Source organism: Microbacterium sp. EST19A (assembly GCF_019969685.1).
Classification (GTDB): domain Bacteria; phylum Actinomycetota; class Actinomycetes; order Actinomycetales; family Microbacteriaceae; genus Microbacterium.
Genome location: NZ_JAHXYZ010000001.1, coordinates 167,583 through 221,249, shown reverse-complemented (window position 1 = coordinate 221,249; position 53,667 = coordinate 167,583). Strand labels below are relative to the sequence as shown.

The window sequence follows — 53,667 nt, the reverse complement described above, 5'->3', positions numbered from 1 at the left end:
ACGCGATGGAGACCGTCCGCCACATCATCAACGACCAGGGGTCGTGGTGGCAGCCGGAGGACCCGTCGGAGGAGTCGATCCCCGCACTCCTGCAGGAGCGTGGCGTGCAGTGGACCGACCTCGAGGGCTGGCACCGCCTCGACGAGCACGAGATCGGACTCGGCGCGCCGCACGAGCGCGCCCGCGTCAAGGTCGTCCCGCGCGACGAGATGGTGCGGGTCTCGCGCGGCGAGTAGCTCCGTCACCGGATCGTTGCCAGACGCTCCCGGTGTGTCGCCGATCCGCCTCCTAGGCTGAGAGCATGCGACGGCGATCTCTTCTCATCCTGGGCGCTGTGGCGCTGCTGCTGGTCTCCGGGTGTGCACCGACCCCGGAGCCGGAGCCGACGGCATCCGCTTCCCCGAGTCCCACGCCGACTCCCACCGTGGAGCCGGCCGTCGAGCCGACGCCCGCCTTCGACGTGACCTGCGACGACGTCGCGGCGGAGATGACGACGCTGGTCGGCGCCCCGAGCGGTGCCGTCGCCGAGACGCTCAGCCTGGTCTCCGCGCCGAACTGGTACCCCGGTCCGGCGATCCACGCGTTCCAGCGCCCCGGAGGCATCGCCTGCTCGACGGGAGACGATGACCGCAGCTGGGAGATCACGATCCTTCCCGGCGCGCAGGCGGTGACCGAGGGGGCGGCATCCCGGGGCGGGTACTTCGGCGAAGAGGCCCGCTGTGAAGACAGCGGAATGTGCTTCTTCCAGTTGATCGAGGGCGAAGTACTGGTCTCCGGTCTCGTGGTCGATCCCGAACTGGCCCCCGGAGACGCGCCGCGCATCGAGGAGGGGCTGCGTCGGCTCGGTGCCTCCGCGGTCTCGACTCTGCGGGCCGTCGAGCTCGCGCCGAGCGAGATCGTCGGTGTGGAATGCACCCGCTTCCTCACCGCGGAAGAGACCGCCGAATTCGTCGGCGGCGAGGCGTTCCTGATCGACGCCTTCGGCGGCTGGGGCATTCCGTCCGAGGTGTATCAGGTCGTCAACGGATCGCGCATCTGCTACTACGCCTCCGGCGAGACCGAGTACGAGTCGCAGGGATATCTGACGATCACGACCCTCCCCGGCGGGGCCTGGGCGTTCGAGCGGATCGAAGACGGCACGGCGGTCGACATCGAAGGAGCGGATGCCGCGCTCACGGGAGTCGACGAGTTCGAGCGCCCGGTGCTCGACCTGCGCATCGGCACGGACTGGATCCGCCTCACCACGTACGAGGGCTCCGGCATCTCCGACCTAGTGCCGCTCGCGGACCAGATCGTGCAGAACTTCACCGTCGGGCGTCCTGCACCGCAGTGACCTGCTCGGCTAGCCTGGCTGGCGAGGGGGGAGGCGCACATGGCCGACTGGATCGCAGATGTTCTCGGCGACGAGTTCGAGCAGCTCACCCTCGACCTCGGTGCCGACGATCAAGGGCCGGTCGTGGCCACACTGGTGCGGGCCCTGCCCGCCGACGAGCGATGGTGGGATCGGGTCCGCGGACGCCGTCCGCTCCTCGACGGTGTCGACGTGCTGTACATCCACGGCTGGTCGGACTACTTCTTCCAGAAGCGACTCGCACGCTTCTGGACGTCCCGGGGGGCGCGCTTCTTCGCTCTGGACCTCCGGAAGTACGGCCGGAGCCTCCGCGAGGGGCAGACCCCCGGGTACGTCGCCGATCTCGCGACGTATGACGAGGACATCGCCGCCGCGCTCTCGGCGATGGGGCACGCCGTCGACGGATCCGACGCCCGAAGGCTCGTGCTCCTCGGTCACTCCACGGGCGGCCTGACGCTGAGCCTGTGGGCCTCGCGTCATCCGGGAGCGGCGGACGCCGTGATCCTGAACAGTCCCTGGCTCGAGTTCCAGATCGCGCCGGTGCGGGCGGCACTCGCGCCGGTCGTCGAGCTGCAGGCGAGGATCCGTCCGCTCGAGGTGGCTCCCCAGATCGATCTCGGCTTCTACACGCGGGCGCAGCAGGAGGTCGCCGATCCGGACGACCCGATGGACGTGAACCCGCTGTGGCGCCCGGCGCAGACGATGGCCGTCTACGCGGGCTGGCTGCACGCGATCCTGTCCGGTCACCGGACCGTCGCCTCCGGGCTGTCGATCAGCGCCCCGGTGTGCGTGCTGCTCTCCGCGCGTTCGGTGCCCCCGACGCGGTGGTCGGCCGATCTCACCGCCGCAGACTCCGTCCTGGTGGTCGACGACATCGCGCGCGCGGCGCTCCGGCTCGGGCCGTCGGTCACGGTGGAGCGGATCGACGGTGCCCTGCACGACGTCTTCCTCTCACGGCATGACGCGAGGGAAGACGCCTATCGCCGCCTGGACCGCTGGGTGACCGGCTGGTGCGCGATCGCGGCGGGACCGGTCACACGTAGTGCATCTCCCGGGTGAGGCGCTCCGCCTCGTCGCCGTCGCCGCGGAGGATGGCGTCGTGGAAGTCGACGTAGACCTGCAGCATCCGCTCCCGGTCGTCGATGGGTACCGTCCACTGCCGGAGGTTGCGCAGGAGCGCCACGGTGGTCTCCTCGATGACCACGCAGTGCTGCGCGTTGTCGCTGTGCTCGCCGAGGTAGGCGAACACCGCCCAGCGGGTGTTCATCGTCTGCACACTGTCGGGGAGGGAACCGTACATCGCCTCCACGAGTTCGGCGACGTGTTCGCGCTGCACGGCGCTGAGCCGCGGCACGGCCAGCCGGGCGGCGATGCCGGCCTGGTAGCCGGCGAAGGCCAGTGACTGCGCGACGGTGTCGGTGGTCACCTCGGTGACCTCGGTGTACCGGCTCGGGTACATCATCACCATGCCGAGCCGTTCGAGGCGCTGCAGTGCCTCGCGTACCGGTGTGCGTGAGACGTGAAGCCGTTCGGCCACGTCGAGGTCGCGGATGCGCTGCCCCGGGGCCAGCGTCCCGTCGACGATCTGCCAGCCGATGTGTTGGAAGACCTCTTCGGCCAGCAGCTGCTTGCCTTCGCCGATGCTCTTCGATGCCACGTCGTCCATGGACCCCCGCCCCAGTTGCTTTCCTTCTCCCGACCACCCGTGAGCCGCCCGGGAGGGGCGACCTCATCACAGTTCGCGCAGGATGCCAACACACTACGCGCAAAAGTCCTAACGCCGCGTACATGTTGCACAGTGGCATCAGGCCTCGCGAGAGTTTCGTCTCAGTGCGCTCTGTGGCCGGCGGGCGCAGAGCCCCCGCCGGCACAGACGACGCGAGCGCGTGGGACCACCGTGAACCCCGTCCCCACGGGGGGGAGGCTCGCGATCCCGAGAGCGCGAAACCGTTCGACGGCAATCCGTCACGCGGCACGCGCGTCGTCGGTCGTCCCGAAAGACGACCATCTCTCAGTCTCAGCCATTCCTATCGATATACCGGAATGCAATGGAGATATGACAGAACTTTGGAGAACTGGCGCGCGGAGGCCTCCCCGACGGGTTCGCCGCGGGGGAGTGATGGGGGTCGCGACCGGACCGCGAAGTCAGCGGTAGTTGATGAACTGCAGGTCGACCTCGAGGTCGGAGCCGCGGAGCAGCGCCATCACGGCCTGGAGGTCGTCACGGCTCTTGGACTGCACGCGCAGCTCGTCGCCCTGGATCTGGCTCTTCACGCCCTTCGGGCCCTCGTCGCGGATGATCTTGCCGATCTTCTTCGCGTTCTCGGAGGAGATCCCGTCCTTGAGGCTCGAGACGATGCGGAACTCCTTGCCGCTGGCGAAAGGCTCTCCCGAGTCGAGGCTCTTCAGCGAGATGCCGCGCTTGATGAGCTTGGACTGGAACACGTCGAGGATCGCGTTCGCGCGCTCCTCGGTGTTGGCGATGATGAGGATCTGCTCGCCGCTCCACGCGATCGATGCTCCGGTGCCCTTGAAGTCGTAGCGCTGCTCGACCTCCTTGCGGGCCTGGTTGAGGGCGTTCTCGGCCTCTTGGTGATCCACTTTCGAGACGATGTCAAAGGAACTGTCAGCCATGGGAGCAGTGTACCGAGCCTGCTGCGACGATGAGCGGATCCACCGGTAACGTGCGTGGCATGCTACCTTGTGATGCATGACAGACGTCGGTGCGCAGATGCGCAAGGGAGTGGTCGAGTACTGCGTGCTCGGACTGCTCGCGCGTGAGCAGATGTACGGCTGGCAGCTGGCCGAAGAGCTCACGGGTGCGGGCCTGATCGCCAGCATCGGCACGCTCTACCCGTTGCTCGGAAGGCTCAGGGACAACGGCTGGGTGAGCACCTTCGACCTGCCGTCGGAGAGCGGGCCGGTGCGCAGGTACTACCGGTTGACGGATGCCGGAACCGAACAGCTCGCGCGCTTCCGCGCGCAGTGGACGCCGTTCGCCCGAGTCGTCTCGGGCATCGTCGGAGAGGAACGAGCATGACAGAGAACACCCCGGAGACGGTTCGTGAGGACTACCTCGCCCGACTGGACGCCGCGATGCGCGACCTGCCCCACGGAGTCGCCGCGGACATCCGCGACGGCATCGCCGAGGAACTCCACGGCCTCGATGACGAGCGCGTCATCGCGCGCATCGCGCAGTTGGGCGACCCGCGGGAGATCGCACGCGAGGCACAGCGCGAAGTGCCGGGGAGCGGCCCGGAGATCGTCGTGCCGTCCCCGAGCGCACCTCCTGCGAGACGACGCGGGCCTGCGACGGCCACTCGGGGCTTCGCGATCACGGCCGCGCTGACGCTGAGCTTCGGCGGGTTCATCGTCCCGATGCTCGGCTGGATCGTCGGCGTCGGCCTCGTCACCTCCGCCACCCTCTGGAAGCGGTGGGAGAAGCTGGTCGCGATCGCGGTGCCCGTCGTCGTGACCGGGCTGTCGCTCCTGATCTCCTCGTTGGTCTCCGGCTTCTCCGGAGGCGGCGACCCGGGCGGCGGGACGGCGAACAATCCGCTCGTGCCGGGCCTCGCCGGCTGGCACCTCCTGATCCTGCTCGGATTCCTCCTCATCCCGGCATCCGGTCTCTGGCTGCTGTGGCGTCTTCGGGGTCGAGACCCCCGCTGATCGGCGTTGCGACCGGTCGGTCGGCGGTCGCGGTCGTAGCGTGGAGACATGGCACGGGTCGGCGGACGCAACCTCGGGATGAGTTGGGTGGCCGGCGTGATCTGCGCCGGCATCATCGCGGCGCTCATATGGCTCTCGATGCCCATGCTCCCCGTCCTCGCCGAGTTCGCCGGCGACGCCCTGCGCAGCGCGCTCCCCTGAGGAGGCGTGAACGGCCGCGAACACGGCGAATGGCGACACGTCGGCACGCCTCCGGGAGTGGCCGCACGAGCGGCGGTAACCTCGCAGAGCACACATCCGATGAGAGGCGCACCCCATGAGCGATCCTGAGGTTCACAAGACCGACAAGCCGGCGAACGTCGACGACGTGGTCGGCAGCGCCAACGCCAGTCTCGACGACGCGGCCGCTGCAGGCGCCGACGTCCCCGGCACCCCCGTGACGGAGTCCGAGGGCGATGCCCCCGAGAGCAAGCCCGTCGACCCGGATCTCGCCGCCTTCGAGGAAGCGGAGCGTGAGCACCCCGGTCTCTTCTCATCACCGGCAGTCACGCAGACGACGCCGTCATCCGATGGCTCGTACGAGCGCACCGATGCCGATGCGACTCCGGCGTTCGTCGCCCCCGTCTCCGGCGACGACACCGCGACCTCCGCGTACGACCGCTCGGACTCGTTCGATCGGACCGCCGCCTACGACCGCGACGCGACCGGAGTGGCGGACACCGCCTACACCCCGTCTGCCGACCTGACCGAGACGCGCGTCGTGCCGTCCGAGCCGCTGGTCGCCGCCACGGCGCAGTCTCCTCAGCCGATCTTCGTGCAGGCGCCGGAGCCACCGCGTGACCGCGGCAACCGCGGGACCGCCGGCGCCATCGGCCTGCTCGCGACCGTGGTGTTCGCCGTCCTCTACCTCGGTGCCACGATCGGCTTCGGAGCGATCGCCGGCGACGTGACCGGAGAGAACATCGGCGAGTCCCTCGTGGCCCCGCTGCTCACCTGGGGCTTCTGGACGCCGGTCGTGGTCTTCTTCCTTGGGTTCTGGCTGCTGGGTGCCGTCATCAACCGTGGCCGCTGGGGACTGTGGGTGGTCTTCGGCATCATCGTCGGCATCATCGCCTACGCGGGGCACATCCTCGGCCAGCTCTTCGAAGCGCCGTTCTGGAAGCTCACCGCGTCGGAGGGCCTCGATCTCGTCGGGGCGCAGATGCTCGCACCGCTCGCCATCGCCGCCTTCGTCTTCGCGCGCGAGCTGACGATCTGGTTCGGAGCATGGGTCGCACGCAGCGGCGCCCGCAAGACCGAGCTCAACGCCGAGGCGCAGCGCGAGTACGAGCGCACCCTCGAAGCCGGTCCCACCCTCGCGAGGTAATCACGAACTCCACGACGCCGAACCCCCGCGGACCCGAGTCCGCGGGGGTTTCGGCTGTCCTGGCGCTGGTGTTCGCCACCGTAGGATTCTTCGCCCTCGCCGTGTTCGGGCTGGGAGCGGTGAGCGTGCTGACGGATGCCGACATCATCGCGGTGCCGGGGCTCGGACCCGGGCCCGGCGTCATCGGGATGCTCGCCGCGGTGGTCGGCTTCGCCCTCATGCTGTGGTCGACGCTCCGGCGGACGCACCCGTCGTTCCTCGCGACGTTCTCGATCGCCCTCGTGACCGGACTCGCTCATCTCGCGGGCGTCTGGGGCGCTGTGCTGGTCGGATCCGGCAATGTCGTCATCGCCACGGCGGTGGCGGGAGACCTGGTGCGCGGCGGCGCGAGTGCCGTGCTGCTGCTGGCGGCCGCGATCGGTGCGTGGGGCGGCATCGCGCTCCGACGTACCCGTGCCGCACGGCCGCGCTGGCCCTGGGAGGGTGAAGAAGACGAGTGACGCCCCGCCGAGACGCGGGAAATCGCGGCGGCTCCGCACGACGCGCCGTACGCTGGTGGGGTGGAGCGCTCATTGGAGACGCAGGTCGACCAGGCCGTCGAGGCCTGGTTGCGCTGGGTGCCGCGCTGGGAGCCGGCGACTCATCGCGGCCGCGTCGCGCCGTGCCGTCGATGCCTCGGCTCGCCGATCCTGTCCGCCGCCGGCATCGGCGCCAACGCCCCGCACGGGGTGCAGCACGGACTGTCGACGCGGATGAAGACCATCGTCGACCATGCGGTCGCCGACTACACGGCACGAAACCTCCCCATGCTGCAGCGGGAGCTGGACGATCAGGCCGCGAGGAACCGCGCCCGCAGCTATCGGCCGGCGGAAGACCTCGACCCCGAGTTCGACGGCCTGCCGCTCGACCCCGAGCCGGTGGCGGGTGCGCCTTTCCTGTTCACGATCGCCGGGCTCGCCGACGACGCAGGGGATGAGCTTCCTCCCCTGCCGCCGCTGACGGAGGAGGCCAAGGTCGCACTCCGTCAGGAGGTCGCGCTCGCCGACGAGTACGCCAACATGGTCGGCCGCGAGATCTGCGGCATCCTGCTCCGGCATCGTCTCCACATCCAGGCCGCCATCTCGCAGCATGTCGAGCCGCAGATCGAGGCACTGCTCGCGGAACTCACCCAGTCTCTGGACTCGCCGTTCGATCCGGATGCCGGCTGATCCCGCATCATCCTGATGTATCGGCATACAGCGCCGAGATCCGTTGCCGCGCGTGCGCTCGCGAATCTAGTCTGACCGGATTCCTGCCCCCAGGCGCAGGAATGGACGCCCAGCAGCGCCGATGACGGCGATGCTCCGACGAAAGGATCGATCATGTTCGAATTCCCTCCCGCGGATGATCCGTGGTGGCTGACCTGCGACGCGCAGTTCATCTGGGATCTGTACGGCCCCGGCAACTGATCGCGATCTCTCCACGACGAGCCCCGCAGCCGATGCTGCGGGGCTCGTCCGCGTGCGGCGCTCATTTGACCGGCAGGTTACGCGGCATTACACTTGGTCAGGTGTGTGCACGTCTTGACGTGCGCACCGGGCGTCGGCACCTTGCCGGTCCGCCTCCACGGCATACCCACCACACAAAAAGCGCACCGATTCCGGCGCGCCGGTGGGGCATGATGTGAAACCCATCACGCTGTCACCGTGCAGCACTATGAGGAGAGAACGTGCCAACCATTCAGCAGTTGGTTCGCAAGGGTCGCTCGCCGAAGGTCACCAAGACCAAGACGCCCGCCCTGAAGTCGAACCCGCAGCAGGCCGGGGTATGCACCCGCGTCTACACCACCACCCCGAAGAAGCCGAACTCGGCGATGCGCAAGGTCGCTCGTGTGAAGCTCCGCAACGGGACCGAGGTCACGGCCTACATCCCCGGTGAGGGCCACAACCTGCAGGAGCACTCGCTGGTGCTCGTCCGCGGCGGTCGAGTCAAGGACCTCCCCGGTGTGCGTTACAAGATCGTCCGCGGCGCCCTGGACACCCAGGCCGTCAAGAACCGTAAGCAGGCTCGTTCCCGCTACGGCGCGAAGAAGGGTTGAGTTAGATGCCTCGTAAGGGTCCCGCCCCCAAGCGCCCCGTGGTCAACGACCCGGTATACGGCGCTCCGATCGTCACCTCGCTGGTGAACAAGATCCTCGTCGACGGCAAGAAGTCGATCGCCGAGGCCATCGTCTACGGCGCCCTGAGCGGTGTCGAGGCGAAGAACGGCGGCCAGGACGCCGTCGCCACCCTGAAGAAGGCGCTCGACAACGTGCGCCCGACTCTCGAGGTCCGCAGCCGCCGCGTCGGTGGCTCGACCTACCAGGTTCCGATCGAGGTCAAGCCGCACCGCGCGAACACCCTCGCGCTGCGCTGGCTCGTGAGCTACGCCAAGGGTCGTCGTGAGAAGACGATGACCGAGCGTCTCCAGAACGAGATCCTGGACGCGTCGAACGGCCTGGGTGCCGCGGTCAAGCGCCGCGAAGACACTCACAAGATGGCCGAGTCGAACCGCGCGTTCGCTCACTACCGCTGGTAAACACTTCGCCCGCTCCCGGCCACACGCCGGGAGCGGGCACCCCCTCCGCGCAGTACGACTGCACGAAAAGATAAGGACACTCCTGTGGCACAAGACGTGCTCACCGACCTGAGCAAGGTCCGCAACATCGGCATCATGGCGCACATCGATGCCGGCAAGACGACGACGACCGAGCGCATCCTGTTCTACACGGGCGTCAACCACAAGCTCGGCGAGACGCACGATGGCGCCTCGACCACCGACTGGATGGAGCAGGAGAAGGAGCGCGGCATCACGATCACGTCTGCCGCCGTGACCTGCTACTGGAACAAGAACCAGATCAACATCATCGACACCCCCGGTCACGTGGACTTCACGGTCGAGGTGGAGCGCTCGCTCCGCGTCCTCGACGGTGCCGTCGCCGTCTTCGACGGCAAGGAGGGCGTCGAGCCCCAGTCCGAGACCGTCTGGCGTCAGGCCGACAAGTACAACGTCCCGCGCATCTGCTTCGTCAACAAGATGGACAAGCTCGGCGCCGACTTCTACTTCACGGTCGACACGATCATCAACCGCCTCGGCGCGAAGCCGCTGGTCATCCAGCTGCCCATCGGCGCGGAGAACGACTTCATCGGCGTCGTCGACCTGGTCGAGATGCGCGCACTCGTCTGGGCGGGTGACTCCAAGGGTGACGTCACCATGGGCGCCTCCTACGAGATCCAGGAGATCCCGGCCGACCTCAAGGAGAAGGCGGACGAGTACCGTCAGCAGCTCCTCGAGACCGTCGCCGAGACCGACGACGCGCTGCTCGAGAAGTTCTTCGGCGGCGAAGAGCTGACCGTCGCCGAGATCAAGGGCGCGATCCGCAAGCTCACCGTGGCTTCCGAGATCTACCCGGTCCTCTGCGGCTCGGCCTTCAAGAACCGTGGCGTTCAGCCGATGCTCGATGCGGTCGTCGACTACCTCCCGAACCCGCTCGACGTGGGCTCGATCGAGGCGCACGACCCGAAGGACTACGACACGATCATCGAGCGTCACCCCGACGCCAACGACCCGTTCGCGGCGCTGGCGTTCAAGGTCGCGGTGCACCCGTTCTTCGGTCGCCTCACCTACGTGCGCGTCTACTCGGGTCACCTCGATTCCGGCTCCGCGGTCGTCAACTCGACCAAGGGCAAGAAGGAGCGCATCGGGAAGATCTTCCAGATGCACGCCAACAAGGAGATCCCCGTCGCCTCGGTGACCGCCGGAAACATCTACGCGGTCATCGGTCTGAAGGACACCACCACCGGTGACACCCTGACCGACCCGACGTCGCCGGTCGTCCTCGAGTCGATGACGTTCCCCGAGCCCGTCATCGAGGTCGCCATCGAGCCGAAGACCAAGGCCGACCAGGAGAAGCTGGGTGTCGCCATCCAGAAGCTCGCTGAGGAGGACCCGACCTTCCGCACGGAGCTCAACCCCGAGACCGGTCAGACGACCATCAAGGGCATGGGCGAGCTGCACCTCGACATCCTCGTCGATCGCATGAAGCGCGAGTTCAACGTCGAGGCCAACGTCGGCAAGCCGCAGGTGGCGTACCGCGAGACGATCCGCAAGAACGTCGAGAAGTACGACTACACCCACAAGAAGCAGACGGGTGGATCGGGTCAGTTCGCGAAGATCCAGTTCAACATCGAGCCGCTCGATCTGGACGACGAGAAGACCTACGAGTTCGTGAACGCCGTCACCGGTGGTCGCATCCCTCGTGAGTACATCGGCTCGATCGACGCCGGTTTCCAGGACGCCATGAACGTCGGAGTCCTCGCGGGCTACCCGATCGTCGGTGTCAAGGCGACCATCGTCGATGGTGCGGCGCACGACGTCGACTCCTCGGAGATGGCGTTCAAGATCGCCGGATCGATGGGTATGAAGGAGGCTCTCCGTCGGGCGAACCCCGTGCTGCTCGAGCCGCTGATGGCCGTCGAGGTGCGTACTCCTGAGGAGTACATGGGCGACGTCATCGGTGACCTGAACTCGCGTCGTGGCCAGATCCAGTCGATGGAGGATGCCGCCGGCGTCAAGGTCGTGCGTGCACACGTGCCGCTGTCCGAGATGTTCGGCTACATCGGCGACCTGCGTTCGAAGACCTCGGGTCGCGCCGTCTACTCGATGGAGTTCAACAGCTACGCTGAGGTTCCCCGGAACGTGGCCGACGAGATCGTCCAGAAGCACCAGGGCGGCGAGTAATCATCTTCCTGGGAGCCGGGTTCCGGCCCGGCTCCCAGGTCCCCTACAACTTCACATTCCCTCTCTACTAAACTGAGATTCACACCCGTAGAGAACCGGTCGCAAACCAGTGCCCGGCAACCTCTACATGACGTCCTGAGGAGGACCCAGTGGCTAAGGCCAAGTTCGAGCGGACCAAGCCGCACGTCAACATCGGAACCATCGGTCACGTTGACCACGGCAAGACCACGCTCTCCGCAGCGATCTCGAAGGTGCTTGCTGACAAGTTCCCGTCTGACACCAACGTGCAGCGCGACTTCGCTTCCATCGACTCGGCGCCGGAAGAGCGCCAGCGTGGTATCACCATCAACATCTCGCACATCGAGTACGAGACCCCCAAGCGCCACTACGCGCACGTTGACGCTCCCGGCCACGCCGACTACGTCAAGAACATGATCACCGGTGCGGCTCAGATGGACGGCGCGATCCTCGTGGTCGCCGCCACCGACGGCCCCATGGCTCAGACGCGCGAGCACGTCCTGCTCGCCAAGCAGGTCGGCGTGCCGTACCTGCTGGTCGCGCTGAACAAGGCCGACATGGTCGACGACGAGGAGATCCTGGAGCTCGTCGAGCTCGAGGTCTCCGAACTGCTCGCGTCGCAGGGCTTCGCCGAGGACGCGCCTGTCGTCCGCGTCTCCGCTCTGAAGGCCCTCGAGGGCGACGAGAAGTGGACCCAGTCCATTCTCGACCTCATGGAGGCCGTCGACAACAACGTCCCCGACCCCGTGCGCGATAAGGACAAGCCGTTCCTGATGCCCGTCGAGGACGTCTTCACGATCACCGGTCGTGGAACCGTCGTCACGGGTCGCGCCGAGCGTGGCACGCTGGCCATCAACTCCGAGGTCGAGATCGTCGGACTCCGTCCGACCGTCAAGACCACGGTCACGGGTATCGAGATGTTCCACAAGCAGCTCGACGAGGCCTGGGCCGGCGAGAACTGCGGTCTTCTGCTCCGTGGCACGAAGCGTGAGGACGTCGAGCGCGGTCAGGTCATCGTCAAGCCGGGTTCGGTCACGCCGCACACCGACTTCGCGGGCACCGCGTACATCCTCTCCAAGGACGAGGGTGGGCGTCACAACCCCTTCTACACGAACTACCGCCCGCAGTTCTACTTCCGCACCACCGACGTCACCGGCGTCATCACGCTGCCTGAGGGCACCGAGATGGTCATGCCCGGCGACACCACCGACGTGACGGTCGAGCTGATCCAGCCGATCGCCATGGAGGAGGGCCTCGGCTTCGCCATCCGTGAGGGTGGACGCACCGTCGGCGCCGGTACGGTCACGAAGATCATCAAGTAAGCATCTGCTTCCTCGCAGTGGGGTCGGGCCTTCGGGTCCGGCCCCACTGTCGTTAACGGGCGTCTCAAGGGTTCCCTTTGCCGAGGCGGGGATGCACAATGAGTCTTGCCGATCCCTACCGGTCGGCAGCACACACCTGAGAAGGGGAATCATGGGTATCGAGGACGCCGTCAACAAGGGCAAGGACCTGTACGAGCAGAACAAGGACAAGATCGCCGAGGCCGTCAAGAGCGAGCAGGCCGAGGACATCAGCGACAAGGTCCTCGACGGTGTCGCGGACTTCGCCAAGAAGGTCGCTCCCGGTGCTGCCGACAAGATCGACGAGATCCGCGACAGCGCGGACAAGGCAGTCGGCAACGAGTAGCACTCGTCACGCTCTCTGAAACGGCGGTTCACCGATGGTGAACCGCCGTTTCTCACGTTTCACCAGTATTCAGGCGTCCGCGGACTCGCGCCGGAGGCCTCGGACCACGTATGATGTTCGAGACCGCCTGGGGATCTTGCGGTCGGGGCAGCCGAAGGGGTTCGGCTCCCGCAACTCGCGTTCTTCGCGAACAAACTGGGGATAAGCGATCTTGGGGATCATCGTACGACGCGCGCACTCTGTGCGCCTGAGCGTCTCCCTGCCTGCGCGGCGGGTCATCCGTCGCGCCCTCGATCGAGGATCCCGGCGTCCCTTCACGCCGGCATCCTCGCGTTCGGTGTGCCCCCTCGCACTGGACGTCCTCCCCAAGCGGGGCGAGGCATGGGGATGCCTCGCCCCGCTCTCCTCCACGTTCTGACCTCCTTTTCCGACCCGTTCAGAGGTCGGCAGGAGAGGCGCGACACGCCCGGGTTTGCAGAAGTGAAATCGGGCATGGCAGAATAGACAGGTTCGATATTCCGTCGCCGCTGTGCGTGCGATGGATCACTGCCAGGGCAGTGCATAGACGGCGCCTCCTCCGGGATGGTGCAGGGTTCTAGGCCGCGGGTAGCAGAACAAATCCCCGACACCTTCTTCCGAGGAGGTTCGCCGTGCGCGGCGGAGGTCGGCATCCGCATGTCGGAAGACACGCGGCTGACATGAGAACAGTGGTGCAGCAGATCGACTCGCAGGAGTCCTTCTCGTGCCGATGGCGCGAACAGCGCCGACGTGCGTCCAATGCCCCTGGGTCACCCGGCCCAGGACGGTAAGACGCCTGAAGAGAGTGAGCAGACAATGGCGGGACAGAAAATCCGCATTCGCCTGAAGTCGTATGACCACGAGGTCATCGACTCATCGGCACGCAAGATCGTCGACACCGTGACCCGTGCGGGCGCGACCGTCGTCGGCCCTGTGCCGCTTCCGACCGAGAAGAACGTCGTGTGCGTCATCCGGTCGCCCCACAAGTACAAGGACAGCCGCGAGCACTTCGAGATGCGCACCCACAAGCGTCTGATCGACATCGTCGACCCGACGCCCAAGGCTGTCGACTCGCTGATGCGCCTCGACCTCCCGGCCGATGTCAACATCGAGATCAAGCTCTGAGGCCCGGCATGGTTGACATCAACTCCAAGATCTCCAAGGGCATGCTGGGCACCAAGCTCGGCATGACCCAGGTGTGGAACGAGAGCGGCAAGCTCATTCCCGTCACCGTCATCGAACTCGCACCGAACGTGGTCACGCAGGTTCGTACCCCCGAGAAGGACGGCTACAACGCCGTCCAGATCGCGTACGGCCAGATCGACCCCCGCAAGGTGAACCAGCCGCTCACGGCTCACTTCGAGGCAGCCGGCGTCACGCCGCGCCGTCACATCACCGAGATCCGCACCGCGGATGCTGCTGACTACTCACTCGGTCAGGAGCTCACGGTGGACGGCACGTTCGAAGCCGGTCAGCTCGTCGACGTCGTCGGCACGAGCAAGGGCAAGGGCTTCGCCGGTGTCATGAAGCGTCACAACTTCAAGGGCGTCTCGGCTTCCCACGGTTCGCACCGCAACCACCGCAAGCCCGGCTCCATCGGCGCATCGTCGACCCCGAGCCGCGTCTTCAAGGGCATGCGCATGGCCGGCCGTATGGGTGGCGAGCGCGTGACCGTCCTCAACCTCACGGTGCACGCCGTCGACATCGAGAAGGGTCTGCTGCTCGTCAAGGGCGCCGTCCCCGGTGCTCGTGGCCGCATCGTCTATGTCCGCAACGCAGTGAAGGGTGCCTGAACATGGCTGACTCCACTCTCGCGCTCGACGTCCTCAAGGCAGACGGCAAGAAGGCAGGCTCCATCGAGCTTCCCGCCGCGCTGTTCGACGCCAAGACGAACATCCCGCTCATCCACCAGGTCGTCGTCGCGCAGCTCGCGGCGGCTCGCCAGGGCACGCACTCGACCAAGCGTCGCGGCGAGGTCTCCGGTGCCGGCCGCAAGCCCTTCAAGCAGAAGGGCACGGGTAACGCCCGTCAGGGTTCCATCCGCGCGCCGCACATGACCGGTGGTGGCATCGTGCACGGCCCGAAGCCGCGCGACTACTCGCAGCGCACCCCCAAGAAGATGATCGCCGCCGCCCTGCTGGGCGCGCTCAGCGACCGTCACCGCGGGGACCGCATCCACGCCATCGAGTCCTTCGGGATCGACGGCACGCCCTCGACCAAGACCGCGGTGAACTTCCTCACCAACGTCGTCTCGTCGAAGAACGTGCTCGTCGTGATCGAGCGCAACGACGACGTGACGCTGAAGAGCATCCGCAACCTGTCGAACCTGCACGTGCTGACGTTCGACCAGCTCAACGCCTACGACGTGCTCGTCTCCGACGACATCGTCTTCACCCAGGCCGCGCTCGAGGGCTTCATCGCCTCGAAGTCCGGCGCCAACCAGGAGGTCTCCGCATGAGCGAGCAGGCATCTGTTCTCCAGACGGCCCTGAACAAGGACCCGCGCGACATCATCCTGAAGCCGGTCGTGTCCGAGAAGAGCTACGGTCTCATCGACGAAGGCAAGTACACCTTCCTCGTCGACCCGCGCGCTTCGAAGACCGAGATCAAGCTCGCCATCGAGAAGATCTTCGGCGTCAAGGTCGCAGGGGTCAACACCCTCAACCGCGTCGGCAAGGCTCGCCGCACCCGCTTCGGCACCGGTAAGCGCAAGGACACCAAGCGCGCCATCGTCACCCTGAAGTCGGGCACCATCGACATCTTCACGGCAATCGGCTGATCCGGGGGATAAGGACAATAATGGCTATTCGCAAGTACAAGCCCACGACCCCGGGCCGTCGCGGCTCGTCGGTGGCTGACTTCGCCGAGATCACCCGATCGACGCCGGAGAAGTCGCTGCTGCGCCCGCTCTCGAAGACCGGTGGTCGCAACAACCAGGGCCGCATCACGACCCGTCACATCGGTGGTGGCCACAAGCGCCAGTACCGCGTCATCGACTTCCGTCGCAATGACAAGGACGGCGTCAACGCCCGTGTCGCTCACATCGAGTACGACCCCAACCGCACCGCGCGCATCGCGCTGCTGCACTACTTCGACGGCGAGAAGCGCTACATCCTCGCGCCGGCGAAGCTGAAGCAGGGCGACGTCGTCGAGTCGGGCGCCGGGGCCGACATCAAGCCGGGCAACAACCTCCCGCTGAAGAACATCCCGACGGGTACCGTCATCCACGCGATCGAGCTCCGCCCCGGTGGCGGCGCGAAGATGGCACGTTCGGCGGGCGCATCCGTGCGTCTCGTCGCCAAGGACGGCGTCTACGCCCAGCTGCGTCTGCCCTCGGGTGAGATCCGCAACGTCGATGCGCGCTGCCGCGCGACCATCGGCGAGGTCGGAAACGCCGAGCAGTCGAACATCAACTGGGGAAAGGCCGGCCGTATGCGCTGGAAGGGCGTCCGCCCGACCGTGCGTGGTGTCGCCATGAACCCGGTCGACCACCCGCACGGTGGTGGTGAGGGCAAGACGTCCGGTGGACGTCACCCCGTCACTCCTTGGGGTCAGGCTGAGGGTCGCACCCGTCACGCCAACAAGGAAAGCGACAAGTACATCGTGCGTCGTCGTAACGCCGGCAAGAAGCGCAAGTAGGAGAAGAGAAGATGCCTCGCAGTCTTAAGAAGGGCCCCTTCGTCGACGATCACCTGCTTCGCAAGGTGGTCGTGCAGAACGAAGCCGGCACCAAGAACGTCATCAAGACCTGGTCTCGCCGGTCCATGATCATCCCGGCCATGCTGGGTCACACGATCGCGGTCCACGACGGACGCAAGCACATCCCTGTGTTCGTGTCCGAGTCCATGGTCGGTCACAAGCTGGGCGAGTTCGCGCCCACCCGCACCTTCCGCGGCCACGAGAAGGACGACAAGAAGGGGCGGCGCCGCTAATGGTCGAATCGATCGCACGCGTGCGACACATCCGCGTGACCCCGCAAAAGGCTCGTCGTGTCGTCGCGCTCATCAAGGGCAAGCAGGCCCAGGAGGCTCTGGCGATCCTGAAGTTCGCGCAGCAGAGCGCCAGCGAGCCGATCTACAAGCTTGTCGCGTCAGCCATGGCCAACGCGCAGGTCAAGGCGGATCGTGACGGCGAGTTCCTCGACGAGCAGGACCTGTACGTGGCAAACGCGTACGTGGACGAGGGCACGACGCTCAAGCGTTTCCAGCCCCGTGCACAGGGTCGCGCTTTCCAGATCAAGAAGCGCACGAGCCACATCACGGTCGTGCTCTCGACGCCTGAGGCGGCTCCGGCCGCTGCGGGCGACAGCAAGAAGAAGGCGAGCAAGTAATGGGCCAGAAGGTAAACCCGTACGGCTTCCGCCTCGGCATCACGACGGACCACGTCTCGCGCTGGTTCTCTGATTCGACGAAGCCGGGTCAGCGTTACGCCGACTACGTGGCCGAGGACATCAAGATCCGCAACCTGCTGAAGACGCAGCTCGACCGCGCCGGTGTCTCGAACATCGAGATCGAGCGCACCCGTGACCGCGTCCGCGTCGACATCCACACCGCCCGTCCGGGCATCGTGATCGGTCGTCGTGGCGCCGAGGCCGAGCGCATCCGCGGCGACCTCGAGAAGCTCTCGGGCAAGCAGATCCAGCTGAACATCCTCGAGGTCAAGAACCCCGAGGCCGATGCTCAGCTCGTCGCACAGGGCATCGCCGAGCAGCTCTCTGCTCGCGTGGCGTTCCGTCGTGCGATGCGCAAGGGTCTGCAGGGCGCTCAGCGCGCCGGCGCCAAGGGCATCCGCATCCAGGTCTCCGGCCGCCTCGGCGGCGCCGAGATGAGCCGCTCGGAGTTCTACCGCGAGGGTCGTGTGCCGCTGCACACGCTGCGCGCGAACATCGACTACGGCTTCTACGAGGCGAAGACCACCTTCGGCCGCATCGGCGTGAAGGTCTGGATCTACAAGGGCGACCTGACCGCTAAGGAGCTCGCTCGCGAGCAGGCCAATGCACCCAAGGCCCGTCGTGACGACCGTGGTGGCGACCGCCGCCGCGCGCCGCGCAACGAGGCACCTGTCGCAGAAGGAGCGTCGGCATAATGCTCATCCCCCGTAAGGTCAAGTTCCGCAAGCAGCACCACCCGGGTCGTTCGGGTCAGGCCACCGGCGGCACGAAGGTCTCCTTCGGCGAGTTCGGCATCCAGGCGCTCACGCCTGCGTATGTCACGAACCGTCAGATCGAGTCCGCTCGTATCGCGGTCACGCGTCACATCAAGCGCGGCGGAAAGGTGTGGATCAACATCTACCCGGACCGTCCGCTCACCAAGAAGCCTGCGGAAACCCGCATGGGTTCCGGTAAGGGTTCGCCCGAGTGGTGGGTCGCGAACGTCAAGCCCGGTCGCGTCCTCTTCGAGGTCGGCGGAGTGAGCGAAGAGCTCGCCCGCGAGGCACTGACCCGTGCCATTCACAAGCTGCCTCTCAAGGCACGCATCATCAAGCGCGAGGAGGGCGACGCGTAATGGCGATCGGCACCAAGGAGCTCGCTCCGGCAGAGCTCGACACGTTCGAAGACCAGCGCCTCGTCGAGGAGCTGCGCAAGGCCAAGGAGGAGCTGTTCAACCTCCGTTTCCAGTCGGCCACCGGCCAGCTGGAGAGCCATGGCCGCATCCGCGCCGTCAAGCGCGACATCGCACGTCTCTACACCGTGATCCGCGAACGCGAGCTGGGCATCCGTGCGACGCCCGCTCCGGTCGAGGCTCCGGCGAAGAAGGCGACCAAGTCGAAGGCGAAGAAGGCGGACTCCGCCGACGACGCCGTGAAGGAAGAGGCTGAGTGATGGCCACCAAGAAGGAAGCGACTGTCGAGACGCAGTCCGCAGGACACGAGTCGTCCGCACACGACGTGCGCGACGCCGCGGCCCGCGGTTACCGCAAGACGCGTCGCGGCTACGTCGTCAGCGACAAGATGGACAAGACCATCGTGGTCGAGGTCGAGGACCGCGTGAAGCACCCGCTTTACGGCAAGGTCATCCGCCGCACCTCGAAGGTCAAGGCGCACGATGAGGCGAACACCGCCGGCATCGGCGACCTGGTCCTCATCAACGAGACCCGCCCGCTCAGCGCCACGAAGCGCTGGCGTCTGGTGGAGATTCTGGAGAAGGCCAAGTGATCCAGCAGGAGTCCCGCCTCAAGGTCGCCGACAACACCGGCGCCAAGGAACTGCTCACGATTCGCGTGCTCGGTGGCTCGAAGCGTCGTTACGCCGGTCTCGGCGACACGATCGTCGCGACCGTCAAGGACGCGATCCCGGGCGGCAACGTCAAGAAGGGCGACGTCGTCAAGGCGGTCATCGTCCGCACCAAGAAGGAGGTCCGTCGTCCGGACGGCTCCTACATCAAGTTCGACGAGAACGCCGCCGTCATCCTGAAGGCAGACGGGGAGCCCCGCGGCACCCGCATCTTCGGACCGGTCGGCCGTGAGCTTCGCGACAAGAAGTTCATGAAGATCGTCTCGCTCGCGCCGGAGGTTATTTAGTCATGGCGAAGATCAAGAAGGGTGACCTGGTTCAGGTCATCAGTGGTGCACCCGAGAAGCCGAACAAGGAAGGGCGCAAGCCTGGATATCGCGGCAAGCAGGGCAAGGTTCTCGACATCCTCGACGGTGGTCAGCGCATCGTCGTCGAGGGCGTGAACTACGTCACCAAGCACACGCGTGTCGGTCAGACGCAGCGTGGCACGAAGACCGGTGGCCTCGAGACCGTTGAGGCCCCCATCCACATCTCGAACGTCGCACTCGTCGACCCCTCGACCAAGAAGCCGACGAAGGTCGGCCACCGGGTCGAGGAGAAGACCAAGGACGGCGTCAAGCGCACCGTCCGCGTGCGCTTCGCGAAGAAGAGCGGTAAGGACCTCTGATGAGCACCGACACTGCCGCGCCGGCTGGCAAGATCCAGCCGCGCCTGAAGCAGAAGTACAACGCCGAGATCAAGAAGGCGCTGCAGGACGAGTTCGGCTACTCGAACGTCATGCAGATCCCCGGACTGGTCAAGGTCGTCGTGAACACCGGTGTCGGCGAGGCAGCTCGCGACAGCAAGGTGATCGATGGCGCGGTCGACGACCTCACCAAGATCACCGGCCAGAAGCCGATCGTCACGAAGGCCCGCAAGTCCATCGCGCAGTTCAAGCTGCGCGAGGGCCAGGCCATCGGCGCGCACGTCACCCTCCGCGGTGACCGCGCGTGGGAGTTCGTGGATCGCCTCGTCTCGCTCGCACTGCCGCGCATCCGCGACTTCCGCGGTCTGTCGCCCAAGCAGTTCGACGGCAACGGCAACTACACCTTCGGTCTCCAGGAGCAGAGCGTGTTCCACGAGATCGATCAGGACAAGATCGACCGGGTTCGCGGTTTCGACATCACCGTCGTCACCACCGCGAAGACGGATGACGAGGGTCGGGCACTGCTCCGCCACCTCGGCTTCCCGTTCCAGTCGACCGAAGCACAGGCGTAAGCCTTCGACGGGCTCAGTGGTCACTGGTCACTGAGCCCGTCGATCTGCACGTACAATTGAAGATTGCGTGTCATCGCAGGCCGTCTGTCGTGTAACGGCAGCCGGAACCTCATGAACAAAGGAAAACAACAATGACAATGACAGACCCGGTCGCAGATCTGCTGACCCGTCTGCGTAACGCGAACTCGGCGCACCACGACTCCGTGACCCTGCCGTCGAGCAAGCTCAAGACGCACATCGCCGAGATCCTCCAGCAGGAGGGCTACATCGCCGGCTGGGAGACCTCTGACGCTCGCGTCGGGAAGAACCTCACGCTGTCGCTGAAGTACGGCCCGAACCGCGAGCGCTCGATCGCTGGCATCAAGCGCGTGTCGAAGCCCGGCCTTCGCGTGTACGCGAAGTCGACGGAGCTCCCCAAGGTGCTCGGCGGCCTCGGCGTGGCCATCCTGTCCACTTCCTCCGGTCTTCTCACCGACCGTCAGGCTGAGCAGAAGGGCGTGGGCGGAGAAGTTCTCGCCTACGTGTGGTAGTCCCTCATGTCGCGTATTGGACGACTTCCCATCGACGTGCCTGCGGGCGTCACCGTTTCGGTCGACGGCCGTGAGGTCGCGGTGAAGGGCCCCAAGGGTGAACTCACCCTCACGGTGGCCAGCCCCATCGAGGTCGCGGTCGAGGAGAACCAGGTTCTGGTCTCCCGTCCCGACGACGAGCGCGAGTCGCGGTCGCTTCACGGCCTGACCCGCACGCTCATCAGCAACAACATCATCGGCGTGACCCAGGGCTACACCAAGGGTCTCGAGGTCGTCGGAACCGGTTACCGCGTGGCTCAGAAGGGCAGCTCGGTCGAGTTCGCCCTGGGCTTCTCGCACCCGGTCCTCATCGACCCGCCCGCCGGCATCACGCTCACGGTCGAGGGCACCAACAAGCTCACCGTCAGCGGGATCGACAAGCAGGCTGTCGGCGAGGCAGCTGCCAACATCCGCAAGATCCGCAAGCCCGAGCCGTACAAGGGCAAGGGTGTGCGCTACGCCGGCGAGAACGTGCGTCGCAAGGCCGGAAAGAGTGGTAAGTAACCATGGCTCTCAAGTCAAAGTCTGACGCCCGCGCGCGTCGTCACGCCCGCCTTCGCAAGAAGGTCGTCGGCACCGAGGCGCGTCCGCGTCTCGTCGTCAACCGTTCGGCTCGCCACGTCTTCGTGCAGCTCGTCGACGACAGCAAGGGTCACACCGTGGCGTCGGCCTCGACGCTCGAGACCGACCTGCGCTCCATCGAGGGTGACAAGACCGCCAAGGCACGCAAGGTCGGCGAGCTCCTCGCCGAGCGCGCGAAGGCCGCTGGCGTTTCCGAGGCAGTGTTCGACCGTGGCGGCAACCGCTACGCAGGTCGTGTCGCCGCCATCGCCGACGGCGCCCGCGAAGGGGGTCTGGCACTGTGAGTGACAACAAGGAGAACGAAGTGACCGAAACGGCTGCTGCCGCTCCCGAGGCGGCTGCGGTCGTCTCTGAGACGGCCGCCGGCACGACCCAGGCTGAGCCTGCTCGCGAAGGCCGCCGTGGCGGCGGTCGCGATCGCAACCAGGGTGGCGGCCGCGACCGCAACTCGCGCGACCGCGGCGACAACCAGTTCCTGGAGCGCGTCGTCACCATCAACCGCGTCTCGAAGGTCGTGAAGGGTGGTCGTCGCTTCAGCTTCACCGCTCTCGTGGTCGTCGGCGACGGCAACGGTCTGGTCGGCGTCGGCTACGGCAAGGCCCGTGAGGTCCCCCTGGCGATCTCGAAGGGTGTCGAAGAGGCCAAGCGCAACTTCTTCCGCGTTCCGCGCGTCGGCAGCACCATCCCGCACCCCGTGCAGGGTGAGGCGGCCGCCGGTGTGGTCCTGCTTCGTCCGGCCGCTGCCGGTACCGGTGTCATCGCCGGTGGTCCGGTCCGCGCCGTGCTCGAGTGCGCCGGTATCCACGACGTGCTGTCGAAGTCGCTCGGTTCGTCGAACACGATCAACATCGTGCACGCGACCGTCGCTGCCCTGAAGCAGCTCGAGGAGCCCCGTGCGGTCGCCGCACGTCGTGGCCTCGAGTTCGACCAGGTTGCTCCGGCGCGTCTCGTCCGTGCGGAGGCTGACGCCATCGCCGCACAGAAGGTAGGTGCCTGATGGCTTCGCGCCTCAAGGTCACGCAGGTCAAGTCCAAGGTGAGCGAGAAGCAGAACCAGCGTGACACGCTGCGCAGCCTCGGTCTGAAGCGCATCGGTGACAGCACCGTTCGCCCCGACGACGCGCAGACGCGCGGTTACGTCAAGACCGTCGCCCACCTCGTCAAGGTTGAGGAGATCGACTAATGGCTGAGAAGAACGACGCCGTCGAGGCCGAGAAGGCCCCGAAGAAGGCTGCCGCTCCCAAGGCTGCCGCCGAGAAGAAGACGGCTGAGAAGAAGCCCGCTGCGAAGAAGGCGCCGGCCAAGACCGCCGCTGCCGACGCCAAGGCCGACGCTCCCGCCAAGAAGCCCGCCGCCAAGAAGGCTGCGCCGAAGAAGGATGCTCCGGCATCCCGCCCCGGCGTGCTGAAGGTGCACCACCTGCGTCCGGTCCCCGGATCCAACACCGCGAAGACCCGTGTCGGTCGCGGTGAGGGCTCCAAGGGCAAGACCGCCGGTCGCGGCACCAAGGGCACCAAGGCTCGCAACACCGTTCGCGTCGGCTTCGAGGGTGGGCAGATGCCTCTGCACATGCGCACCCCGAAGCTGCGCGGGTTCAAGAACCCGTTCCGCGTCGAGTACCAGGTCGTGAACCTGGAGAAGCTCGCGGAGCTGTACCCGAAGGGCGGCGACGTCACCGTCACCGACCTGGTTGCCAAGGGCGCCGTTCGCAAGAACGAGAAGGTCAAGGTTCTCGGAAACGGCGACATCGCCGTGAAGCTCACCGTCGCGGTCGACAAGGTCTCGGGTTCCGCCGAGCAGAAGATCGTTGCAGCGGGCGGTTCCGTCAAGTAACCACTGCACAAGAGGGGCCGGAGGATTCTCCGGCCCCTCTTGTGGTTACGCAGTGCGGGCCGAGGTCCGCTCTCGCAGTCCGGGGTGCTCGGATGGGTTACCCTGGTCTTTCAGCCGTCCTTCGGGAATCGGCAACTTTTCAGGAGGAACGTTCTTGTTCAGCGCCATCGCGCGGATCTTCCGCACGCCCGACCTGCGTCGGAAGATCGGTTTCACTCTCGCCATCGTCGCGATCTACCGACTCGGTTCCAACGTCCCCGCACCGTTCGTCAACTTCCCGAACGTCGAGGAGTGCCTGGCCGCCAACTCGGGCACCGATGGACTGCTCGGTCTCGTCAACCTCTTCTCCGGCGGTGCGCTCCTGCAGCTGTCGATCTTCGCGCTCGGTGTGATGCCGTACATCACCGCGACGATCATCACGCAGCTCCTCCGCGTCGTCATCCCGCACTTCGAGGCGCTGCACAAGGAGGGTCAGGCCGGTCAGGCTCGACTCACCCAGTACACGCGCTACCTGACCATCGCGCTCGCGCTGCTCCAGTCGACGACTCTCGTCACCGTCGCGCGCAGCGGCCAGCTCTTCGGCACGACCGACCTCGCCGCCTGCCAGCAGCTCCTGACCAACGACGTGTGGTGGGCGCAGCTGCTCATCATCATGGCGATGACCGCAGGTACCGGTCTGATCATGTGGTTCGCCGAGCTCGTCACCGAGCGCGGCATCGGCAACGGCATGTCGCTCCTCATCTTCACCTCGATCGCCGCGACCTTCCCCGGCGCCATGGGCCTCATCTGGCAGACCAAGGGCTTCGAGGTGTTCCTCCTGGTATTGGCGGTCGGCATCATCGTGATGGGGCTCGTCGTCTTCGTCGAGCAATCCCAGCGACGCATCCCGGTGCAGTACGCCAAGCGCATGGTCGGGCGCCGCACCTACGGCGGCACGAACACGTACATCCCGATCAAGGTGAACATGGCGGGTGTTATCCCTGTCATCTTCGCCTCGTCGCTGCTGTACATCCCAGCGCTCATCGCGCAGTTCAACACCCCGCAGGACGGCTCCGTGCCGGCGCCGTGGGTCACCTGGATCAGCGCGAACTTCACCACGGGCAACCACCCGGTCTACATGGCGGCGTACTTCCTGCTGATCATCGGGTTCACCTACTTCTACGTCGCGATCACGTTCAACCCGGTCGAGGTCGCCGACAACATGAAGAAGTACGGCGGGTTCATCCCCGGCATCCGTGCCGGCCGGCCGACCGCCGAGTACCTCGACTACGTGCTCACCCGCATCACGCTCCCCGGCTCGCTCTACCTCGGCCTGATCGCGCTCATCCCGCTGATCGCCCTGGCCACCGTCGGCGCCAACCAGAACTTCCCGTTCGGTGGCGCATCGATCCTGATCATCGTCGGTGTCGGTCTCGAGACGGTCAAGCAGATCGATGCCCAGCTGCAGCAGCGCCATTACGAAGGGCTCCTCCGATGACAGCATCCGCCCGTCTCCTCATCGTCGGCCCTCAGGGCTCCGGAAAGGGCACGCAGGGCGTGCGCATCGCCGAGTCCTACGGCATCCCGGTCGTGTCGACGGGTGACATCTTCCGCGCGAACATCAAGGAGGGGACACCCCTCGGCCAGCAGGTCACGGCGATCCTCGACAAGGGCGATCTCGTGCCGGATGAGCTGACGAGCGAGATCGTGCGCGATCGTCTGTCCCAGGCGGATGCCGCGAACGGCTTCCTGCTCGACGGATACCCGCGCAACGTGGCCCAGGTGGCGCACCTCGAGGAGTTCCTCGCCGCGCGCGGGGAGTCCCTCGACGCCGTCATCCTGCTCCAGGTGCCGCGTGAGGAGAGCATGACCCGCCTCGGCCTGCGTGCCGCGGAGCAGGGGCGCTCGGATGACACCGACGAGGCCATCGCGCACCGTCTGGACATCTACGAGCACGAGACGGCTCCGATCATCGAGGTCTACGGCGCGAAGGGCATCGTCGACCGCATCGACGGCGTCGGCTCGCTGGACGAGATCACCGAGCGCATCTCCGCGGCCCTGGCTGCGCGCGGCCTGCGCCTCGCGGCCTGAGGTCTCGCGATGTTCCGCCGGTCGATCTACAAGACCCCGGCCCAGCTCCGATCCATGGTCGAGCCCGGACTCATCACGGCGGCGGCGCTCGACGCCGTGCGCCCGCTGATCAAGCCGGGCGTCACGACTCTGGAGCTGGATGCCGCGGCGAACCGCACCATCCTCGACCGCGGCGCGGAGTCGAACTTCCAGCTCGTGCGCGGCTATCACCACACCATCTGCGTGTCGGTGAACGAGCAGGTCGTGCACGGCATCCCGGGGGAGCGCGTGCTCGTGCCCGGCGACATCGTCTCGGTCGACTGCGGTGCCCAGTTCCAAGGCTGGAACGGCGACAGCGCGATCACCGTGGTCGTGCCGGATCCGGAGCGCCCCGAGCTGGTGGCGCAGCGCGAGGAGCTCTCGCGTGTCACCGAGGGCTCGATGTGGGCAGGGATCGCCGCGATGGCCTCCGTGTCGTCGATCGACGAGATCGGTGCCGCCATCCAGGAGTACATCGAGGCCCAGGGGCCTTCCGCGGTGTCGGGGGAGCCCTACGGCATCCTCCGCGAGTACGTGGGGCACGGCATCGGACGGAAGATGCACGAGGCGCCCAGCGTGTTCAACTACCGCACCCCGGACCGCGGCGCCGACGTCAAGCCGGGGCTCGTCCTGGCGATCGAGCCGATGGTGACGGCCGGCGGTGAGGCGACCTACGTCGAGGACGACGACTGGACCGTCACGACCGTCGACGGCACAGACGGCTCACATTGGGAACATAGCGTGGCCCTGCATGATGGGGGTGTCTGGGTGCTCACCGCGCCCGATGGTGGAAGAGCCGGACTCGCCCCGTTCGGGGTCGAGCCTCGAGAGATCGGAAAGTAATGGCAGCGGCGAAGAGCAACACGAACTGGTTCGCGATCGGCGTCTCCATCGCCGTGGTCGTGGTGCTGGTCGTGCTGGGTGGTCTCGTGGTGTTCCTCAACAACCAGGCGACCTCTCCGGGTGCTGCGCCGACGAGCAACGGAACGTTCGATGCCGACGCCGGGTCGATCTCCGTCGGCGAGGGCGAGGACACTGTCGCGGTGTTCGTCGACTTCCAGTGCCCCGTGTGCAAGAGCTTCGAAGACCAGTACGGACCGGCGCTCGAGGCGGCTGCGGAGGACGGGCGCATCACCCTGCAGTACCACCCGATCGCGATCCTCGACCGCTACTCGCAGGGAACCGACTACTCGTCGCGCTCGGCCGGTGCGGCTGTGTGCGTCGCCGAGTCCAACCCCGACCTCTACCTCGACTACGCCAAGGTGCTGTTCGAGAACCAGCCCGCCGAGAACTCCGCGGGCCTCACGACCGAGGAGCTCGCCGGGTTCGCTTCCCAGGTCGGTGCGGATGACGCCGTCTCCTGCATCAACGACGAGACGTACCGCAAGTTCGGGGTCGCCCAGGCGAAGGCGAACGAGATCGGTGGAACCCCCACGATCGAGATCAACGGCACCCGACTCGACCTGCAGAACAACCCGGACGACCTCAAGAAGCTCACCGATCTGATCGGCTGAGCCCGGCAGCACCGGCCGAGTTGCCGGATGCCTCCCGAGCGTCTAATATTGATCTTTGGTGCTTTGTGCCTTGATTCGGCGTGTCTGATCGGTGCAGCACCGCAAACCACCCACCCACCGCAGATCGACCGGTCTGCAGAAGCGTCAGCGAGGCTATGGCTAAGAAAGACGGTGTCATCGAGATCGAGGGCGTGATCTCCGAGGCTCTGCCCAACGCGATGTTCCGCGTTGAGCTCAGCAACGGACACAAGGTCCTGGCAACGATCTCAGGAAAGATGCGGCAGAACTACATCCGTATCATCCCCGAGGACCGCGTGGTCGTGGAGCTCAGCCCCTACGACCTCACCCGCGGCCGTATCGTCTACCGCTACCGCTGATCGGTCGAGAAGTAACGGCCTGCCTCGGAGACGGGGCGGTACGAAGACAGCGAACAGGATAAATCATGAAGGTCAACCCCAGCGTCAAGCCGATCTGCGATCACTGCAAGGTGATCCGCCGCCACGGCCGCGTCATGGTGATCTGCAAGAGCAACCCGCGTCACAAGCAGCGCCAGGGCTGACCTGCGCTGCGCGGCACCGCTCGCGCACATCTCACAACTCAATACGAAACGGCAGGATCAGAACCCGTGAAAGCGGGGGACACCTCGGGGCGGAGGCCCGGGCACCGATCCTGTTCCATACCTCCACTACATCCAGGAGAACCGCATGGCACGTCTTGCCGGCGTTGACATCCCGCGCGACAAGCGCGTGGTGATCGCCCTTACCTACATCTACGGCGTCGGCCGTACCCGCTCGGTCGCGATCCTCAAGGCGACCGAGATCGACGAGAGCATCCGCGTGAAGGACCTCAGCGACGACCAGCTGATCGTCCTCCGCGACTACATCGAAGGCAACTACAAGGTGGAGGGTGACCTCCGCCGCGAGGTGGCCGCAGACATCCGCCGCAAGGTCGAGATCGGCTCCTACGAGGGCATCCGCCACCGTCGTGGTCTCCCGGTCCGTGGTCAGCGCACCAAGACCAACGCCCGTACCCGCAAGGGCCCGAAGCGCACCGTCGCCGGCAAGAAGAAGGCCCGCTAAACGCGGCCCCAGGGACTAGGAGAACATTTTCATGGCTGCACCCAAGGCCGCCGCGCGCAAGCCGCGCCGCAAGGAAAAGAAGAACATCGCGCTGGGCCAGGCCCACATCAAGTCGACGTTCAACAACACGATCGTCTCGATCACCGACCCGTCCGGCGCTGTCATCAGCTGGGCATCGTCGGGTGGCGTGGGCTTCAAGGGCTCGCGCAAGTCGACCCCGTACGCCGCAGGTCTTGCTGCCGAGTCCGCTGCGCGTCAGGCGCAGGAGCACGGTGTCAAGAAGGTCGACGTCTTCGTGAAGGGTCCGGGCTCCGGCCGCGAGACCGCGATCCGCTCGCTCCAGGCCGCCGGCCTCGAGGTGGGCTCGATCCAGGACGTCACCCCGCAGGCGCACAACGGTTGCCGCCCGCCGAAGCGCCGCCGCGTCTGACACGGCTCGTCGAGCCGCTCGGCCCTTCGGGGTGCGAGCGGCTCGACGCCCGCATGCGGGCATCGACTTCCACAATTGAAGACCTCACCACACCACATGTCATATAGCGGGCATGTGATCGAAAGGAACACAGAGTGCTCATTGCACAGCGTCCCACACTGACCGAGGAAAAGATCGTCGAGAACCGTAGCCGGTTCATCATCGAGCCTCTGGAGCCCGGCTTCGGCTACACGATCGGCAACGCGCTGCGTCGCAGCCTGCTGTCGTCGATCCCCGGCGCCGCTGTCACCAGCGTTCGTCTCGACGGCGTGCTGCACGAGTTCAGCACCATCCCCGGCGTGAAGGAGGATGTCACCGAGATCATCCTCAACATCAAGCAGCTCGTGGTCTCGTCGGAGCGCGACGAGCCGATCACGGCGTACCTGCGCAAGACCGGTTCGGGCGAAGTGACCGCCGCTGACATCTCGGCTCCGGCCGGTGTCGAGGTGCAGAACCCCGAGCTCGTCATCGCGACCCTCAACGAGACCGCGAAGTTCGAGCTCGAGCTCACCATCGAGCGTGGCCGCGGCTACGTCTCCGCCACGCAGAACCGCAACGAGTACGCCGAGGCCGGTCAGATCCCGATCGACTCGATCTACTCGCCGGTCCTGAAGGTCAGCTACCGCGTCGAGGCGACTCGTGCCGGTGAGCGCACCGACTTCGACAAGCTCGTCCTCGACGTCGAGACCAAGTCGTCGATCAGCCCGCGCGACGCTGTCGCGTCGGCCGCCAAGACGCTCACCGAGCTGTTCGGTCTCGCCCGCGAGCTGAACGTCGAGGCCGAGGGCATCGAGATCGGCCCGGCACCGGTGGAGGCAGTGAACTCCAGCGAGCTGTCGATGCCGATCGAAGACCTCGACCTGTCGGTCCGCTCGTACAACTGCCTGAAGCGTGAAGGCATCAACACTGTTTCCGAGCTCGTCGCCCTGTCGGAGACGCAGCTCATGAACATCCGCAATTTCGGCCAGAAGTCGGTCGACGAGGTGCGCGACAAGCTCATCTCGCTCGGTCTGTCGCTCAAGGATTCGGTGCCCGGTTTCGACGGCGCCCACTTCTACGGCGGCAGCGAAGACGAGTCCTTCTGATACCCGACCCTTCTGACCAGGAGTTAGACGATTATGCCCAAGCCCACTAAGGGTCCCCGCCTCGGAGGCGGCCCCGCCCACGAGCGCCTGCTGCTTGCCAACCTCGCGGCGGCTCTGTTCACCCACAAGTCGATCAAGACGACCGAGACCAAGGCCAAGCGCCTGCGTCCGCTCGCCGAGCGTCTGATCACGTTCGCGAAGCGCGGCGACCTGCACGCGCGTCGTCGCGTGCTGTCGGTCATCGGCGACAAGAGCGTCGTGCACACGCTCTTCGCCGAGATCGCGCCGCTGGTCGCTGACCGCGAGGGTGGCTACACCCGTATCACCAAGGTCGGCAACCGCAAGGGCGACAACGCTCCGATGGCCGTGATCGAGCTCGTTCTCGAGCCGGTCAACCCGAAGCCGAAGTCCGCCAAGAAGTCGGCTGCTGCCGCTCCGAAGGCCGAGAAGCCCGCTGAGGTCGTCGAGGAGGCTCCCGCTGAGGAGGCTCCCGCCGAGGACGCAGCCGTCGAGGAGACGCCGGACGCCGGCGCCGAGTCGCAGGCCGAGGGCGAAGCAGCCGAGGCTGCCGCCGAGGATGCTGTCGAGAAGTAAGCACCTCTCACCGCGAAGCCCGCCGCCCCTTCCGGGGTGGCGGGCTTCGTCGTTTCCGGATGCAGGTTCCGCGGCCAGGAGCAGCTTCTGCGGCCCGATTCGCGAGATGTGGCCGCAGAAGTTCGGAATGGCCGCAGAACTCGGGCGGGGTCAGCGGGCGCGCAGGTCCTTCCGGAGGATCTTGCCCGACGTGGACTTCGGGATCGCGTCGATGAACTCCACCTGGCGGACCTTCTCGTGCGGGGCGACATGGGCGGCGACGTGCGCCATGACGGCATCCGCGTCGAGATCGGCATCCGCCTGCCGCACGACGAACGCCTTCGGCACCTCCTGACCGTCCTCGTCGGGAGCGCCGATGACCGCAGCGTCCGCGATGGACGGATGCTCGAGCAGCACGGCCTCCAGCACAGCCGGTGCGACCTGGTAGCCCTTGTACTTGATGAGCTCCTTGAGCCGGTCGACAATGCGGAAGATGCCGTCGTGCGTGACGGTCGCGACGTCGCCGGTGCGCAGCCAGCCGTCAGCGTCGAGCATCTCGGCGGTGGCGTCCGGGCGGTTGAGGTAGCCCTTCATGACCTGCGGGCCGCGGATCAGCAGCTCGCCGGGTTCGCTCGCGCCCTCGTCGGGCACGGTGACGTCGGCCCCGCTCTCGGGGTCGATCAGCCGTGCCTCGGTGTTGCTGATGAGCATCCCGACGGAGGAACGGTCGATGTCGTCACGAGCAGCGGGGATGGCGTGGGTCACCGGGCTGGTCTCGGTCATGCCGTACCCCTGGCAGACCGTGCAGTCCAGCCGCGTCGCCACGGCCGAGGCCAGCGCGCCGTCGAGGGGAGCGGCCCCCGAGAAGATCACCTTGATGGAGGAGAGATCGTACTGATCGATCAGCGGATGCTTCGCCAGGGCGACAGCGATCGGCGGGGCGATGAACACCCAGGTGGTGCGATGCTCGGCGACGACCCGCAGGAACTCGGTCAGATCGAACTTCGGCATCGTGACGAGGGCGGCACGCTGTCGCAGCGCGAAGTTCAGCAGAACCGTCATCCCGTAGATGTGGAAGAACGGCAGCACCGCGAGGACGCGATCGCCGTCGGCCAGGGAGATCGTCGAACGGCACTGGCTGACGTTCGCGACGAGGTTGCGGTGCGTGAGCATCACGCCCTTCGGCCGTCCGGTCGTCCCCGAGGAGTAGGGGAGCACCGCGAGGTGCTCAGCGGGGTCGAAGGAGACCTCCGGGGCGGCGTGGCCCTCGCCGAGGAGATCGCGGAGGGAGGGATGCCCCTCGGCGCCGTCGAGCACGATGAGGTGATCCGCGTCGATCCCGACCTTCGCGGCCGCGGCCTCCGCGCCGGGCAGAAGCGGAGAGACCGTGATCAGCCATTCCGCCCCCGCATCGGTGAGCTGGTTCACGATCTCGTCGGGGGTGTAGAGCGAGTTGATCGTCGTCGCGGTGGCCCCGGCGCGGAGGATGCCGTGGAAGACCGTCGCGAACGCCGGGATGTTCGGACACAGCACGCCGATGCGGGTGCCGACGCCGACGCCCCGGGCTGCCAGCGCTCCGGCGAACAGATCGATCTGGGCAACCAGCTGCCGGTACGTCGTCTCGGCGCCGCTGGTCCCGTCGATCAGTGCGACGGCGTCGAGGCGGTCCTCGTCGAGATCGCCGAACAGGTAGTCGTACACGGAGACGGCGGGGATCTCCACCTCGGGAAGAGTGCTGCGAACCATGAGATCTCCTTCGATCAGGTCTCGACGTCATCGTCGTACGGGATTCAGTTTCTCATGACGCGGAACTCCGTGCCAGCCTCTGGCGGAGATGGTCGCCGGGCGCGAGTAGGCTGATGCGGTGAGCGACGCACAGACCCTGAACCGAGGGCCTCGTGCCTACACGGCATTCGTCGGGATCGGCCTCCTCGCGGGCCTCCTGTCCGGCCTCTTCGGAGTGGGCGGCGGTACAGTCATCGTCCCGCTGCTGGTCCTCCTGCTGCACTTCAACCAGCGGCTCGGAGCGGGAACCTCGCTCGCCGCGATCGTGCCCACGGCCACGGTGGGCGTGGTGTCGTATGCGATCCACGGCTCGGTCGCCTGGATCCCCGGGCTCATCCTCGCCGCGGGTTCCGTGGTCGGCGCGCAGATCGGCACACGCCTGCTTCCCAAGGTCTCCCAGACCGTGCTCCGGTGGCTGTTCGTCGGCTTCCTCGTGGTGGTGATCGTGAGCCTCTTCCTGGTGATCCCGTCGCGCGACGCGGAATTCGAGGTCCAGCTGCTGAACGGACTCGCGCTTGTCGCGACAGGCGTCGTCACCGGCATCCTCGCCGGGCTCATCGGTGTCGGAGGCGGCGTGATCGTCGTGCCGGTCCTGATGCTCGCCTTCGGGACGAGCGACCTGATCGCCAAGGGCACGTCGCTGCTCATGATGATCCCCACAGCGATCTCCGGAACCATCGGCAACCTCCGCAACCACAACGTGGACCTCGTCGCCGCCGCCATCGTCGGCGTCTCCGCGTGCACCACGACCGCGCTGGGCGCGTGGCTCGCGACCCTCATCGATCCGTTCGTCGGAAACATGCTGTTCGCGGCATACCTCGTCGTCATCGCGGTGCAGATGGCGCTGAAGGCGATCCGCGGGCGCAAGAAGGACTGACTCGTCCCGCCTCGGTAGGATCGAGGGGTGGCAGTGAACCAAGATCTTGTCGGCCGGGAGTTCCCGCCGACCGCCCCGTACCTCGTCGGACGCGAGAAGGTGCGCGAGTTCGCGCGCGCCGTGTTCGCCGATGCTCCGCAGCACACCGATGTCGACGCGGCCCGCGCACTCGGCTTCGACGACGTGGTCGCACCGCCGACCTTCGCGATGGTCATCCAGGACCACACGCTCCAGCAGCTGCTGGCGCAGGAGGACTCCGGCATCGTGCTGGCGCGCACGATCCACGCCGAGCAGCGCTTCGGATACACGCGGCCGATCGTCGCCGGAGATGAGCTCACCGGACAGCTGCGCGTCACCGGCATCCGCATGATGGGCGGCAACGCGATGATCACCAGCGAAGCCGAGATCACGGATGCCGCCGGAGCGCATGTCGTGACCGCCACCAGTGTGCTGCTCGTCGGCGCCGGCGACGACACCGAGGGAGAGGCCGCCTGATGGGCTACACCGTCGGAGACGTGGTCGCCGAGCGCACCGTACACCTCACCCGCGAGTCGCTGGTGCGGTACGCGGGCGCGTCCGGGGACTTCAACCCCATCCACTACCGTGACGACATCGCGGCGGCCGTCGGTCTGCCGGGGGTGCTCGCCCACGGCATGCTCACGATGGGCATCGCGTCGTCCGTGGTGGTCGCGGCCCTCGAGCCCGGCGCGAAGATCCTCGACTACGGCGTGCGCTTCACCAAACCAGTGGTCGTCGATCCCGAGCGCGGCGCCGACCTGCACGTCGTCGCCACCGTCGGGGTCGTCGACGACACCGCAGCACGCATCGACCTGAAGGTCACGTTCGGCGAGACGACCGTCCTGGTCAAGGCGCAGCTGCGCATCGCCGTCTGATGGGGACGACCGAGGTGCGGGACATCGAGCCCATCCGTCTGTCGCAGCTCACGACGCTGCGCACCGGGGCGGCTCCTGCGCGGATGCTCGAGGCGTCGACGACCGCAGAGCTCATCGACGCGCTGCGCGCCACCTGGGCCACGCGTGACCCGTGGTTCGTGCTCGGCGGCGGCTCGAACCTCTTCGTGGGTGATGAGCCCTTCGACGGCACGGTGATCCGCGTGCGCACGGAAGGCATCGAGGAACTCCCCTCTCCGCATCTCGGGCGCATCCGTCTGCGGGCGCAGGCCGGCCACGGATGGGACGCCCTGGTCGCCTATGCGGTCGAACACGGCTACGCGGGGCTCGAGGCCATGAGCGGCATCCCCGGGACCGTCGGCGCGGCGCCCGTGCAGAACATCGGCGCGTACGGGCAGGAGATCCAGGAGACCCTGGTCGAGGTCGAGCTCATCGACGAGGCCACAGGCGAGGTCTCGACGGTTCCGGCATCCGAACTCGGACTCGGGTTCCGCACCTCCGTGCTGAAGCACCACTACGGCGGCGAACCGCTGCGTCGTGCCGTCATCCTCTCGATCACCGTCGACCTGTTCGTCGCGGGCGAGCGCGTCGTGCGCGGCGAGCAGCTGCGCCGAGCCCTCGGGCTCGACCACGATGCGCCCGTGGCGCTCGGCTGGGTGCGGGAGCGCATCCTCGCCACACGGGCGTCCAAGGGGATGCTCCTGGACGACGCAGACCCCGACACCCACGGCGTCGGCTCGTTCTTCCAGAATGCGATCGTGCCCGAGTCCGTGGCGCGAGCCCTGCCGCCGGAATGCCCCCGCTGGCCTGTCGCGCCCGACCTCGACACCGTCACCGTGATCCCGCTCGCCTCGTACGACGGGCTCGTCCCGCAGACGAAGACCGAGGCCTCGGACGTGAAGGTGAGCGCCGCCTGGCTGATCGAGCAGGCCGGCATCCGCAAGGGCTTCAAGCTCCCGCGTTCCCGCGCCTCCGTCTCGACGAAGCACGCGCTCGCGCTGACGAACCGCGGCGGCGCCAGCGCGGGCGAGGTCGCCGAGCTGGCGCGCTTCATCCAGAGCAGGGTGCATGCCGAGTTCGGACTCGTGCTGCAGCCGGAGCCTGTGCTGGTCGGCGTCGAGCTCTAGCCCGCGCGCTACACTCGCCGCATGACCGGACTGACCCCGTACCTGCTGTTCCCCGGTAACGCCGCCGAGGCGATGCGGCACTACCAGTCGGTCTTCGGCGGCGAGCTGCGGATGTTCGATTACGCGCAGTTCGGTCGGCACGACGGTCCGGCCGACGCGATCGCCCACGCCATGCTCGAGGGCGTCGTCGACCTGTCGGGGGCGGATGCCGGGATCGATGCCGATGCGGTGCAGATGGGAGGGATGTTCTTCTCCCTGCTCGGCACCGCGGATGCATCGACGCTCACCGGCTGGTTCGCCGACCTCGCCATGGGCGGGAGGGTCATCGATCCGCTGCAACGCCGCCCGTGGGGCGACTGGGACGGCACGCTCGTCGACCGCTACGGCATCCGCTGGCTCATCGGGTACCAGCCCGAGTCGTCCTGACCCGCGACCTGCGCGCCGGTCAGGCGAACAGGCGCTGCAGGCGCTGCACGCCCTCGAGCAGCTGGTCGTCGCCGAGGGCGTACGACAGGCGCAGGTAGCCGCTCGGGCCGAACGCCTCGCCCGGCACGACCGCAACCTCGGCCTGCTCGAGGATGAGGTCGGCCAGCTCGAGCGAGGTCGTGGGCGTCACTCCACCCCAGGTGCGGCCGAGCAGGCCCTGCACGTCGGGGTAGACGTAGAACGCGCCGAGGGGGTTCGGCACGCGGATGCCGTCGATCTTCGACAGCTCCGCGACGATGAGGCGGCGGCGCCGGTCGAAGGCCTCGCGCATCTGCTCGGCCTCGGTCTGCGGGCCGTTGAGAGCGGCGATCGCTGCCTTCTGCGCGACGTTGTTCACGTTGCTCGACAGGTGCGACTGCAGGTTTCCGGCGATCTTGATCGCGTCGGCGGGTCCGACCATCCAGCCGACGCGCCATCCGGTCATGGCGTAGGTCTTCGCCACGCCGTTCACCAGGATCGTCTGACCGGCGACCTCGGGAACCGCTGCGACGATCGACGTCGCCTTCACGCCTTCGTAGGTGAGGTTCTGGTAGATCTCGTCGCTGATGATCCAGATGCCGTGCTCGACGGCCCACTCGCCGATCGCCTTCGTCTCTTCGGCGGTGTAGACGGAACCGGTCGGGTTCGAGGGCGACACGAAGACGAGGACCGTGGTGCGCTCGGTGCGCGCGGCCTCCAGCTGCTCGACCGTGACCTTGTAGTCCTGGTCTGCTCCGGCGAACACCTCGACGGGCGTGCCGTCGGCGAGACGGATGGCCTCGGGGTACGTCGTCCAGTACGGAGCGGGGAGCAGCACCTCGTCGCCCGGGTTCACGACGGCCTGGAACGCCTGGTACACGGACTGCTTGCCGCCGTTCGTGACGATGACCTGGCTCGGAGAGACCTCGAGGCCGGAGTCGCGGAGGGTCTTCGCGGCGACCGCCTCCCGCAGCGCCGGAAGGCCGGCAGCCGGCGTGTACCGGTAGTTCGCCGGGTCGGCGAGTGCCTCGGCCGCGGCATCCACGATGAACTGCGGCGTCGCGAAGTCCGGTTCGCCGGCCGCATACGAGATGACGGGCTTGCCTTCGGCCTTGAGGGCCTTCGCCTTCGCGTCGACCTTGAGGGTCGCCGACTCGGCGATGGCGGACAGCTTGCGGGAGAGAGGAGCGCGTTCGGTCACGATTACGAGCGTACTCGGGTGGGCATGCCGGATGCCGGGCGCGTCGTCATGAAGAACCGGGGTTCTTTCGCTCGCGTGGACCTTCGAACTCAGTCGCGGATCTCCCACCACAGCGAGAACAGCATGAGTGGTCCGACGGAGAGGGCGTAGAGCGTTCCCACGATGAGAGCGATCGCGACGATCGTGATCACGACGGTCGCGAGTAAGCGCAGCAGCATCCGTACCGGCAGGGGAAGCAGACGCTCGGCCTCGCCCTCAACCGTCGGGTCCATGACCCGATGATAGTGCGGTGGATCAGAAACGTCGTTCCGCGGACTCCAGAGTATACGTTTCTGATCCAGACCGCGTCCGGAGGACGACTCAGGCGTTCGCGAAGCCGTGCGCCTGGGCGACGGCGTCGAGAGTGATGCGTCCGCCCTGCACGTTCAGACCCTTGGCGAGGGAGGGATCCTCGGATGCCGCGCGCTCCCAGCCCTTGCCGGCGATCGCCGACACGTACGGGAGCGTGGCGTTGGTCAGCGCGCGGGTCGCCGTCTCGGGCACAGCGCCGGGCATGTTTGCGACGCAGTAGTAGATGGCGTCGTGCACCGCGAACGTCGGATCGTCGTGCGTCGTGGGGCGCGAGTCCTCGAAGCATCCGCCCTGGTCGATCGCGATGTCGACGAGCACCGAGCCCGGCTTCATTCCGGCGACCATGTCGTCGGTGACGAGCTTGGGCGCAGCGGCGCCGGGGATCAGCACCGAGCCGATCACGAGGTCTGCGGTCGCGAGCTCCTCGGCGATGTCGTAGCGGCTCGACGCGCGCGTCTGCAGCGCGCCGCCGTAGCGGTGCTCGAGCTCGCGCAGGCGGGGGAGGGAGATGTCGATGACGGTGACCTGCGAACCGAGGCCGAGGGCGTTGGCCGCCGCGTGCTCGCCGGCGACACCGCCGCCGATGACGACCGTCTTCGCGCGAGGCGTGCCGGCGATGCCGCCGAGCAGCATGCCGCGGCCGCCGTTCGAGCGCAGCAGCGAGTACGAGCCCATCGTGACCGAGAGTCGCCCGGCGATCTCACTCATCGGCACGAGCAGGGGAAGGCTGCGGTCAGGCAGCTGCACCGTCTCGTAGGCGACCGCGGTCGTGCCGGCGTCGACCAGTGCGGTCGTCAGCGCGCGGTCCGCCGCGAGATGCAAGTAGGTGAAGAGCGTCAGGTCGGGCCGGAGGAAGCCGTACTCCTGTGCGATCGGCTCCTTGACCTTGATCAGCAGGTCGGCCTCGCCCCAGGCGTCGGCGGCCGTCGCGACGATCTCGGCGCCCGCCGCGCGGAAGGCGTCGTCGGAGATGCGCGAGCCGAGGCCCGCGCCGGACTGCACGAGCACCCGGTGGCCTTCGCGCACGAGGCGGTCGGCGCCGGCGGGAGTGAGCGCGACACGGCTCTCGTTGTTCTTTACCTCGGTGGGCACGCCGATCTTCATCGATCCTCCAGGACTAGGTTCTGCGTGGATACAGAATCGCAGAAACGTCGACCAGGCAACAGATTTTCTGAAGATGATTCGGTTCAGGCGCTAATCCTGAATAATGGTTCAGATGGAGACGACGTCGCAGGGTCCTCAGCCGAACACTCTTCGGGCCCCCGCCCTGGACCCGATCGATGCGAGGATCGTGCAGCTGCTCGCCGATGACGGGCGGATGACGAATGCCGAACTCGCCGGCCACCTCGGCGTCGCCCCGTCGACGGCGCACGCGCGGCTGCGTGCCCTCGTCGAACGCGGGGTCATCACCGGATTCCACGCCAGCGTGGACGAGCGGATGCTGGGCGCAGGTCTCCAGGCGATCATCGGTGTGACGCTGCGTCCGAGCGGACGGCGCGAGAGCATCGTCGAGTTCGCGGAACGTGTGCGCGTGCTGCCGCAGGTGATCCAGGTGTTCTTCCTCGGCGGCGACGACGACTTCCTGCTGCACATCGCGGTCGCGGACTCGTCGGAGATGCGCGAGTTCGTGCTCGAGCACCTGTCGGCGCAGAGCAGTGTGGCGTCGACGCGCACGAGCATCGTGTTCGACTATCACCGCAACTCGGTGGCCGCCTCGTTCGCGTAGGGATCCGCGGTCACGCGCCGTAGGAGGCGGGGAGGGCGCAGTAGTCGGCGAATCTTCGGGTCGGGTTCGCGGGGTCGGTGACGTCGACGATCGCGGCGGCGACGGTATGCGGCGCCTCGTCGTCGGCGAGCTGCCAGACGACGTAGTGCCACATGCCACGGGCCGTGTCGCTCAGCAGTGCGGACGGGCCGGAGACGACGAGCACGCTGTCGCCCGCGGACGTCGCGCGGAACGGTGCGATCACCTCGGTGCGGAGCAACTGCTCATCGCCGTCGGCGGTGTGCACCCGCTCGACCTGCAACCCCGCGGCCTCCAGCGCTGCCGCGAGTTCGTCGGCACTGTGGCGCGAGCGTTCGGCATCCGCTCCTGCCACGGCGAGAAGCCGTCGCCCGCGGGGATACAGGTGCAGGAACTCGGAGGCGATGTCGGTCCATACTTCAGCCATGCCCCCAGGCTACGCCCGGTGATCGGAGGGCGGACCGGTCAGCACAGGCTCGGGAGCAGCACCGAGTCATCCACAGGCGCAGAGAGGCCCTCGGATGCCGGATCGCATACGAGGGCCTCGTCCGTCCGCTTCAGTCCTCGTCGATCAGTCCTCGTCGATCAGGAACCGGCTGTAGGCGCCGAGCGTGAGGAAGGTGGGGAACTCCTCGCGCAGGGCGACCTCGCGGAAGATCTCCGCGGCGTCGTCGAAGCGGTCACCGGCGCTCCTCGTCGCGGCCGCCAGGATCTGACCGATCAGCCCTTCGACGTACTCGGCCGTGATGGCGGTGCCCTCCTGCGTGACGCGATCCTGGTGGATCCACTGCCACACCTGCGACCGGCTGATCTCCGCCGTCGCGGCATCCTCCATCAGATTGTCGATCGCGACGGCACCGAGTCCGCGCAGCCACGCCTCCAGGTAGCGGATGGCGACCGACACGTTGTCGCGCACGCCCCGGTCGGTGACGGCGCTCCCGATGCGCAGGTCGAGCAGATCACGCGCCTGCACCTGCACGTCGTCCCTCCGGCGGTCGACCTGGTTCGGACGATCGCCGAGCACCGCGTCGAACTCCGCCTGAGCCGTGGGGATCAGATCGGGGTGCGCGACCCAGGTGCCGTCGAAGCCGTCGCCGGCCTCGCGCTTCTTGTCGGCGGAGACCTTCTCGATCGCTCGCGCCGTCACCTCGGGGTCGCGGCGGTTCGGGATGAACGCGCTCATGCCGCCGATCGCGAAGGCGCCCCGCTTGTGGCAGGTCTGCACGAGCAGGTCGGTGTACGCCCGCATGAACGGCACGGTCATCGTGACCTCGCTGCGGTCGGGGAGCACGAAGCGCGCCCCGCGGCCGCGGTAGTTCTTGATGATCGAGAAGATGTAGTCCCAGCGGCCGGCGTTGAGGCCGGCGCAGTGGTCCCGCAGCTCGTAGAGGATCTCGTCCATCTCGAACGCCGCGGGCAGCGTCTCGATGAGGACGGTGGCCCGGATGGTGCCGTGCGGGATGCCGATGTACTCCTCGCTGAAGGAGAACACGTCGTCCCACAGCTTCGCCTCCTCGCTGGACTCGAGCTTGGCGAGGTAGAAGTACGGGCCGCGGCCGCCGTCGATCAGCGCCTGCGCGTTGTGCAGGAAGTAGAGACCGAAGTCGACGAGCGAGCCGGATGCCGCGGTGCGGCGCCCTGCCCGATCGATGAACGAGACGTGCTTCTCGGGCAGGTGCCAGCCGCGCGGACGCATCACGATCGTGGGCGTGCGCTCGGCGGTGACGCGGTACTCCTTGCCGTCCGGTGAGGTGAAGGACAGCTCGCCCCGGATCGCGTCGCGGAGCGAGAGCTGCCCCTCGATCACGTTCTTCCAGGTGGGGCTCGTGGCATCCTCCTGGTCGGCGAGCCAGACCCGCGCGCCGGAGTTCAGCGCGTTGATCGTCATCTTCGGATCGGTCGGACCGGTGATCTCCACGCGACGGTCTTCGAGGCCGGGGCCGGCACCGGCGACGCGCCAGTCCGCGTCTTCACGGATGTGGGCGGTGTCGTCGCGGAAGCGCGGGTCGTGCCCGTTGCCGATCTCGAAACGGCGGCGCATCCGGTCGGCGAGGCGGTCGTGGCGACGCGACGCGAAGCGGTGGTGCAGCTCGGTGAGGAAGGCGATGGCCTCGGGGGTGAGGATCTCTTCGTACCGGTCGCGGATCGTGCCGGTGATGTCGATCGCCGGTCCCTGCTGGGTCGTCTGGACGGGAGCGGTCGTCGGGGGAGCGGTGGGAGTGGTCATGATCTGAAGTCCTTCGAAAGTCAATGGAACTGCGCGGCTTCGGTGGAGCCGGCGAGGGCGAGGGTCGCGCTGTCGGGGTTGAGCGCGGTGGAGATGACGTCGAAGTAGCCGGTGCCCGCCTCGCGCTGGTGCTTGGTGGCGGTGTAGCCGTCTGCCTCGGCGGCGAACTCGGCTTCCTGCAGCTCGACGTACGCGCTCATGGCGCGTTCGGCGTAGCCGCGGGCGAGGTCGAACATCGAGTGGTTCAGGGCATGGAACCCGGCCAGGGTGATGAACTGGAACTTGTAGCCCAGGTCGGCCAGGTCCTGCTGGAAGGTCGCGATCTCGGCGTCGGAGAGGTGCCGCTTCCAGTTGAAGCTCGGTGAGCAGTTGTAGGCCAGGAGCTTACCGGGGAACTCCGCGTGGATCGCGGCGGCGAACTCGCGGGCGAGCTCGATGTCGGGCTCGCCGGTCTCCACCCACAGCAGGTCGGCGTAGGGGGCGAAGGCGAGGCCGCGGCTGATGACCGATTCGATGCCGGGACGGATCCGGTAGAACCCCTCGGTCGTGCGCTCGCCGGTGGTGAACTGCTGGTCGCGCTCGTCGACGTCGCTGGTGAGCAGGTCGGCGGCGAGGGCGTCGGTGCGGGCGATGATGACGGTCGGCACCCCGGCGACGTCGGCCGCGAGGCGTGCGGCATTCAGGGTGCGGATGTGCTGCTGGGTGGGCACCAGCACCTTGCCGCCGAGGTGGCCGCACTTCTTCTCACTGGCCAACTGGTCCTCCCAGTGGATGCCGGCGGCACCCGACTGGATCAGCGACTGTGCGAGCTCGTAGGCGTTCAACGGGCCACCGAACCCGGCCTCGGCGTCGGCGACGATCGGAGCCAGCCAGTCCTGCGTGATCTCGCCCTCGCCGGCGAGGGCCTCGGCGTGCTCGAGCTGGTCCTGGCGGATCAGCGCGTTGTTGATGCGGCGGACGACGGCAGGCACCGAGTTCGCCGGGTACAGCGACTGGTCGGGGTACGTCTGGCCGGCGAGGTTGCCGTCGGCCGCGACCTGCCAGCCCGAGAGGTAGATGGCCTTGAGGCCCGCGCGCACCTGCTGCACGGCCTGGCCGCCGGTGTAGGCGCCGAGCGCGCGGACGTAGTCCTCGGTGTGCAGGAGGTTCCAGAGGTTCTCGGCGCCGCGGTGGGCGAGCGTCGACTCCTCCCGGACCGAGCCGCGGATGCGGATGACGTCTTCGGCGGTGTACGTGCGCTCGACACCGTCCCAGCGGGGATCGCTCTCCCAGATCTCCCGGAGCTCGGCGGCCGTCTGAACCTGGTCTCCGGCGCGGAGGCCGGCGGGACGGGGTGCGGTGGTTCCTGCGGTGTTCGTCATGATGTCTCCTCGGTGAGAGTGGTGGCTTGGCATCCACTCTGTGTGAAGTTCGGGTCCGCAACTCACCGAATCCGGGGTGAAGAATGCCCGAAATTCTGTTTCTGTGACAGAATCGCCGCCATGACCCCTTCGACAGGCTCCGGGACCCAGGTCTCCGACTCAGAAGACACCGACGCCCTCACGATCGGTCGCCGCATCCGTCAGTTGCGCACGGCGCAGGGACTGACGCTCGAAGACCTGGCCGCGGCGGTCGAACGTGCGCCGAGCCAGCTGTCGATGATCGAGACCGGCAAGCGCGAGCCCAAGCTCACGCTGCTCCAGGCGATCGCCCGAGCGCTGGGCGTGACGATCGACGCACTGCTCGAGGGGGAGCCGCTCGACGAGCGGAGTGCGGTCGAGATCGCGCTCGAGCGCGCGATGAAGGGTCAGACCTTCCGGGCGCTGGGCATCGATCCGTTCCGCATCGCCAAATCCGTGCCGACCGACGCCCTCAAGGCGCTGCTCGCTCTGCACGGCGAGATCGACCGACTGCGCGACGAGCGCGCGGCCACGCCCGAGGAGGCCCGGCGAGCGAACGTCGAACTGCGCCACCTCATGCGGCGCCAGGACAACCACTTCGCCGACCTGGAGCAGAAAGCCGCGGAGATCCTCGCTGCGGTCGGACACCCGGGCGGTCCGCTCACTCAGCGCACGGCATCCGAGATCGCCGCCTATCTGGGGTTCACGCTGCACTACGCGCCCGACCTGCCGCAGACCACGCGCAGCGTCGCCGATCTCGCGAACGGACGACTGTACCTGTCGAGCAGCGTGCCGGCGAAGGGTGACGCCCGCACGGCCGTGCTGCAGGCCCTGTCGAGTCGAATGCTCGGTCACTCCGAACCGCACAGCTACGCGGAGTTCCTGCGTCAGCGCGTCGAGACCAACTACCTCACCGGGGCTCTCCTCATCCCCGAGGCGCACGTCGTGCCCTCACTGAAGGACGCCAAGGCCCGCCGGTCGATCTCGATCGAAGATCTGCGGGACGCGTACTCGGTGTCGTACGAGACCGCCGCGCATCGGTTCACCAACCTGGCCACGCGCCACCTCGACATCCCGGTGCACTTTCTCAAGGTGCACGAGTCGGGCACGATCACGAAGGCGTACGAGAACGACGACGTCAATTTCCCGACCGACCGCCTCGGGGCGATCGAGGGACAGATGTGCTGCCGACGCTGGACGAGCCGTGTCGTGTTCGACGAGGACGACCGCTTCAACCCGTACTACCAGTACACCGACACCGGCAACGGCACCTACTGGTGCACGGCCAGGGTCGAGGCGTCGAGCGAGGGCCTGCACTCCGTGAGCGTGGGCGTGCGCTTCGACGACACGAAGTGGTTCGTCGGGCGGGACACCGGCCATCGCGGGGTCTCGAAGCATTCCGTCGAGGTCTGCTGCCGGCAGGCTCCTGCCGAGCTCGAGGCGCGTTGGCGCGAGAACTCCTGGCCGAACGTGAAGACCCCGCGCACGCTGCTCGCGACCCTCCCGACCGGTGCCTTCCCGGGCGTCGACACCACGGACGTGTACGAGTTCCTCGAGGCTCACGCCCCGCGGTGAGTCGGTCTTCGCCGACGAGGCCTGCCCCGAGGAGGGGGTTGAGTCAACACTGAACACATGTTAGGTTTTCGCATATCGGTGTGCTGCCGACTGCAGCGCGTTCTCGATGAGGAGACACGATGAAGCGATGGATGAGTGCAGTGGCGACAGTCGGACTGGTCGTCGCCGGCCTGACTGTGGCCGGCCCCGCAGTGGCGGGCCCCGCAGTGGCGGGCGGCGATCGATCGGGCACCCAGGACCTGAACCGATGGGCGGCGGACACCTGGCAATCCCTGGTGGCGATGACCGACGAGGAGACGGGACTTCCGGCCGACAACGTCACCGGCGACCTGACGACACCCAGCGCCTACACCTCGCCGACGAACATCGGCGGCTATCTGTGGTCGACCGTTACCGCGCGCGATCTCGGGATCATCAGCCCCGACGAAGCGCGCGACCGCCTGTCCGCCACGCTCGAGACCCTGACCGGACTCGAGCGCAATGACGCGAGCGGCATGTTCTACAACTGGTACTCGCCGTCCACGGGGGAGAAGCTGACGACCTGGCCCGACTCCGGCGACCCGGTCTATCCGTTCCTCAGCACCGTGGACAACGGATGGCTGGCTGCCGCCCTGCGCATCGTGCGCGAGGCGGATCCCACGCTCGCCGAACAGGCGGACGCGCTCTACGACTCGATGGACTTCGCCTCGTTCTTCGACCCCGCCGGTGCGGCCGGACTCCCCGCGGGCACCAACCGCGGCGGATTCTGGGACGCGCCGCCGCCGGACTGCAGCGTCGAGGCGCCGATGTACAACGGGTCGGGTGAGACGTCCTACTACACGTGCCACCACTACGACACGACGGTGAGCGAGAGCCGCATCGCGACCTACCTCGGCATCGCCAACGGACAGATCCCCGCGACGGCGCTGTACGGCACGCATCGCACGATGCCTCCTGGCTGTGACTTCGCCTGGCAGGAGCAGCTCCCCGAGGGCGAGTACCGCACGTACGACGGCGTCGAGGTCTGGGAGGGCGCGTACCGCTACGGCGAGATGTCGTTCGTCCCGAGCTGGGGCGGCAGCATGTTCGAGTCGCTGATGCCCGATCTGCTCGTGCCGGAGACCAAGTGGGGGCCGAAGTCCTGGAAGCTCAACCATCCGATCACGGTCGAGGTGCAGAAGCAGCACGGACTCGATGAGGCCGGATACGGATACTGGGGCTTCTCGCCCGCGAGCAACCCCTTCGGCGGCTACGCGGAGTACGGCGTCGACATCGCCGGGATGCGCTCGGACGGGTACACCTCCGACGCCGAGCAGACCGACGTCGACATCGACCGGCCCGGGTGCACGGTCGGTACGAACCCTGCCCCGGAGTTCGGCGACGGCGTGGTGACGCCGCACGCGGCCTTCCTCGCGCTGCCGTACGACAAGAAGGGCGTGCTGAGCAACCTCCGCGGCATCGAGCACGACCTCGGCGCCTACGGCCCCGGCGGGTTCTACGACGCCGTCGCCGTGCACAGCGGCACGGTCGCCGAGCGCTATCTGTCGCTCGATCAGTCGATGATCATGGCCGCGATCGGCAACGAGCTCACGCGGGATAAGCTCAAGGACTACTTCGTGGATCGCGAGATGGAGCAGCTTCTGCGCCCGGCGATGAAGCAGCAGGTATTCGGCTCCTCGTGGGGACCGGGAGGCGGTCACCACGGCTGAATCCCTCCCTCGCTTCGCCGAAGGACAGGAGCGAGCAGTGGGCACGGATGATCGACCGACGGCAGCTCGCGGGCCCCGCGGCCCCTATGCGACGGGGCAGGCGCGACGGCAGGCGATCGTCGACGAAGCGCTCGTGGTGTTCTCCCGCACGGGGTTCCATAGCGGATCCCTGCGGGAGATCGCGAAGCGCGTCGGAGTGACTCCTGCCGGACTCCTGCATCACTTCGCGAACAAAGAGGAGCTGTTCGCCGAGGTTCTCCGTCAGCGAGATGAGAAGGTGCGCGCGGCGGCGGGCGATCCCGCCGTGCACACGCTGGTCGAGCAGGCGAAGAGGGTCGTCGCGCACAACCAGACGTCGCGGGGTCTCACGTCGCTGTACGCGATCGTGTCGGCGGAGGCGACCGACTCCGACCATCCCTCGCACGCCGACTTCGCCGCGCGCTACCGGACGCGCGCCGACGAGGCGAGGGAGATCCTCCGCCGCGGTCAGGAAGTCGGCGAGGTGCGCGACGACATCGACCCCGCGCTCGCGGCGCGACTGATCAGTGCCGTCATGGACGGGATCCAGCTCCAGTGGCTGCTCGACGAGTCGGTCGACATGGTCCCGCTCTTCGACGAGTTCGTGAGTCGCTACCTGCACCCGTCGGATCCGCCGAACGACTGAGGCGCCTGACGCGCTCAGTCCCGGGCGGTCTGCAGCAGTGTCCAGAGCTCGGCCCGCGCGGGGAACGACGACAGGTCGATGCCGAGCATGCCCCCCGCCTGCGCGATGCGGGAGCGCAGGGTGTGCCGGTGCACGCCGAGCGCCGCGGCCGCCGACTCGGCCCGGGCGTCGTGCTCCAGCCAGGTGCGCAGGGAGTGCTCGAGGTCGGCGCCGGTGCGGGCGTCGTGCTCGCGCAGGGGCGCGAGGCGGGACTCGGCCACGAGTCGGGCCTCATCGGTCGCGAGCGCGGTGAGGATGCTGGAGCCGACGGTATCGGCATACCGCACGGCGCCGTGCTCGCCGTGCTGGCGCAGAGCGGTGAGAGCCTGCGCGTGCGCGCGGGAGAAGGCGTCGTAGCCCTCCGGTGCGGAGACGCCGATGCGGATGCCGAAGCGCGCAGCGACCTCGTCGAGGAGCTGCTCGTCGCTCGCGGAGAGGCACACTGTCACGCCGTCCTCGGACTCGGCGATGAAGGAGGGCGTGCCGTGCTCGGACCGGTGCCTCTCCCACCAGTCGGTCAGCGGGCCCGCCGGAGCGTCTCCCGCGACCGCGACCACCATCGGGGTGGGTGGGAGCGTGCCGAGCACCCGTCGGGCGAGGCCGGGGTCGTCGGCGAGGAGCGAGCCGAGCAGCTGTGCGTGCAGACGCCGTCGGCTGCGCGCCAGCTGTTCGCTCTGCTCCATCGCCAGGCCCGCCATCGCGATCACCGAGGTCACGACCGAACGCGCCTCCGGGTCGAGCACGTCGACCGCGAGTGCGATGACCCCGCGCAGGTGACCGCCGCGCCCGACGGTAAACAGGGTGAACGTGCGGTCGTCGAGCGTCAGGGACTGCCCGGCCTCGAGTCCCCGGGTGAGGATCTCGATGACCCTCTCGCCGAGGTCGTCGAGCACGCGGGACTCGATCGCGCCGCGGGGATGCGAGCTGAGCAGTGCCCCGGCCGCGTCGAACATGCCCGCCCACACGTCGAGGCGACGGCCGAGTTCGGCCACGGTCGCGTCGAGACCGTGCGGGCGGAGGGCGGCGAGGGCGAGGGCGCGCTGCGTGTCCAGGGCCCAGGACCGCCGGGCGTACGCCTGTGCCGCGATGGCCTCGGAGTGCGCACGGGCGACCGCGATGAACGGCGTGCGGTAGGGGACCTCGAACAGCGGCATCCCGTTCTCGGCGCAGGCCTGCACGAGTTCCTCGGGGATGCCGGAGCGGTGCACCTCCGTGCCGAAACCGAGACCGAGCACGCCGCGTCCGGCGAGGCGACGCACGTACGTGTCGATGTCGACCGCGTCGTCGAACTGGTTGCCGGTCGTCAGCAGGGCGAGGTCCTCCGACAGGAACGGCGTGGGGTCGGCGAGGTCGGAGCTGTGCACCCAGCGCAGCGGCCGGTCGAGCGCGCCCTCCGGCAGATCCTCGGCAGGGGAGACCAGGGCGAGGCCGAGGTCCCTCCGTCGCAGCAGTGCACGGAGAGTGGGTTCCTCGGCTACGGCCATGACGAACTCCTCTTGTACACGTCGGCGATCTCTTGCTTCAGATTGTACAAGTCGGCGAGTGCGACGGTGTCCTGAGCCGCCGTACGCTCGCGGACATGGCACTCCTCGACACCGCAGCTGTTGCAGTTCCCCTCGGCGGACCCGAGCTCCCTCAGGAGCGACGCCTCGTCACCGAGCTTCCCGGCCCCCGGTCGGCGGAGATCCTCGCTCGCAAGGCGGATGCCGTCGCCGCAGGCGTCGGTCACACCGTGCCGGTCGCGACCGTCGCCGCCGGCGGCGGAGTCGTGGTGGACGCCGACGGCAACTCGCTCATCGACCTCGGCTCCGGCATCGCCGTGACCACCGTGGGCAACGCCCACCCGAAGGTCGCCGCAGCCGTCGCCGCGCAGGCGGCCCAGTTCACGCACACCTGCTTCATGATCTCGCCGTACGAGTCGTACATCGAGGTGGCCGAGGCCCTCAACCGGATCACGCCCGGCGACTTCGCCAAGAAGAGCGCCCTGTTCAACTCGGGCGCCGAGGCTGTCGAGAACGCGATCAAGATCGCCCGCAAGCACACCGGTCGCCAGGCCGTCGTCGCGTTCGACCACGGTTACCACGGCCGCACGAACCTGACGATGGCGCTCACCGCCAAGTCGATGCCGTACAAGAGCGGCTTCGGACCGTTCGCCCCCGAGGTGTACCGCGCCCCGATGTCGTACCCGTTCCGCGACGGCCTCGCCGGCCCCGAGGCCGCGGCCCGCGTGATCCTGCAGCTCGAGAAGCAGATCGGCGCCGACAACCTCGCCGCGGTCATCATCGAGCCCATCCAGGGCGAGGGCGGCTTCATCGTCCCGGCCGAGGGCTTCCTGCCGGCCATCGTCGACTGGTGCCGTGCGAACGGCGTCGTCTTCATCGCCGACGAGGTGCAGACCGGCTTCGCCCGCACCGGACACATGTTCGCGAGCGAGATCTTCGGCATCGAGCCCGACCTGATCACCACGGCCAAGGGCATCGCCGGCGGTCTTCCGCTCGCCGCCGTCACCGGCCGCTCCGAGATCATGGACGCCTCGCACTCCGGCGGACTCGGAGGCACGTACGGCGGCAACCCGATCGCCTGCGCCGCGGCGCTCGCCGCGATCGACGTGTTCGAGAACGACGGCGTCATCGAGCGCGCCCGCGAGATCGGCACAATCCTCACCGATCGTCTCACCGCGATCCAGCAGGGCGACGCCCGCGTCGGAGACATCCGAGGCCACGGCGCGATGATCGCCGCGGAGTTCGTCGACCCCGAGACCAACGCTCCGGATGCCGCGCTCACGGCCGCCGTCGCGAAGGCCTGCATCGCCCAGGGCGTGATCGTGCTCACCTGCGGCACCTACGGCAACGTCATCCGCTTCCTCCCTCCGCTCGCGATCGGCGACGACCTGCTGAACGAAGGACTCGACGTGGTCGCCGAGGCGCTCGCCGCCGCAGGCTGACCATCCGACCGCGGTCCGCCGCGGTCCGCACCAGATGTCCGGTCGCGACCCCAAATCGGGGGATTCCGGGTCGCGACCGGCACTTCATCCCCCAACGAAGGAGTTGCACATGGCTGAGATCACACGAGACGTCCTGATCATCGGCGCCGGAGCCGCAGGGCTCACGGCGGCGAACGACCTGCGCAAGGCCGGCCTCTCGGTGGCCGTGCTGGAAGCACGCGACCGCGTCGGCGGCCGCCTGTGGACCGACGTGATCGAGGGCGCGATGCTCGAGATCGGCGGCCAGTGGGTCTCTCCCGATCAGGACGCGCTGAAGGACGCCATCGAGGAGCTGGGCCTCGAGACGTACAGCCGCTTCCGCGAGGGGGAGAGCGTCTACGTGGGTCCCGACGGCCAGTCGCACCGCTTCACCGGCGAGATGTTCCCGGTGGCGCCGGCGACCGAGGCCGTGATCGCCGAGATCACCGAGCGCCTCGACGCCATGGTCGCCGAGATCGACCCGGATCGCCCCTGGGCGCATCCGAAGGCCGAGGAGTGGGACACCGTCACGTGGGATGCCTGGCTGCGGCAGCAGACCGATGACGACGAGGCCGTGCGCAACCTGGCCTTCGCCACCGGCACCGCGATGCTGACCAAGCCGACGCACTCCTTCTCGCTGCTGCAGTCGCTGCTGATGGCCTCATCCGCCGGCTCCTACTCGAACCTCGTCGACGCCGACTTCATCCTGGACAAGCGCGTCGTCGGCGGCCTCCAGCAGGTGCCGCTGCGTCTCGCCGAGCGGCTGGGCGACGACGTGCTCCTGAACCAGCCGGTACGGAGCCTGGAATGGGGAGCGAACGGCGTCACCGCCACGACCGACGACCTCACCGTCAGCGCCCGTTACGCGATCCTCGCCCACGCGCCGGTGCTCTACAGCCGGATCTCGTTCGTGCCGCCGCTCCCGCGTCGCCAGCACCAGATGCACCAGCACCTGTCGATGGGCTTCGTCATCAAGGTGCACGCGGTCTACGAGACGCCGTTCTGGCGTGAGCAGGGTCTGAGCGGCACCGCCTTCAGCCCCTACGAGCTCGTGCACGAGGCGTACGACAACACGAACCACGGCGACGAGCGCGGCACCCTGGTCGGCTTCGTCTCCGACGCGAACGCCGACGGCGTCTTCGAGCTGTCGGCCGAGGAGCGCAAGGAGCGCATCCTCGAGTCGCTCTCGCACTACTACGGCGACGGCGCGAAGAACACGGTCGTCTACTACGAGAGCGACTGGGGCAGCGAGGAGTGGACCCGCGGCGCCTACGCCGCGAGCTTCGACATGGGCGGTCTGCACCGTTACGGCGCCGACCTGCGCACCCCCGTCGGCCCGATCCACTTCGCGTGCAGCGACCTGGCGGGCGCCGGATACCAGCACGTCGACGGAGCGATCCGCATGGGTCACCTCGCCGCGGCGAACATCGTCGACGCGATCCGCGACGCCGGCCCCACCGAGGGCGGCGACTGATGACCGGCTCTGTCGTCGTCGGCTACACGGCGACGGACACCGGAGCGGATGCCGCGGCGCTCGGCGCCCGACTCGCCCGCAGCCTCGGCGCGACGCTGCACCTGGTGATCGTGCTCCCGAACGAGGGCACGCGCAGCGCGGCGGTCCCGCCGGAGCGCGCATACGAGGAGCACATCCGCGGCCAGGCGAAGAAGTGGCTCGCCGACGCGATCGTCTCGCTGCCGCAGGAGCTCACCCGCAGCGGGCACGTGCGCTTCGCCGAGTCGTTCGCCGAGGGGCTCATCGCCGCCGGCGAGGAGTTCGGCGCGAGGGTGATCGTGGTCGGCGCCGCGGGCGGCGGCATCCTGGGCCGGCACCGCCTCGGCAGCGTCGCCTCCGAACTGCTGCACTCGTCGACCATCCCGGTCGCGCTCGCACCCGTGGGCGCCGCGCAGCAGGATGATCACGTCATCCCTCGCGTCACCGTCGCCGTCGGCACCCGCCCGGGCGCCGACGCGCTGCTCGACGAAGGGGTCTCCCTCGCCGGCGACGCCGGCGTCGATCTCCGGCTCGTGTCGCTCGTGCCGTTCGACGTGCCCCCGGGACTCGACACCGGAGCGATCCGCGTGGTCGGCGACGAGCACTCGCAGGAGGTTCTCGCGGTCGCCTCGGAGCTTCTGCCCGACGGCAGGACCGCCGCCGTCGAGCGGGCGCCCGGCGACACCGTGGAGGACGCCGTCGCGCATCTCTCCTGGCTCCCCGGCGAGGTCGTCCTCGTCGGCTCCAGCCGGCTCGCTCAGCCCCGCCGGCTGTTCCTGGGCTCCACGGCAGCGAAGATGCTGCACGAGCTGCCCGTCCCGATGATCGTCGTCCCGCGCACCCGCGCCGAAGCAGGAGTCCGCTGATGAGCAGCACGAATCGGGCGACGGAGCCCGAATCCGGTGTCACGACCGGCATCTCCACGAAGGGCCTGAGCGCCGGAACCATCGGCCTCATCGGCGCCGTCGTCATCGGGATCTCCTGCATCGCCCCGGCCTACACGTTCACGGCGGCGGTCGGGCCCACGGCATCCGTCGTCGGCGCGCAGATCCCGGCCATCATCCTCGTCGGGTTCATCCCGATGCTGCTGGTGGCGTTCGGGTATCGCGAGCTGAACAACCGGATGCCGGACTCGGGCACGTCGTTCACCTGGGCGACCAGGGCCTTCGGGCCGTGGATCGGCTGGATGGCCGGATGGGGTCTGATCGTCGCGACGATCCTCGTGCTGTCGAATCTCGCCGGCGTCGCGGTCGACTTCCTGTTCCTGCTGCTCTCGCAGATCACGAGCAACCCCGACATCGCCGCTCTCGCGAGCAACACCTGGATCAACATCGGCGTCTGCCTGCTGTTCATGCTCGGCGCGACGATGATCTCCTACCGCGACATGCAGACGACGCAGAAGCTGCAGTACTGGCTCGTCAGTTTCCAGATCCTGGTGCTGGTGTTCTTCGCCGGCGCCGCGATCGTGCAGGCGGTGAACGGCAACGGCTTCGACTTCCAGCCGTTCGACCTCAACTGGTTCAACCCCTTCGCGATCTCGTCGTTCAGCGCCGTCGCCGCGGGCCTCTCGCTCTCGATCTTCATCTTCTGGGGCTGGGACGTCACGCTGACGATGAACGAGGAGACCAAGGACCCGGAGAAGACACCGGGGCGCGCCGCCACGGCCACCGTGCTCACGATCGTCTCCCTGTACCTGCTCCTCGCTGTCGCGATGATCATGTTCGCGGGCGTCGGCACCGGAGAGCTCGGCCTCGGCAACGAGGACATCCAGGAGAACGTGTTCTTCCACCTCTCCGGTCCGATCCTCGGCCCGCTCGCGTTCCTCGTGTCGCTGGCCGTGCTCACGAGCTCCGCGTCGTCGCTGCAATCGACGTTCGTCGGCCCGGCGCGCACCCTGCTCGCCATGGGGCACTACGGCGCCCTGCCGAAGTCGTTCGCCAAGGTCAGCCCGCGGTTCTTCACCCCGGGCTACGCCACCATCGTCTCCGCGATCGTGGCCTCCGCGTTCTACGCCGTCATGCGCGTGGTCAGCGAGGACACGCTCTGGGACACGATCCTCACGCTCGGCATGATGATCTGCTTCTACTACGGGATCACGGCCTTCGCGTGCGTGTGGTACTTCCGCAAGCAGTGGTTCGACTCGACGAGGAACTTCTTCTTCACGTTCCTGTTCCCGCTCGTCGGCGGCGCCATCCTCGCGGTGCTGTTCTTCACCACCCTCATCGACTCGATGGACCCGGCCTACGGCTCCGGCACGCAGATCGGCGGCGTCGGCATCGTGTTCATCCTCGGGATGCTCATCATCGTGGTGGGCATCGTCGTGATGATCTGGCAGCGCATCAAGCGCCCGGCGTTCTTCCGCGGTGAGACCCTCGGCATCGACGCTCCGCCGAGCGTCCGCCGTCGCTGACCCCGCACTCCTCCCCACAGAAAGAGAATCCATGAGCACTCAGACCGAGCAGGCCCTGCTCGACAGCATCCCCACCGGCCTCTTCATCGGCGGCGAGTGGACGGATGCCGAGACCGGCGGCACCTTCGACGTGCAGGACCCCGCGACCGGGGCCGTCATCAAGACGATCGCCGACGCGACGCCCGCCGACGGCAAGCGTGCACTCGACGCGGCCGTCGCCGCGCAGGAGTCGTGGGCCGCGACCGCGCCCCGCGTGCGCAGCGAGATCCTCCGCCGGGCGTTCGACCTGGTGCAGGTGCACAAGGAGGACCTGGCCCTGCTGATGACGCTCGAGATGGGCAAGCCGCTCGCCGAGGCGCGCGGTGAGGTCGTCTACGGCGGCGAATTCCTGCGCTGGTTCAGCGAGGAGGCCGTGCGCATCAGCGGCCGCTACGGCATCAACCCCGAGGGTACGGGCAACATGGTCGTGTCGCAGCGTCCGGTCGGCCCGTCGTTCTTCGTGACGCCGTGGAACTTCCCGTTCGCGATGGCGACCCGCAAGATCGCTCCGGCACTCGCCGCCGGCTGCACCGTGATCATCAAGCCCCCGGCACTCACGCCGCTGACGACGATCTTCTTCACGAAGCTGCTGGAGGAGGCGGGTCTTC

General features: G+C 67.5%; 68 protein-coding genes (2 of these 68 running past the window's edge). 58 read left to right on the top strand and 10 right to left on the bottom strand.

Features of this window, described 5'->3' with window-relative positions; translation table 11 throughout:
- The 3 genes from LC452_RS01220 to LC452_RS01210 all read left to right on the top strand — a co-directional run.
- Positions 1-236: the end of an FAD-dependent oxidoreductase gene (locus LC452_RS01220; RefSeq protein WP_223622199.1), read on the top strand. It extends 1,138 nt beyond the left edge of the window; 236 of the gene's 1,374 nt are visible here — the last part of the coding sequence; its start codon lies beyond the left edge, outside the window; it ends in the stop codon at positions 234-236.
- 65 nt (positions 237-301) lie between these two features.
- A complete protein-coding gene (locus tag LC452_RS01215) occupies positions 302-1,333 on the top strand; it encodes a hypothetical protein (RefSeq protein WP_223622198.1) in 1,032 nt (343 codons plus the stop codon).
- A gap of 39 nt (positions 1,334-1,372) precedes the next feature.
- Positions 1,373-2,410 (top strand): alpha/beta hydrolase, encoded by a 1,038-nt coding sequence (locus LC452_RS01210; protein ID WP_223622197.1) that lies wholly within the window; start codon positions 1,373-1,375, stop codon positions 2,408-2,410.
- Here the strand turns inward: LC452_RS01210 and LC452_RS01205 are convergent.
- Complete coding sequence (locus tag LC452_RS01205; RefSeq protein ID WP_223622196.1) at positions 2,385-3,017, bottom strand: GntR family transcriptional regulator; 633 nt, start codon at positions 3,015-3,017, stop codon at positions 2,385-2,387. The genes LC452_RS01210 and LC452_RS01205 overlap by 26 nt on opposite strands.
- A 479-nt stretch (positions 3,018-3,496) precedes the next feature.
- A complete protein-coding gene (locus LC452_RS01200; protein ID WP_223622195.1) occupies positions 3,497-3,985 on the bottom strand; it encodes a YajQ family cyclic di-GMP-binding protein in 489 nt (162 codons plus the stop codon).
- A gap of 76 nt (positions 3,986-4,061) precedes the next feature.
- On the opposite strand from LC452_RS01200, the gene LC452_RS01195 reads away from it, so the two are divergent.
- The 41 genes from LC452_RS01195 to rplQ all read left to right on the top strand — a co-directional run bounded on the left by LC452_RS01195 (position 4,062) and on the right by rplQ (position 30,165).
- A complete protein-coding gene (locus LC452_RS01195; protein ID WP_223622194.1) occupies positions 4,062-4,391 on the top strand; it encodes a PadR family transcriptional regulator in 330 nt (109 codons plus the stop codon).
- Positions 4,388-5,020, top strand: coding sequence for a hypothetical protein (locus tag LC452_RS01190; RefSeq protein WP_223622193.1), 633 nt, complete (start codon positions 4,388-4,390; stop codon positions 5,018-5,020). Before LC452_RS01195 ends, LC452_RS01190 begins: the two co-directional genes overlap by 4 nt.
- Positions 5,021-5,068: 48 nt before the next feature.
- Entirely contained in the window at positions 5,069-5,221 is a 153-nt protein-coding gene (locus LC452_RS01185; protein WP_223622192.1) for a hypothetical protein, read from the top strand.
- Positions 5,222-5,336: 115 nt separating this feature from the next.
- Complete coding sequence (locus tag LC452_RS01180) at positions 5,337-6,386, top strand: ABC transporter (protein ID WP_223622191.1); 1,050 nt, start codon at positions 5,337-5,339, stop codon at positions 6,384-6,386.
- A gap of 68 nt (positions 6,387-6,454) precedes the next feature.
- A complete protein-coding gene (locus LC452_RS01175) occupies positions 6,455-6,886 on the top strand; it encodes a hypothetical protein (RefSeq protein WP_223622190.1) in 432 nt (143 codons plus the stop codon).
- A gap of 60 nt (positions 6,887-6,946) precedes the next feature.
- Complete coding sequence (locus LC452_RS01170; RefSeq protein WP_223622189.1) at positions 6,947-7,594, top strand: spermidine/putrescine ABC transporter substrate-binding protein; 648 nt, start codon at positions 6,947-6,949, stop codon at positions 7,592-7,594.
- Between the two features lie 500 nt (positions 7,595-8,094).
- Positions 8,095-8,463, top strand: a complete 369-nt coding sequence (gene rpsL / locus LC452_RS01165; protein WP_028502478.1) for a 30S ribosomal protein S12 — start codon at positions 8,095-8,097, stop codon at positions 8,461-8,463.
- A 5-nt stretch (positions 8,464-8,468) separates the two neighbouring features.
- Positions 8,469-8,942, top strand: coding sequence for a 30S ribosomal protein S7 (gene rpsG, locus LC452_RS01160; RefSeq protein WP_223622188.1), 474 nt, complete (start codon positions 8,469-8,471; stop codon positions 8,940-8,942).
- Positions 8,943-9,026: 84 nt separating this feature from the next.
- Entirely contained in the window at positions 9,027-11,144 is a 2,118-nt protein-coding gene (gene fusA, locus LC452_RS01155) for an elongation factor G (RefSeq protein WP_308116459.1), read from the top strand.
- A gap of 149 nt (positions 11,145-11,293) precedes the next feature.
- Entirely contained in the window at positions 11,294-12,484 is a 1,191-nt protein-coding gene (tuf, locus tag LC452_RS01150; RefSeq protein WP_045253854.1) for an elongation factor Tu, read from the top strand.
- Positions 12,485-12,635: 151 nt separating this feature from the next.
- A complete protein-coding gene (locus LC452_RS01145) occupies positions 12,636-12,848 on the top strand; it encodes a hypothetical protein (RefSeq protein ID WP_116635679.1) in 213 nt (70 codons plus the stop codon).
- Between the two features lie 834 nt (positions 12,849-13,682).
- Complete coding sequence (gene rpsJ / locus LC452_RS01140) at positions 13,683-13,991, top strand: 30S ribosomal protein S10 (protein WP_030147986.1); 309 nt, start codon at positions 13,683-13,685, stop codon at positions 13,989-13,991.
- Positions 13,992-13,999: 8 nt separating this feature from the next.
- Positions 14,000-14,659: a 50S ribosomal protein L3 gene (gene rplC / locus LC452_RS01135; protein ID WP_223622187.1), complete on the top strand. Its 660-nt coding sequence runs from the start codon at positions 14,000-14,002 to the stop codon at positions 14,657-14,659.
- Positions 14,660-14,661: 2 nt separating this feature from the next.
- Positions 14,662-15,324, top strand: coding sequence for a 50S ribosomal protein L4 (gene rplD / locus LC452_RS01130; protein WP_223622186.1), 663 nt, complete (start codon positions 14,662-14,664; stop codon positions 15,322-15,324).
- The gene (gene rplW / locus LC452_RS01125) at positions 15,321-15,644 is read left to right on the top strand and encodes a 50S ribosomal protein L23 (protein WP_017829206.1); all 324 of its coding nucleotides are present in this window, start codon (positions 15,321-15,323) and stop codon (positions 15,642-15,644) included. Before rplD ends, rplW begins: the two co-directional genes overlap by 4 nt.
- 20 nt (positions 15,645-15,664) lie before the next feature.
- Entirely contained in the window at positions 15,665-16,504 is an 840-nt protein-coding gene (gene rplB, locus LC452_RS01120) for a 50S ribosomal protein L2 (RefSeq protein WP_223622185.1), read from the top strand.
- Positions 16,505-16,515: 11 nt separating this feature from the next.
- Entirely contained in the window at positions 16,516-16,797 is a 282-nt protein-coding gene (rpsS, locus tag LC452_RS01115) for a 30S ribosomal protein S19 (protein WP_046013408.1), read from the top strand.
- The gene (rplV, locus tag LC452_RS01110) at positions 16,797-17,195 is read left to right on the top strand and encodes a 50S ribosomal protein L22 (protein ID WP_116635684.1); all 399 of its coding nucleotides are present in this window, start codon (positions 16,797-16,799) and stop codon (positions 17,193-17,195) included. The genes rpsS and rplV overlap by 1 nt, the downstream gene beginning before the upstream one ends.
- The gene (rpsC, locus tag LC452_RS01105) at positions 17,195-17,950 is read left to right on the top strand and encodes a 30S ribosomal protein S3 (RefSeq protein ID WP_017201587.1); all 756 of its coding nucleotides are present in this window, start codon (positions 17,195-17,197) and stop codon (positions 17,948-17,950) included. The genes rplV and rpsC overlap by 1 nt, the downstream gene beginning before the upstream one ends.
- Positions 17,950-18,369, top strand: coding sequence for a 50S ribosomal protein L16 (rplP, locus tag LC452_RS01100; RefSeq protein ID WP_045278748.1), 420 nt, complete (start codon positions 17,950-17,952; stop codon positions 18,367-18,369). The genes rpsC and rplP overlap by 1 nt, the downstream gene beginning before the upstream one ends.
- Positions 18,369-18,686: a 50S ribosomal protein L29 gene (gene rpmC, locus LC452_RS01095; protein ID WP_017829202.1), complete on the top strand. Its 318-nt coding sequence runs from the start codon at positions 18,369-18,371 to the stop codon at positions 18,684-18,686. The genes rplP and rpmC overlap by 1 nt, the downstream gene beginning before the upstream one ends.
- The gene (gene rpsQ, locus LC452_RS01090; RefSeq protein ID WP_223622184.1) at positions 18,686-19,018 is read left to right on the top strand and encodes a 30S ribosomal protein S17; all 333 of its coding nucleotides are present in this window, start codon (positions 18,686-18,688) and stop codon (positions 19,016-19,018) included. The genes rpmC and rpsQ overlap by 1 nt, the downstream gene beginning before the upstream one ends.
- Complete coding sequence (gene rplN / locus LC452_RS01085) at positions 19,015-19,383, top strand: 50S ribosomal protein L14 (RefSeq protein ID WP_136055202.1); 369 nt, start codon at positions 19,015-19,017, stop codon at positions 19,381-19,383. The genes rpsQ and rplN overlap by 4 nt, the downstream gene beginning before the upstream one ends.
- A 2-nt stretch (positions 19,384-19,385) precedes the next feature.
- Positions 19,386-19,763 (top strand): 50S ribosomal protein L24, encoded by a 378-nt coding sequence (gene rplX / locus LC452_RS01080; protein WP_223622183.1) that lies wholly within the window; start codon positions 19,386-19,388, stop codon positions 19,761-19,763.
- Positions 19,763-20,353, top strand: coding sequence for a 50S ribosomal protein L5 (gene rplE, locus LC452_RS01075; RefSeq protein WP_223622182.1), 591 nt, complete (start codon positions 19,763-19,765; stop codon positions 20,351-20,353). Before rplX ends, rplE begins: the two co-directional genes overlap by 1 nt.
- Before the next feature lie 131 nt (positions 20,354-20,484).
- On the top strand, positions 20,485-20,883 hold the full coding sequence (gene rpsH / locus LC452_RS01070) for a 30S ribosomal protein S8 (protein ID WP_046013414.1): 399 nt from the start codon (positions 20,485-20,487) through the stop codon (positions 20,881-20,883).
- Between the two features lie 6 nt (positions 20,884-20,889).
- Positions 20,890-21,426 carry a 50S ribosomal protein L6 gene (gene rplF, locus LC452_RS01065; RefSeq protein ID WP_136055205.1) on the top strand — a complete coding sequence of 179 codons (537 nt, stop codon included), beginning with the start codon at positions 20,890-20,892 and terminating at the stop codon, positions 21,424-21,426.
- Positions 21,427-21,428: 2 nt separating this feature from the next.
- On the top strand, positions 21,429-21,788 hold the full coding sequence (rplR, locus tag LC452_RS01060) for a 50S ribosomal protein L18 (RefSeq protein ID WP_136055206.1): 360 nt from the start codon (positions 21,429-21,431) through the stop codon (positions 21,786-21,788).
- A 20-nt stretch (positions 21,789-21,808) separates the two neighbouring features.
- Positions 21,809-22,501: a 30S ribosomal protein S5 gene (rpsE, locus tag LC452_RS01055; RefSeq protein ID WP_374197751.1), complete on the top strand. Its 693-nt coding sequence runs from the start codon at positions 21,809-21,811 to the stop codon at positions 22,499-22,501.
- Positions 22,501-22,686: a 50S ribosomal protein L30 gene (rpmD, locus tag LC452_RS01050; RefSeq protein WP_046013417.1), complete on the top strand. Its 186-nt coding sequence runs from the start codon at positions 22,501-22,503 to the stop codon at positions 22,684-22,686. The genes rpsE and rpmD overlap by 1 nt, the downstream gene beginning before the upstream one ends.
- On the top strand, positions 22,686-23,336 hold the full coding sequence (gene rplO / locus LC452_RS01045; protein WP_223622181.1) for a 50S ribosomal protein L15: 651 nt from the start codon (positions 22,686-22,688) through the stop codon (positions 23,334-23,336). Before rpmD ends, rplO begins: the two co-directional genes overlap by 1 nt.
- A gap of 154 nt (positions 23,337-23,490) precedes the next feature.
- The gene (gene secY, locus LC452_RS01040) at positions 23,491-24,813 is read left to right on the top strand and encodes a preprotein translocase subunit SecY (RefSeq protein ID WP_136055209.1); all 1,323 of its coding nucleotides are present in this window, start codon (positions 23,491-23,493) and stop codon (positions 24,811-24,813) included.
- A complete protein-coding gene (locus LC452_RS01035) occupies positions 24,810-25,406 on the top strand; it encodes an adenylate kinase (protein ID WP_223622180.1) in 597 nt (198 codons plus the stop codon). The genes secY and LC452_RS01035 overlap by 4 nt, the downstream gene beginning before the upstream one ends.
- 9 nt (positions 25,407-25,415) lie before the next feature.
- Positions 25,416-26,267 (top strand): type I methionyl aminopeptidase, encoded by an 852-nt coding sequence (map, locus tag LC452_RS01030; protein ID WP_223622179.1) that lies wholly within the window; start codon positions 25,416-25,418, stop codon positions 26,265-26,267.
- A complete protein-coding gene (locus tag LC452_RS01025) occupies positions 26,267-26,938 on the top strand; it encodes a thioredoxin domain-containing protein (protein ID WP_223622178.1) in 672 nt (223 codons plus the stop codon). Before map ends, LC452_RS01025 begins: the two co-directional genes overlap by 1 nt.
- A gap of 155 nt (positions 26,939-27,093) precedes the next feature.
- The gene (gene infA / locus LC452_RS01020) at positions 27,094-27,315 is read left to right on the top strand and encodes a translation initiation factor IF-1 (RefSeq protein ID WP_017201569.1); all 222 of its coding nucleotides are present in this window, start codon (positions 27,094-27,096) and stop codon (positions 27,313-27,315) included.
- Between the two features lie 65 nt (positions 27,316-27,380).
- Positions 27,381-27,497, top strand: a complete 117-nt coding sequence (rpmJ, locus tag LC452_RS01015) for a 50S ribosomal protein L36 (RefSeq protein ID WP_005050492.1) — start codon at positions 27,381-27,383, stop codon at positions 27,495-27,497.
- 145 nt (positions 27,498-27,642) lie between these two features.
- Entirely contained in the window at positions 27,643-28,017 is a 375-nt protein-coding gene (gene rpsM, locus LC452_RS01010; protein ID WP_223622177.1) for a 30S ribosomal protein S13, read from the top strand.
- 31 nt (positions 28,018-28,048) lie between these two features.
- Positions 28,049-28,447 carry a 30S ribosomal protein S11 gene (gene rpsK, locus LC452_RS01005; protein ID WP_136055213.1) on the top strand — a complete coding sequence of 133 codons (399 nt, stop codon included), beginning with the start codon at positions 28,049-28,051 and terminating at the stop codon, positions 28,445-28,447.
- 134 nt (positions 28,448-28,581) lie between these two features.
- Positions 28,582-29,571 carry a DNA-directed RNA polymerase subunit alpha gene (locus LC452_RS01000; RefSeq protein ID WP_120773743.1) on the top strand — a complete coding sequence of 330 codons (990 nt, stop codon included), beginning with the start codon at positions 28,582-28,584 and terminating at the stop codon, positions 29,569-29,571.
- Positions 29,572-29,604: 33 nt separating this feature from the next.
- Positions 29,605-30,165 carry a 50S ribosomal protein L17 gene (gene rplQ, locus LC452_RS00995; RefSeq protein ID WP_223622176.1) on the top strand — a complete coding sequence of 187 codons (561 nt, stop codon included), beginning with the start codon at positions 29,605-29,607 and terminating at the stop codon, positions 30,163-30,165.
- 150 nt (positions 30,166-30,315) lie between these two features.
- On the opposite strand, the gene LC452_RS00990 is transcribed toward rplQ, so the two are convergent.
- Positions 30,316-31,890 carry an AMP-binding protein gene (locus LC452_RS00990; protein ID WP_223622175.1) on the bottom strand — a complete coding sequence of 525 codons (1,575 nt, stop codon included), beginning with the start codon at positions 31,888-31,890 and terminating at the stop codon, positions 30,316-30,318.
- A gap of 118 nt (positions 31,891-32,008) precedes the next feature.
- Between LC452_RS00990 and LC452_RS00985 the strand changes: the two genes are divergently transcribed.
- From LC452_RS00985 to LC452_RS00965, 5 genes are read left to right on the top strand one after another with little or no spacing between them, the layout of a single operon-like run.
- On the top strand, positions 32,009-32,806 hold the full coding sequence (locus LC452_RS00985; protein ID WP_223622174.1) for a sulfite exporter TauE/SafE family protein: 798 nt from the start codon (positions 32,009-32,011) through the stop codon (positions 32,804-32,806).
- A gap of 27 nt (positions 32,807-32,833) precedes the next feature.
- Positions 32,834-33,301 (top strand): MaoC family dehydratase N-terminal domain-containing protein, encoded by a 468-nt coding sequence (locus tag LC452_RS00980; RefSeq protein ID WP_223622173.1) that lies wholly within the window; start codon positions 32,834-32,836, stop codon positions 33,299-33,301.
- Entirely contained in the window at positions 33,301-33,699 is a 399-nt protein-coding gene (locus tag LC452_RS00975; RefSeq protein ID WP_223622172.1) for a MaoC/PaaZ C-terminal domain-containing protein, read from the top strand. The genes LC452_RS00980 and LC452_RS00975 overlap by 1 nt, the downstream gene beginning before the upstream one ends.
- A 14-nt stretch (positions 33,700-33,713) precedes the next feature.
- A complete protein-coding gene (locus LC452_RS00970) occupies positions 33,714-34,844 on the top strand; it encodes a UDP-N-acetylmuramate dehydrogenase (protein ID WP_223624669.1) in 1,131 nt (376 codons plus the stop codon).
- A gap of 21 nt (positions 34,845-34,865) precedes the next feature.
- Positions 34,866-35,270 carry a VOC family protein gene (locus LC452_RS00965; protein WP_223622171.1) on the top strand — a complete coding sequence of 135 codons (405 nt, stop codon included), beginning with the start codon at positions 34,866-34,868 and terminating at the stop codon, positions 35,268-35,270.
- Positions 35,271-35,289: 19 nt separating this feature from the next.
- Here LC452_RS00965 and LC452_RS00960 read toward each other — a convergent pair whose 3' ends face one another.
- From LC452_RS00960 to ald, 3 genes are all read right to left on the bottom strand, one after another.
- A complete protein-coding gene (locus LC452_RS00960; protein ID WP_223622170.1) occupies positions 35,290-36,489 on the bottom strand; it encodes a pyridoxal phosphate-dependent aminotransferase in 1,200 nt (399 codons plus the stop codon).
- Positions 36,490-36,578: 89 nt separating this feature from the next.
- Complete coding sequence (locus tag LC452_RS00955; protein WP_223622169.1) at positions 36,579-36,761, bottom strand: hypothetical protein; 183 nt, start codon at positions 36,759-36,761, stop codon at positions 36,579-36,581.
- An 88-nt stretch (positions 36,762-36,849) separates the two neighbouring features.
- On the bottom strand, positions 36,850-37,944 hold the full coding sequence (gene ald / locus LC452_RS00950) for an alanine dehydrogenase (protein ID WP_223622168.1): 1,095 nt from the start codon (positions 37,942-37,944) through the stop codon (positions 36,850-36,852).
- Positions 37,945-38,047: 103 nt separating this feature from the next.
- Here ald and LC452_RS00945 point away from each other — a divergent pair, with 103 nt between their 5' ends.
- Positions 38,048-38,566 (top strand): Lrp/AsnC family transcriptional regulator, encoded by a 519-nt coding sequence (locus LC452_RS00945; protein WP_223622167.1) that lies wholly within the window; start codon positions 38,048-38,050, stop codon positions 38,564-38,566.
- A gap of 10 nt (positions 38,567-38,576) precedes the next feature.
- Here LC452_RS00945 and LC452_RS00940 read toward each other — a convergent pair whose 3' ends face one another.
- The 3 genes from LC452_RS00940 to aceA all read right to left on the bottom strand — a co-directional run bounded on the left by LC452_RS00940 (position 38,577) and on the right by aceA (position 42,172).
- A complete protein-coding gene (locus tag LC452_RS00940) occupies positions 38,577-39,011 on the bottom strand; it encodes a hypothetical protein (RefSeq protein WP_223622166.1) in 435 nt (144 codons plus the stop codon).
- A gap of 144 nt (positions 39,012-39,155) precedes the next feature.
- Positions 39,156-40,811, bottom strand: a complete 1,656-nt coding sequence (gene aceB / locus LC452_RS00935; RefSeq protein WP_223622165.1) for a malate synthase A — start codon at positions 40,809-40,811, stop codon at positions 39,156-39,158.
- A 20-nt stretch (positions 40,812-40,831) separates the two neighbouring features.
- Entirely contained in the window at positions 40,832-42,172 is a 1,341-nt protein-coding gene (gene aceA, locus LC452_RS00930) for an isocitrate lyase (protein WP_223622164.1), read from the bottom strand.
- Positions 42,173-42,292: 120 nt separating this feature from the next.
- Here aceA and LC452_RS00925 point away from each other — a divergent pair, with 120 nt between their 5' ends.
- The 3 genes from LC452_RS00925 to LC452_RS22005 all read left to right on the top strand — a co-directional run bounded on the left by LC452_RS00925 (position 42,293) and on the right by LC452_RS22005 (position 46,117).
- Positions 42,293-43,765, top strand: a complete 1,473-nt coding sequence (locus tag LC452_RS00925; protein WP_223622163.1) for a helix-turn-helix transcriptional regulator — start codon at positions 42,293-42,295, stop codon at positions 43,763-43,765.
- 119 nt (positions 43,766-43,884) lie between these two features.
- Positions 43,885-45,453 (top strand): glucoamylase family protein, encoded by a 1,569-nt coding sequence (locus LC452_RS00920; protein ID WP_223622162.1) that lies wholly within the window; start codon positions 43,885-43,887, stop codon positions 45,451-45,453.
- Between the two features lie 37 nt (positions 45,454-45,490).
- The gene (locus LC452_RS22005; protein WP_223622161.1) at positions 45,491-46,117 is read left to right on the top strand and encodes a TetR/AcrR family transcriptional regulator; all 627 of its coding nucleotides are present in this window, start codon (positions 45,491-45,493) and stop codon (positions 46,115-46,117) included.
- A gap of 14 nt (positions 46,118-46,131) precedes the next feature.
- Here LC452_RS22005 and LC452_RS00910 read toward each other — a convergent pair whose 3' ends face one another.
- A complete protein-coding gene (locus LC452_RS00910) occupies positions 46,132-47,640 on the bottom strand; it encodes a PucR family transcriptional regulator (RefSeq protein ID WP_223622160.1) in 1,509 nt (502 codons plus the stop codon).
- Positions 47,641-47,735: 95 nt separating this feature from the next.
- Here LC452_RS00910 and gabT point away from each other — a divergent pair, with 95 nt between their 5' ends.
- The 5 genes from gabT to LC452_RS00885 all read left to right on the top strand — a co-directional run.
- Positions 47,736-49,100, top strand: a complete 1,365-nt coding sequence (gene gabT / locus LC452_RS00905; RefSeq protein ID WP_223622159.1) for a 4-aminobutyrate--2-oxoglutarate transaminase — start codon at positions 47,736-47,738, stop codon at positions 49,098-49,100.
- A 109-nt stretch (positions 49,101-49,209) separates the two neighbouring features.
- Positions 49,210-50,592, top strand: a complete 1,383-nt coding sequence (locus LC452_RS00900) for an NAD(P)/FAD-dependent oxidoreductase (RefSeq protein ID WP_223622158.1) — start codon at positions 49,210-49,212, stop codon at positions 50,590-50,592.
- Positions 50,592-51,476 carry a universal stress protein gene (locus tag LC452_RS00895; protein WP_223622157.1) on the top strand — a complete coding sequence of 295 codons (885 nt, stop codon included), beginning with the start codon at positions 50,592-50,594 and terminating at the stop codon, positions 51,474-51,476. The genes LC452_RS00900 and LC452_RS00895 overlap by 1 nt, the downstream gene beginning before the upstream one ends.
- A complete protein-coding gene (locus LC452_RS00890) occupies positions 51,476-53,020 on the top strand; it encodes an APC family permease (RefSeq protein ID WP_223622156.1) in 1,545 nt (514 codons plus the stop codon). Before LC452_RS00895 ends, LC452_RS00890 begins: the two co-directional genes overlap by 1 nt.
- Before the next feature lie 31 nt (positions 53,021-53,051).
- A protein-coding gene (locus LC452_RS00885) for an NAD-dependent succinate-semialdehyde dehydrogenase (protein WP_223622155.1) crosses the window boundary here: on the top strand, positions 53,052-53,667 show its beginning. The gene runs 851 nt beyond the window's last position; 616 of the gene's 1,467 nt are visible here — the first part of the coding sequence; its start codon is at positions 53,052-53,054; the stop codon falls past the right edge of the window.

Excerpts from the sequence above, each read along its gene's own strand:
- LC452_RS00925 (WP_223622163.1), top strand. The coding sequence starts at position 42,293 with ATGACCCCTTCGACAGGCTCCGGGACCCAGGTCTCCGACTCAGAAGAC.
- LC452_RS00890 (WP_223622156.1), top strand. The coding sequence starts at position 51,476 with ATGAGCAGCACGAATCGGGCGACGGAGCCCGAATCCGGTGTCACGACC.
- rpsK (WP_136055213.1), top strand. The coding sequence starts at position 28,049 with ATGGCTGCACCCAAGGCCGCCGCGCGCAAGCCGCGCCGCAAGGAAAAG.
- LC452_RS00955 (WP_223622169.1), bottom strand. The coding sequence starts at position 36,761 with ATGGACCCGACGGTTGAGGGCGAGGCCGAGCGTCTGCTTCCCCTGCCG.
- LC452_RS00910 (WP_223622160.1), bottom strand. The coding sequence starts at position 47,640 with ATGGCCGTAGCCGAGGAACCCACTCTCCGTGCACTGCTGCGACGGAGG.
- LC452_RS00975 (WP_223622172.1), top strand. The coding sequence starts at position 33,301 with ATGGGCTACACCGTCGGAGACGTGGTCGCCGAGCGCACCGTACACCTC.
- rpsJ (WP_030147986.1), top strand. The coding sequence starts at position 13,683 with ATGGCGGGACAGAAAATCCGCATTCGCCTGAAGTCGTATGACCACGAG.
- LC452_RS01190 (WP_223622193.1), top strand. The coding sequence starts at position 4,388 with ATGACAGAGAACACCCCGGAGACGGTTCGTGAGGACTACCTCGCCCGA.
- LC452_RS01200 (WP_223622195.1), bottom strand. The coding sequence starts at position 3,985 with ATGGCTGACAGTTCCTTTGACATCGTCTCGAAAGTGGATCACCAAGAG.
- LC452_RS01025 (WP_223622178.1), top strand. The coding sequence starts at position 26,267 with ATGGCAGCGGCGAAGAGCAACACGAACTGGTTCGCGATCGGCGTCTCC.
- LC452_RS00965 (WP_223622171.1), top strand. The coding sequence starts at position 34,866 with ATGACCGGACTGACCCCGTACCTGCTGTTCCCCGGTAACGCCGCCGAG.
- rpsQ (WP_223622184.1), top strand. The coding sequence starts at position 18,686 with ATGGCCACCAAGAAGGAAGCGACTGTCGAGACGCAGTCCGCAGGACAC.
- rpsH (WP_046013414.1), top strand. The coding sequence starts at position 20,485 with ATGACAATGACAGACCCGGTCGCAGATCTGCTGACCCGTCTGCGTAAC.
- rplR (WP_136055206.1), top strand. The coding sequence starts at position 21,429 with ATGGCTCTCAAGTCAAAGTCTGACGCCCGCGCGCGTCGTCACGCCCGC.
- rplV (WP_116635684.1), top strand. The coding sequence starts at position 16,797 with ATGGTCGAATCGATCGCACGCGTGCGACACATCCGCGTGACCCCGCAA.
- LC452_RS01210 (WP_223622197.1), top strand. The coding sequence starts at position 1,373 with ATGGCCGACTGGATCGCAGATGTTCTCGGCGACGAGTTCGAGCAGCTC.
- rpsC (WP_017201587.1), top strand. The coding sequence starts at position 17,195 with ATGGGCCAGAAGGTAAACCCGTACGGCTTCCGCCTCGGCATCACGACG.
- rplX (WP_223622183.1), top strand. The coding sequence starts at position 19,386 with ATGGCGAAGATCAAGAAGGGTGACCTGGTTCAGGTCATCAGTGGTGCA.
- rpsM (WP_223622177.1), top strand. The coding sequence starts at position 27,643 with ATGGCACGTCTTGCCGGCGTTGACATCCCGCGCGACAAGCGCGTGGTG.
- map (WP_223622179.1), top strand. The coding sequence starts at position 25,416 with ATGTTCCGCCGGTCGATCTACAAGACCCCGGCCCAGCTCCGATCCATG.
- LC452_RS00990 (WP_223622175.1), bottom strand. The coding sequence starts at position 31,890 with ATGGTTCGCAGCACTCTTCCCGAGGTGGAGATCCCCGCCGTCTCCGTG.
- rpmD (WP_046013417.1), top strand. The coding sequence starts at position 22,501 with ATGGCTTCGCGCCTCAAGGTCACGCAGGTCAAGTCCAAGGTGAGCGAG.
- rplB (WP_223622185.1), top strand. The coding sequence starts at position 15,665 with ATGGCTATTCGCAAGTACAAGCCCACGACCCCGGGCCGTCGCGGCTCG.
- rpmJ (WP_005050492.1), top strand. The coding sequence starts at position 27,381 with ATGAAGGTCAACCCCAGCGTCAAGCCGATCTGCGATCACTGCAAGGTG.
- infA (WP_017201569.1), top strand. The coding sequence starts at position 27,094 with ATGGCTAAGAAAGACGGTGTCATCGAGATCGAGGGCGTGATCTCCGAG.
- LC452_RS01180 (WP_223622191.1), top strand. The coding sequence starts at position 5,337 with ATGAGCGATCCTGAGGTTCACAAGACCGACAAGCCGGCGAACGTCGAC.
- rpsG (WP_223622188.1), top strand. The coding sequence starts at position 8,469 with ATGCCTCGTAAGGGTCCCGCCCCCAAGCGCCCCGTGGTCAACGACCCG.
- LC452_RS00900 (WP_223622158.1), top strand. The coding sequence starts at position 49,210 with ATGGCTGAGATCACACGAGACGTCCTGATCATCGGCGCCGGAGCCGCA.
- LC452_RS01215 (WP_223622198.1), top strand. The coding sequence starts at position 302 with ATGCGACGGCGATCTCTTCTCATCCTGGGCGCTGTGGCGCTGCTGCTG.
- LC452_RS00945 (WP_223622167.1), top strand. The coding sequence starts at position 38,048 with ATGGTTCAGATGGAGACGACGTCGCAGGGTCCTCAGCCGAACACTCTT.
- LC452_RS01185 (WP_223622192.1), top strand. The coding sequence starts at position 5,069 with ATGGCACGGGTCGGCGGACGCAACCTCGGGATGAGTTGGGTGGCCGGC.
- LC452_RS00940 (WP_223622166.1), bottom strand. The coding sequence starts at position 39,011 with ATGGCTGAAGTATGGACCGACATCGCCTCCGAGTTCCTGCACCTGTAT.
- rplC (WP_223622187.1), top strand. The coding sequence starts at position 14,000 with ATGGTTGACATCAACTCCAAGATCTCCAAGGGCATGCTGGGCACCAAG.
- rplP (WP_045278748.1), top strand. The coding sequence starts at position 17,950 with ATGCTCATCCCCCGTAAGGTCAAGTTCCGCAAGCAGCACCACCCGGGT.
- rplO (WP_223622181.1), top strand. The coding sequence starts at position 22,686 with ATGGCTGAGAAGAACGACGCCGTCGAGGCCGAGAAGGCCCCGAAGAAG.
- rplF (WP_136055205.1), top strand. The coding sequence starts at position 20,890 with ATGTCGCGTATTGGACGACTTCCCATCGACGTGCCTGCGGGCGTCACC.
- LC452_RS01145 (WP_116635679.1), top strand. The coding sequence starts at position 12,636 with ATGGGTATCGAGGACGCCGTCAACAAGGGCAAGGACCTGTACGAGCAG.
- LC452_RS00895 (WP_223622157.1), top strand. The coding sequence starts at position 50,592 with ATGACCGGCTCTGTCGTCGTCGGCTACACGGCGACGGACACCGGAGCG.
- rplE (WP_223622182.1), top strand. The coding sequence starts at position 19,763 with ATGAGCACCGACACTGCCGCGCCGGCTGGCAAGATCCAGCCGCGCCTG.
- rplQ (WP_223622176.1), top strand. The coding sequence starts at position 29,605 with ATGCCCAAGCCCACTAAGGGTCCCCGCCTCGGAGGCGGCCCCGCCCAC.
- gabT (WP_223622159.1), top strand. The coding sequence starts at position 47,736 with ATGGCACTCCTCGACACCGCAGCTGTTGCAGTTCCCCTCGGCGGACCC.
- rplD (WP_223622186.1), top strand. The coding sequence starts at position 14,662 with ATGGCTGACTCCACTCTCGCGCTCGACGTCCTCAAGGCAGACGGCAAG.
- LC452_RS01035 (WP_223622180.1), top strand. The coding sequence starts at position 24,810 with ATGACAGCATCCGCCCGTCTCCTCATCGTCGGCCCTCAGGGCTCCGGA.
- rplW (WP_017829206.1), top strand. The coding sequence starts at position 15,321 with ATGAGCGAGCAGGCATCTGTTCTCCAGACGGCCCTGAACAAGGACCCG.
- rpmC (WP_017829202.1), top strand. The coding sequence starts at position 18,369 with ATGGCGATCGGCACCAAGGAGCTCGCTCCGGCAGAGCTCGACACGTTC.
- aceA (WP_223622164.1), bottom strand. The coding sequence starts at position 42,172 with ATGACGAACACCGCAGGAACCACCGCACCCCGTCCCGCCGGCCTCCGC.
- aceB (WP_223622165.1), bottom strand. The coding sequence starts at position 40,811 with ATGACCACTCCCACCGCTCCCCCGACGACCGCTCCCGTCCAGACGACC.
- LC452_RS00920 (WP_223622162.1), top strand. The coding sequence starts at position 43,885 with ATGAAGCGATGGATGAGTGCAGTGGCGACAGTCGGACTGGTCGTCGCC.
- LC452_RS01195 (WP_223622194.1), top strand. The coding sequence starts at position 4,062 with ATGACAGACGTCGGTGCGCAGATGCGCAAGGGAGTGGTCGAGTACTGC.
- ald (WP_223622168.1), bottom strand. The coding sequence starts at position 37,944 with ATGAAGATCGGCGTGCCCACCGAGGTAAAGAACAACGAGAGCCGTGTC.
- LC452_RS01205 (WP_223622196.1), bottom strand. The coding sequence starts at position 3,017 with ATGGACGACGTGGCATCGAAGAGCATCGGCGAAGGCAAGCAGCTGCTG.
- rpsS (WP_046013408.1), top strand. The coding sequence starts at position 16,516 with ATGCCTCGCAGTCTTAAGAAGGGCCCCTTCGTCGACGATCACCTGCTT.